We start from the raw sequence: 46,132 nt of genomic DNA, 5'->3' as shown, positions 1-46,132 counted from the left end.
GGAGCCGGCGGCCCAGCCGGGCCAGCACCCGCGCGATCCGGCGCACCGCCGCCCAGGCGAGCCGGTCGAGCACCTCGCGCAGACGCGCCAGCGGGCCGCGCAGCGGCCGGAACAGCCAGCGCAGCGCGCCGCCCAGCCCGGTCAGCGCCCGGTCCCAGGCCCGGGCCACCAGGTCGAACGACGCCCGGATCGCCTCGTAGACCACCACGAACGGCAGCAGCACCGCGACGAGCACCGGTCGGGCCGGTTCGGTCCGTGGCGGCTGGAGGCCGTCCTGCGGGTCGGTCACGAGGTCAGGGTAGGGCCGGCGACCGGTGGCCGCAGTAGGGTTCCGAGCATGACCAAGTGGGAGTACCAGGTGGCCCCGATCCTCAACCACGTCGCGGGCCAGATCCTCAACAACTTCGGCCAGGACGGCTGGGAGCTCGTCACGATCACCGACAACGGCTCCGGCAACCTGGTCGGCTACTTCAAGCGTCCCGTCGAGGGCTGAGGGGTGACCCCCGCGAAGAGCCCGGAGGAGCGCCTGGCGGAGCTCGGTCTCACGGTGCCCGACGTGGTGCCGCCGGTCGCGGCGTACGTCCCGGCCGTGCGGTCCGGACGCCACGTGTTCACGGCCGGTCAGCTGCCGATGCGCGACGGCGCGCTGATGGCGACGGGCAAGGTGGGTGCCGAAGTCACCGCCGAGCAGGCGGCCGGGTGCGCGCGCCAGTGCGCGCTCAACGCGCTCGCCGCGGTCAAGGCCGAGATCGGGGACCTCGCGCTGATCAAGCGCGTGGTCAAGGTGGTCGTGTTCGTCGCCTCGACGCCCGACTTCACCGGCCAGCCCGGTGTCGCCAACGGTGCCTCGGAGCTGCTCGGGGACGTCTTCGGGGACGCCGGCCGCCACGCGCGGTCGGCCGTCGGGGTGCCGGTACTGCCGCTGGACGCCCCCGTCGAGGTCGAGATCGTCGTCGAGGTCTGAGCCCGTGAGGATGTCGCTGCCGCCCGGACTCCTCGAGACGGCCCGGGCGTACGCCGCCGGCGAGCTGCGTCCGGTCGTGCCGCGCGACGCCGCCACGGTGCTGCTGCTGCGCGAGGGCGCGGACGGACCCGAGGTCTACGTGATGGTGCGCCGCACGTCCATGGCCTTCGCCGGCGGCATGGTGGCCTTCCCCGGCGGTCGGGTCGAGCCGGAGGACGCCGCCGAGCTCCCCGACGACTGGCCGGGCCGGATGAGCTGTGAGGCGTCGGTCGCCGCCGCCGTGGTCGGCGCGGCGATCCGGGAGTTCCGGGAGGAGACCGGTGTCGAGCTCACGGTCGACCAGCTCGGCCTGTGGGACGCCTGGACCACGCCCGAGTTCGAGCCGCGCCGCTACCGCACCTGGTTCTTCACCGCCGAGCTCCCCGCCGGCCAGGAGCCGCGCGAGCTGTCGACCGAGTCCGCGTCGGTCACCTGGGTGTCGGCCGCCCAGGCGGTCGCGAAGGTCGACTCCGGGGAGTGGGCGATGCTGCCGCCGACGTACCTCTCCTGCCTGCGGCTGGCCACCTTCGGCTCGGTCGCCGACGTGATGGCGGCGACGCGCGAGGCGGCCGTCGAGATGTTCCTGCCGGTGCTGGACGGGGACACGCTGACCTCCCCTGCCTGGGTCACCGGGCTGCTCGAAGGCCGCGGGTGAGCTGGCAGGGCGGTGCCGTCGCGCCCGGCGTCGACTGCGTCCTGGCCGGCAACTCCGGCATCATGACGCTGGACGGCACCAACACCTGGGTGCTGCGCGACCCGGGCTCGGGTCGCTCGGTCGTGATCGACCCCGGTCCCCTCGACGAGGCGCACCTGAGCGCCGTCACGGAGGCCGCCGGCGACGTCGCGGCGGTGCTGCTGACGCACGGCCACCTGGACCACTCCGAGGGCGCCCGGGCGTTCGGGGAGCGGGTCGGGGCCGGCGTACGCGCTCTCGACCCGGCACACCGGCTCGGCTCCGAGGGCCTCGCCGACGGCGACGTCGTCGCGGTGGGTGACCTGGAAGTGCGTGTTGTCGGCACGCCGGGCCACACCAGCGACTCGCTGTCGTTCTGGGTGCCGTCCCACGCGGCGATGCTGACCGGCGACACCGTGCTGGGGCGCGGCACGACCGTGGTCGCGCACCCCGACGGCTCACTGGGCGCCTACCTCGACTCCCTCGACCGGCTCCACGCGCTCGCCGAGGCGCGCGAGGTCACCGCCATCTGGCCGGGCCACGGCCCGGTCATCGGTGACGCGCTGTCGGTGCTGGACTTCTACCTCGCGCATCGACGGGAACGGCTCGAGCAGGTGGCCGCCGCCCTCGAGCAGCTACGACGTGACTCACCCCCCGAGGGTTTGTCCTCCGAGGACCTGCCCCGCCGCGTGGTCGAGCTCGTCTACGCCGACGTCGACCCGGTGCTGTGGGGCGCCGCCGAGCTGTCCGTCCGCGCGCAGTTGGCGTACCTCGCGCAGGCCTGACTGTTCAGCAAGGTATGCAGCCGAATGCGCACTCCCCGGGCGGAGTTCCACCTGGGGAGTGCGCATTCGGCGACATACCTTGACGAACATGCAGAGCGCCGGCCACCACGAGGGTGACCGGCGCTCGGCGTACGGCGAGCCTCAGCGCGCCCGGCGGGCCATCCGCTCGACGTCCATGATCACGACGGAGCGGGGCTCGAGGCGGAGCCAGCCGCGGGAGGCGAAGTCGGCGAGCGCCTTGTTGACGGTCTCGCGGGAGGCGCCGACCAGCTGGGCGAGCTCCTCCTGGGTGAGGTCGTGGTGCACGTGTACGCCGTCGTCGGCGGTGCGGCCGAACCGGTCGGCGAGGTCGAGCAGCGCCTTGGCGACCCGGCCCGGCACGTCGGAGAAGACCAGGTCGGCCACGACATCGTTGGCCTTCCGGAGTCGGCCGGCCAGCTGGGCGAGCAGGCCGCGGGCGACGGCCGGACGGCCCTCGAGCCAACGCAGCAGGTCCTCGTGCGACAGCGACGCGAACGTGGTGTCGGTGACGGCCGTGACGGTCGCCGACCGCGGACCCGGGTCGAAGAGCGAGAGCTCGCCGAACATCTGGCCGGGTCCCATGATCGCGAGCAGGTTCTCGCGGCCGTCGGAGGAGGTGCGGCCGAGCTTCACCTTGCCCTCGAGCACGACGTACAGCTTGTCGCCGGTGTCGCCCTCGTGGAACAGCACCTCACCGCGCCGCAGACGGGTCTCCGCCATCGACGCGTGGAGCGCCGCCATCGCCTCGTCGTCGAGCGCGCTGAAGAGCGGCGCCTGGCGCAGCACGTCGTTGTCCACGGAGTCCTCCTGAAGCCCCTTCGCGCGCCGCTTCGCAGGGCACGTCGGGAGAATCCTAACCAGTGCGATTCCTCACACGCGGTACGAGGGCCCGATCCGAGCGGCGCGGCGCGCCTGACGACGCTGCCGAGGCGGCCGCTGTCGGGACCGAGCCGTACCCTTGGCCCGTGCGCGCAGCGGCTGACGAGACCCCGACGGCCCGGGTCCGCCGCGCCCGCAAGATCGACCGGATCCTCGCCGAGACCTACCCCGACGCCAAGGCCGAGCTGGACTTCGACAACCCCTTCGAGTGCCTGGTCGTCACCGTGCTGAGTGCGCAGACGACCGACAAGCGGGTCAACGCCGTCCGCCCCACGCTGTTCGCGGCCTATCCCGACGCCAAGGCGATGGCAGCGGCCGACCGGGCGACGCTCGAGCAGATCGTCGGGCCGCTGGGTTTCTTCCGCGCCAAGACCGACGCGCTGCTGCGGCTGAGCGCGGCCCTCGTGGAGGAGTACGCCGGCGAGGTGCCCGCCTCCCTGGACGCGCTCGTGAAGCTGCCGGGTGTCGGGCGCAAGACGGCCAACGTCGTGCTCGGCAACGCCTTCGACATCCCGGGCATCACCGTCGACACCCACTTCGGCCGGCTCGCGCGGCGGCTGGGCTTCACCGACGAGACCGACCCGGTCAAGGTCGAGCACGCCGTCGGAGCCCTCTTCCCGAAGCGCGACTGGACGATGCTGTCGCACCACCTGATCTGGCACGGCCGCCGGATCTGCCACGCGAAGAAGCCGGCGTGCGGGGCGTGCCCGGTGGCGCGGCTGTGTCCGTCGTACGGCCTGGGGCCGACCGACCCGGAGGCCGCCGCGAAGCTGGTGCGCACGGAGGGGCCGAACTGATGGCGCGCCGAGTTCGAGCGGTCGCGGCGCCGGCCGTCGCGCTCCTCGTCGCGCTGGCCGTCGCGGGCTGCGACGCGGCCGACCGGATCGCCCCGCCGCCGCCCTCCAACGTCGAGGTCGACACCCCGCAGCTGCGTCAGGTCAAGGCGGAGGCCGGGATCGAGCCGTGCGTGCCGGGGAGCGCGACCGACGGCGGGCTGCCCGACGTCACGCTCGCATGTCTGGGTGGCGGTGAGTCGGTCGACCTCGCCACGTTGCAGGGCCCGCTCGTCCTCAACTTCTGGCAGGCCGGGTGTGAGCCGTGCCGTGCGGAGATGCCGGCGCTGCAGCAGTTCCACGAGCGGTACGGCGACCAGGTGCCGATCATCGGCGTCGACTCCAACGACGTGTTCCCCGGCGCCGCCCTCGAGCTGGCCCGCGACACCGGCGTCACGTATCCGCTGCTCGCGGATCCGGGTGGTGAGCTGCAGGGCACCAAGCTGCGCGTGCCGGGGCTGCCGACGTTCTTCTTCCTCTCCGCCGACGGGGAGCTGACCAGCGCCTCAGGAGGACTGGACTCCGTCGACGAGGTGGTGGCGATGGTCGAGTCGCACCTCGGGATCACCCTGTGAGCGCTGAGAGCCTGCCCGACTGGATGCGGCCGATCGTCGACGGCGCCGCGACCATCACGGGCGCGCAGCTGACCGCCTTCCTGCCGCCCGAGGGCGGCAACCCGACCCGGTCGGCGGTGCTGATGCTGTTCGGCGAGGGCGAGCACGGCCCCGACCTGCTGCTGACCGAGCGATCGCACACCATGCGGTCCCATCCCGGCCAGGTCTCGTTCCCCGGCGGCCGGATCGACGCCGGTGAGACCCCGGAGCAGGCGGCGCTGCGAGAGGCGTTCGAGGAGGCCGGCATCGAGCCCGAGGGCGTCGAGCTGGTCGGCCGGTTGCCGGAGCTGTGGCTCCCGCCGAGCAACCACGCGGTCACGCCGGTGCTGGGCTGGTGGGCCGACCCCTCGGAGGTGACGGCGACCTCGCCCGACGAGGTCCACGCCGTCTACCGCGTCCCGCTCAGCGAGCTGTGCGACCCGACCCACCGGGTCACCGTCCGGTCGCCGTCGCGGGGCTGGCGCTCCCCCGGCTTCCTCATCGGGCCGGACAAGGACGTCATCCTGTGGGGTTTCACCGGGGGTGTCGTCGCGCGTTTCTTCGAGCACTTGGGTTGGATCGAGGACATGCCCGACGCACCGGACGTCGAGCTGCCGGCGTACATGCTCGGAGGAAGAGAGCACGAGTGAACATCCTCGACTGGTTCCTGGTCGCCCTGGTGCTCGCCTACGCCCTCTCCGGCTACTGGCAGGGCTTCATCACCGGGGCGTTCGCGACGACCGGCCTGCTGCTCGGGGGCCTGCTCGGCGTGTGGCTGGCGCCGAAGGCCCTCGGCGACGCGGCGCCGTCGCTGTGGGTCTCCCTCGGGGCGCTGTTCATCGTCATCCTGGCCGCCTCGCTGGGGCAGGGCGTCCTGCAGTACGTCGGAGCCCGCGCGCGCGACCACATCAAGTGGCAGCCGGTCCGGTTCGTCGACGCCGTCGGTGGCGCGGCGTTGAGCGCGGCGGCGGTGCTGCTCGTCGCCTGGGCGCTCGGTGTCGCCATCTCCGGCTCGCGCATCACGGGACTGACCGAGGCCGTCCGCAGCTCGACGGTGCTGGCCCAGGTCAACGGCGTGCTGCCGGCCGACGCGGGCCGGACGCTGGACCGGTTCAACACCGTGGTCGGCACGAGCTTCTTCCCGCGCTACCTCGAGCCGTTCGCGCCCGAGCGGATCGTCAGCGTCGGCAAGGGCCCGGAGCGGCTCCGCACCGACCCCGACGTGGTCCGCGCAGGCCACAGCGTGCTGAAGATCCGCGGCACGAACTCCTGCGGGCGCGGCGTCGAGGGCTCCGGGTTCGTCTTCGCCCCGGGCTACCTGATGACCAACGCCCACGTCGTGGCCGGGGTCGACGAGCCGGAGGTGATCCTCGACGACGACTCCGTGACCGGCAGCGTCGTGCTCTACGACGCCGGCATCGACATCGCGGTGATCGCGTTCTCCGGACCGGCGATCGCGTCGTTGCCGTTCGACACCGGCGCCCAGCCGCGGGACGGCGTCGCGATCCTCGGCTATCCCCAGGACGGCCCGTTCGACGTCGAGGCCGGACGGATCCGGTCCGAGCAGCGCCTGCGCTCGCCGAACATCTACGGCGAGGGCACCGTGATCCGCGATGTCTTCTCGGTGCGCGGCCTGATCCGGCCCGGCAACTCCGGCGGACCCATCGTCGACTCGGAGGGAGAGGTGGTCGGTGTCGTGTTCGCGGCCTCGGTCACCGACCAGGACACCGGCTACGCGCTCACCGCGAACCAGGTCGATGACCTCGCGGCAGTCGCCTCCCGGCGTACCGAACGGGTGGGCACCGGAGACTGCGCCCGCTAGCCCGTCGAAACCCGGGTCCTGGCCCCACCGATCCCGGCTCGTGGCCCTCTCGATCGCGGATCATGGCCCCGGGCGTGGACGCCCACGGGCCACGGGGCGGGACTCACGGGGCCACAAGGCGGGTCTCGCGGGGCCACGGGGCGGGACTCGCCGGGCCATGAGGCGGGACTCGACGTCAGGCGTGGCCCTTGAGCGCCTTGGGGATCTCCTTGCCCTGCGCGATCGCGCGCTCGGGCGCCTTGACGCGCTTGACCTTCTTCACCCCGACGAAGCCCAGCAGGCCGGCGAGGCCGAGGTAGAGCGCGAAGACGATCAGGAACGCCCAGTGCAGGTCCAGGCCGCTGCCGTTCCAGTGGATCAGGAAGGCGAGCGCCACCGAGAGCATGATGATCGCGAGGAGCACGAGGAACGCCGCTGCCGCGAAGAGGGCGAGGCCGGTGCCGCCGGCTCGGACGCTCACCTTCAGCTCCGACTTCGCGAGCTCGATCTCCTTGGAGACGAGCGCGGAGATGTCGCGACTGGCGTCCGCCACAAGGCGGCCGATGGTGGGCTCGTTGACCGGCTGGGGCCTGATCGGCTGCTGTGCCATGGCGCTGACCTTACCGATCCTCTCGTTCGATCCGACGTTGGAAGGCGTCCGGTACCCCATCGGCGTCCGCGTCGACCTGCTCGGCCTCGAAGAGCCGGCGGTAGACGCGGTTGCGCGCCCGCAGTACGACGGCGGCGATGAGCGCCGCGATGAGCGACCCCATCAGCACGCCGACCTTGGCGTGCTCGAGGAGACCGCGGTCGTCGGCGAAGGCCAGCTCGTCGACCAGCAGTGAGACGGTGAACCCGATGCCGCCCAGCAGCGCCATGCCGACCACGTCGACCCAGGCCAGCTCGTCGTCGAGCTCGGCACGCGTGAAGGTGGCCAGCAGCCAGGTGGAGCCGACGATGCCGACGCACTTGCCCACGACCAGACCGCCGATGACGGCGAGGGCGACCGGCTCGCGCAGCGCGGAGGTCAGACCGTCCCAGCCGCCGACGGAGACCCCGGCGGCGAAGAAGGCGAACACCGGCACGGCAAATCCGGCCGAGACGGGCCGGACCAGGTGCTCGAGGTGCTCGGCCAGACCGGGTGCCTCGACGCCGTCGCGACGCAGCACCGGGACGGTGAAGCCGAGCAGCACGCCGGCGACGGTGGCGTGCACGCCCGAGGCGTGCACCAGCGCCCACGCGACCACCGCGAGCGGCACCAGCAGCCACGGGGAGTGGATCCGGCGCTGGACCAGGACCGCGAAGGCGGCGATCGGCAGCAGCGCCAGTAGCAGCCACGGCAGGTCGAGGTGGTCGGTGTAGAAGATCGCGATCACCGTGATCGCGAGCAGGTCGTCGACGACCGCGAGCGTCAGCAGGAACGTGCGGAGCCCGCTCGGCAGATGGGTGCTGATCACCGCCAGCACCGCTACGGCGAACGCGATGTCGGTGGCCGTCGGGATCGCCCACCCCGCGAGGGCGTCGCGCTCGAAGGTCGCCGTGACCGCGACGAACACCAGCGCCGGCACGACCATCCCACCCACGGCGGCCGCCACCGGCAGCGCGGCGCGGCGTACGTCGCGCAGGTCCCCGGCGACGAACTCCCGCTTCAGCTCCAGCCCGGCCACGAAGAAGAAGACCGCCAGCAGCCCGTCGGCGGCCCACTGTCCGAGGGTCAGGTCGAGGTGCAGCGAGTGCGGTCCGACCCGGAGGTCGCGCAGGTCGAAGTACTGCGCCGACCAGGCCGAGTTCGCCCACACCAGGGCGACCAGCGCGCCGGCGATGAGCAGCAGGCCGCCGGTCGTCTCCGCCCGCAGGATCTCGGCGGTGCGGGAGCTCTCGAGCCAGGATCCGCGGGCGAAGAGTCGGCCCCGGCGCTGTGGTGGGACGGGCGGAACGGTCACGGGGCATCCTCCTGGGTCGGTCGACACGTCGCCGACCAGACTTCCCGGCACACCAGTGAACCAGGCTACCCGGGAGCCACTAGAGCGGCGGCGTGCGCGGAGGTGCGGTACGGCGGTCGCGGGTCGCCTCGACGGCGGTACCGAGACGCAGCAGCGCCGTGTCGTCGTACGCCCGGCCGGCGAGGGTGAGCCCGACCGGCATCCCGGTGTCGGCCATCGTGCCCATCGGGACGGTGACGGTCGGGATGCCGAGGTGGCGGATCACGAGGTTGCCGTTGGCGACCCACACGCCGTTGCGCCAGCCGAGGTCCGCCGAGTCGGGGTTGACGTCCATGTCGGCGGGGCCGACGTCGGCGACGGCGGGGAACACCACGGCGTCGAGGCCGAGGCCGTCCATCCAGTCCTCGAGGTCCAGCTGCCGGGTCCGCTCGAGCCCGACCAGCCCCTCGGCCAGGTGCGGGATGTCGGTGAGGTGATCGACCGGGTGCTGCCGGACGTGGTCGGGGTAGAGCGCGATGTCGTCGTCGAACCCGTGGTAGCGGTCGGGCAGCGCGCCCTCGGGGTGGGGGAAGATCGTCGCGCCGTCCACGCTGGCGAGGGAGTCGAGCGCCGGGTCGCCGTTGGCGCGCAGGAAGTCGTCCCACGCCCACGCGGAGAGGTCGACGATCTCGTGGCGCAGGAACTCCTCGGTGACGATGCCGCGGGTGCGGATCGTCGGCGCGCCCGGCCGGTCGCCCTCGTAGTTGCTGACGACCGGGAAGTCGACCTCCACCACCTCGGCCCCGGCGGCCTCGAGGTCGGCGCGGAGCGCCTCCCACAGCGCGATGACCGACGGCCGCGTTTCGATGCGCTGCCCGGTGGGGCCGCCGATGCCGCCCTCGGGGGCCGTGCCGGCGTCGGGGTCGGCGTTGACGTACATCCGCGGCACACCCAGCCGGACGCCCGTCAGGGTCGCGGCGGCGGCCAGGCCGACGTACGACGGCGGGCGCACCTGGCTCGCCCGCGGGATCTCGACCCACGGCTGGACCCGCCAGAAGTCACCCCGGGTGTCGTGGTCGTCGGCAACGATCACGTCGAGGACCTCGAGCAGGTCGGCCATCGTGCGGGTGTGGGGGACGACGACGTCCATGGTCGGCACGAGGGGCCAGTTGCCGCGCACGGAGATGACGCCGCGCGACGGCGTGTAGGCGCACAGCGCGTTGTTGGACGCCGGGCCGCGGCCGCTGGACCAGGTCTCCTCGCCCAGCCCGAACGCCGCGAAGCTCGCGGCGGTCGCGGTCCCGGAGCCGTTGGAGGAGCCCGAGCCGAACGGAGCGGTGAGGTAGTCGGCGTTGTAGGGGCTCTCGGCGCGCCCGTACACACCGCGCTGCATGCCGCCGTTGGCCATCGGCGGCATGTTGGTCAGGCCCAGGCAGATCGCGCCCGCGGCGCGCAGCCGCTCGATCGTGAACGCGTCGCGCTGGGCCACGAGGTCACGGAAGGCGGGGCTGCCCGCCGCCGCGGTGAGGCCGCGGACGAGGTAGGAGTCCTTGGCGGTGTAGGGGATGCCGTCGAGCGGACCGAGCGTCGCGCCACGCCGTCGCCGCTCGTCGGAGGCGCGGGCCTCGTCGAGCGCGCCGGGATTGTCGACCACCACGGCGTTGAGGAGCGGGCCGCTCCGGTCGTATTCCTCGATGCGGGCGAGGTAGGCCTCCACGAGGCCGACGCTCGTCGTCTCGCCGGTCTCGAGGGCACGACGCAGCGCGGACAGGGTGGCTTCGACAACATTGAACACGGTTCAATGTTGTCATGACAGTGATGCCGCCCGAGTGGGCACCGCAAGATCGGGTCTGGATGGCGTACCCCGCCCCGGGCTACTCGCTGGGCGACACCGCCGAGGAACAGCACGAAGCGCGGACGACGTGGGCGGCCGTCGCGAACGCCATCACGGCCTTCGAGCCGGTGACCGTCGTGGTCGACCCCGCCGAGGTCATGGCGGCGCGCCGCTACCTCTCCGAGGCGGTCGAGATCGTCGAGGCCCCGCTCGACGACGCCTGGATGCGCGACATCGGGCCGACCTTCGTGCACGCCGCCGACGGCTCGGTGGCGGGCGTCGACTGGGTCTTCAACGGCTGGGGCCAGTGCGACTGGGCGAGCTGGGGCAACGACGAGCTCATCGGTGCGTTCGTCTGCGGTCGCGCCGGCGTACCGCGGATCGCGTCGCCGATGGTCAACGAGGGCGGCGGCATCCACGTCGACGGCGCCGGCACGGTGCTGGTCACCGAGACGGTCCAGCTCGGACAGGGACGCAACGAGGACTGGACCCGCGAGCAGGTGGAGGCGGAGCTGGCCCGCACCATCGGTGCCACCGACGTCGTGTGGCTGCCCCGCGGGCTGGCGCGCGACTACGAGCGCTACGGCACCCGCGGGCACGTCGACATCGTCGCCACCTTCACCGCTCCGGGCCGGGCCCTGCTGCACTCCCAGCGCGACGACGCCCATCCCGACGCCGCCGTCACGCGGGAGCTGCGGTCCCTGCTCGCCGAGCGGTTCGAGGTCGTCGAGCTGCCGGCGCCGGCCACGCTGCGCGACGCCGAGGGCTTCGTCGACTGGTCCTACGTCAACCACCTCGTCGTCAACGACGGTGTGATCGCGTGCTCCTTCGACGACCCGCACGACGCCGACGCGCTCGCGATCCTGCGTGAGGCCTACCCCGGCCGCGAGGTGGTCGCGATCGACGCCCGGCCGCTGTTCGACCGCGGTGGCGGCGTCCACTGCATCACCCAGCAGCAGCCGTCCGCCCGCACCTGACCTCACTCACCGCGACACGCCGGTGAGTGGTGGGTGCGGTCAGGTGCCCGCCGCAGGCGACCAGTAGACGGTGGCGTACCGCCCAGCTCTCCAGCCGCGGGCACCTGACATTCCCCACGACGACACGCCGGTGAGTGGTTGGTGAGGTCAGGTGCCTGCCGCATCCGATGGCGGGACAAGCACCACGAGCCGGTCAGTCGTCGCTCGTCTTCGCTTGACCGGCGGCGATGAGCTCCATGATCGAAGAGTCGGCCAGCGTCGTGACGTCGCCGATCTCGCGGTTCTCGGCGACGTCGCGCAGCAGCCGGCGCATGATCTTGCCCGAGCGGGTCTTGGGCAGCTCGGGGACGACCATGATCTGCCGGGGTGTGGCGATCGGCCCGATCTCCTTGCGGACGTGCTGGCGCAGCTCGGCCACGATGTCTGCGTCGTCACCACCCCCGTCACCCACAGCGTTCTCCCGCAGGATGACGAAGGCGCACACGGCCTGGCCGGTGTCGGGGTCGGTGGCGCCCACGACCGCGGCCTCGGCCACCTTGGCGTGCGACACCAGCGCCGACTCGATCTCGGTGGTCGACAGGCGGTGGCCGGAGACGTTCATGACGTCGTCGACGCGGCCGAGCACCCACAGGTCGCCGTCCTCGTCCTTCTTGGCCCCGTCGCCGGCGAAGTAGTAGCCCTGGTCCTTGAACCGAGACCAGTAGGTGTCCTTGAACCGCTGGTCGTCGCCCCAGATCGTCCGCAGCATCGACGGCCACGGCTGGGTGACGACGAGGTAGCCGCCCGAGCCGTTCGGCACCGGCGTGCCCGCCTCGTCGACCACGTCGGCGGAGATGCCGGGGATCGGCGTCATCGCGGAGCCCGGCTTGCCCGCCGTCACGCCGGGCAGCGGGCTGATCATGATCGCGCCGGTCTCGGTCTGCCACCAGGTGTCGACCACCGGCGTGCGGGAGCCGCCGATCACCTCGCGGTACCAGACGTACGCCTCGGGGTTGATCGGCTCGCCGACCGACCCGAGGATTCGCAGCGACGACATGTCGTGCCGGTCCGGCACCTCGCGGCCCTGCTTCATGAACGACCGGATCGCCGTGGGAGCGGTGTAGAAGATCGAGACGCCGTACTGCTCGATGATCTGCCACCAGCGCCCGCGCTCGGGGTGGTCGGGCGTCCCCTCGTAGAGCACCTGCGTCGCGCCGTTGGCCAGCGGGCCGTAGACGACGTAGCTGTGCCCGGTCACCCAGCCGATGTCGGCGGTGCACCAGTAGACGTCGGTGTCGGGCTTGAGGTCGAAGACCGCCCAGTGGGTGTACGCCGAGCCGACGAGGTAGCCGCCCGTCGTGTGCAGGATGCCCTTCGGCTTGCCGGTGGTGCCGGAGGTGTACATGACGTAGAGCGGGTGCTCGGCGTCGAACGCCTCGGGCGTGTGCTCGGCCGAGGCGGTGTCGACGACGTCGTGCCACCACACGTCGGGCCCCCCGGTCTCGGGGCCGTCCCACGCCACCTCCTGCCCGGTCCGCCGTACGACGAGCACCTTCTCGACCACGTGGCCGTTCTGGGCGGTCTTCGTGCGGGCCTCGTCGACGGCCGGCTTGAGCGCCGACGCCGCGCCGCGGCGGTAGCCGCCGTCGGCGGTGATGACGACCTTCGCCTGGCAGTCCTCGATGCGTGAGGCGAGCGCCTCGGCGGAGAAGCCACCGAAGACGACGGTGTGAGGCGCCCCGATCCGGGCGCAGGCGAGCATCGCGACGATCGCCTCGGGGATCATCGGCAGGTAGATCGCCACCCGGTCCCCGGACGCCACCCCGAGCGAGGTGAGCGCGTTCGCTGCCCGGCACACCTCGTCCTTCAGGTCGGCGTAGGTGAGGTCGCGGCTGTCGCCCACAGGCTCGCCGACCCAGTGGATCGCGACCTTGTCGCCGTGGCCCGCCTCCACGTGCCGGTCGACGCAGTTGTACGCCGCGTTGAGCCGGCCGCCGGTGAACCACTGCGCGAACGGCGGGTTGTCCCAGTCCAGCACCCGGTCCCACTTCTGGGCCCAAGTCAGCCGCTCGGCCTGCCGCGACCAGAACGCCAGCACGTCCTCGGCGGCCTCGTCGTACGCGGCGGCGGTGAGGTTGGCGTGCGCTGCCAGCTCGGCCGGCGGCTCGAACCGACGGTTCTCGTGCAGCAGGTTCGACAGCGTCTCGTCGCTCACGATCGCTCCTTCGCTCAGGGGTCCGGTTGTGGCCCGGACCACAGTAGTCAGGAGGGGCGTCATACGGAGTGGCTGCCCCAGCGACCACCCCGTATGACGCCCCCAGGGTGGACCTAGTGGATGACGGCCTGCTCGGCGCCCGCGCCGGTCAGGGCGCGCACCTCGAGCTCGGTGAACCTCTCCTCGGCCGCCGGCTCCCGCGAGGTGACGGTCCCGAGCCAGCCCAGCAGGAAGCCGAGCGGGATCGAGACGATGCCCGGGTTGCTCAGCGGGAACCACGACCAGTCGGCCCCGGTCACCAGCGACGTCGGGGTGCCGGACACGGTCGGCGAGAAGAAGACCAGTCCGACGCAGGAGATCAGCCCGCCGTAGATGCTCCAGACGGCGCCGCGGGTGTTGAAGCGCCGCCAGAACATGTTGTAGACGATCGCCGGCAGGTTCGCCGAGGCCGCGACGGCGAACGCCAACGCCACCAGGAAGGCGATGTTGAGCTGCTGCGCCGGGATGGCGAGCCCGATCGCGATGGCGCCGATGACCACGGCCGCCAGCCGGGTCATGCGGATCTCCTGCGACTCGCTGGCGGTGCCGTGCTTGACGACGCTGTTGTAGATGTCGTGCGCCACCGACGTCGACGACGCCAGGGTCAGCCCGGCCACCACCGCGAGGATGGTCGCGAAGGCCACCGCCGCGATGAAGGCCAGCAGGATCGCGCCACCGGCCGACCCCTCACCGCCACCGACCGCCTCCGCGAGCAGCGGGGAGGCCAGGTTGCCGCCGGACTCGGTGACCTCGCCGAACTTGTCGCCGGTCAGCAGCGCCGCGGCGCCGAAGCCGAGCACCAGGGTGAACAGGTAGAAGATGCCGATCAGCACGATCGCCCACAGCACCGACTTCCGGGCGTCACGCGAGGTCGGCACCGTGTAGAAGCGGATCAGGATGTGCGGCAAACCCGCGGTGCCGAGCACGAGCGCGAGGCCGAGGGAGAGGAAGTTGATCTTCGAGGTCAGGTCGGCGCCGTACTGCAGGCCGGGCTCGAGGAACGCCGCGGCGGCGTTGCCCTCGGCGCGGTTGCCGTAGTTGTCGGCCGCCGTGCCGAGCAGGTCGGAGAGGTTGAACCCGAACTCCGCCAGCACGAGCACGACGATGATCGCCGAGCCCGCCATCAGCAGGACGGCCTTGACGATCTGCACCCAGGTGGTGCCCTTCATGCCCCCGAAGGTGACGTAGATGATCATCAGCGCGCCGACGCCGAGGATCGTGAGGTTCTTCAGCCACTGGTTGTCGACGCCGAGCAGCAGTGCCACCAGAGCGCCCGCGCCGACCATCTGGGCCAGCAGGTAGAAGATCGAGACCACGACCGTCGAGGTCGCCGCGGCCATGCGGACCGGCCGCTGCTTCATCCGGTAGGCGAGCTGGTCGGCCATCGTGTAGCGGCCGGAGTTGCGCAGCATCTCGGCCACGAGCAGCAGCGCGACCAGCCAGGCGACCAGGAAGCCGATCGAGTAGAGGAAGCCGTCGTACCCCGAGAGCGCGATGGCGCCCGAGATGCCGAGGAAGGACGCGGCGGACATGTAGTCGCCGCCGATGGCGAGCCCGTTCTGGATCCCGGAGAACGACCGGCCACCGGCGTAGAAGTCGGTGGTGCCCTGGTTCTGTCGGCTCGCCCAGACGGTGATGACGAGCGTGACGGCGACGACGGCGAGGAAGAGGACGGCGGTGATCACCTGGTGGTCCATCAGTGCTCACCTCCGGTCCGGCGGGCGAGCGTGGCCCGGTAGTGCTCGTCGAGGTCGCGGGCCAGCGGGTCGAGCCGGCTGGTGGAGTAGCGGCTGTAGAGGTAGGCGATGAGGAAGGTCGTCACGAACTGCAGCAGCCCGAAGACCAGCGCGACGTTGATGTTGCCGACGATCTTGGTCGCCATGAAGTCGCCGGCCCAGTTCGACATGACGACGTACAGCAGGTACCAGGCCAAGAACGCCACCGTCGCCGGGAAGACGAACCGCCGGTAGGTCGCCCGGAGCTCGGAGAACTCCGGGGTCGCTGCCAGCTCGTCGTAGACCGGGTCGTGTCGGTGGGCCTGCGCGTGAGCATCGGTAGCCACGAGGTGAACCCCCTTCTCAGTCGTTCCGTCCGGCGGGGCAGGACGGCGCGTCACGGGTGTGATGACGGTCACGGTAGGGCGGTCCGTCGGCCGCGGTCAGCGCTGTCGACGGCGCTCCGCGCCGAGCGGAGCCGGTACGTCGCCGGACGGTCGTTTCCGTGCGCCGAACGGTCGACCGGCCGGCCGGCATGGTCCCGGCTCCGGGCGGATACCGCATCGACGTGGCATCCGACGACGACGACCGACGACCCACCACCGACCACCCGCTGGGCGGGGAGCGGCGACCCCAGGTGTTCCCGCTGCTGATGGTGCTCCTGCTCGTCGTCGTTGTCGTCGGGATCGTCGCCCTCATCACGCTGCTGCGCTACAACACCTAGCCGGCACCTAGCGGCACCCAGCCGGCACCCAGCCAGTCCAACGGTCAGCCCCGGTCGAGCTCGACCGTCTCGGGGGTGTGCAGCCGGACGAGCAGCCGGTTGGTGTGCGGCGGAACATGCTCGGCGGTGAGCAGGCTGGCCCCGACCATCGTGGCGAAGGCGGCCGGCACCGACCACGCGGCCGGCTGGGCGAGCAGCGTGTCCCACCACCCGCCGGCCGACCAGCCGCCGAGGGTCCACACGACTGCGGTGCCCGATCCGGCGAAGCCGACGAGCAGGCCGAGCGCGGCACCGACCGCCGTCAGCCGCCGCCACCAGATGCCCAGCAACAGCAGCGGGCAGAACGTCGAGGCCGCCACTGCGAAGGCGAGCCCGACCGCCCGCGCCACGCCCACGTTCGGCATCGCCAGCGCGGCCAGGCACGGCACCGCCACCGCGACGACGCCGGCGAGGCGGAACGCGGTCACGCCGCTCACGCGGCGCGCGGCCAACGTCGGGGCGATCACGTCCTGGCTCAGCACGCCCGCGATCGCGATCGCCAGGCCCGAGGAGGTCGAGAGGAACGCCGCGAAGGCACCGGCGGCGACCAGCCCGGTGAGCACCTCCCCGAGCGCACCGTCGACCATCAGCCGGGGCAGCTCCAGCACCACCGTGTCGGCCGCGAGCGGGCCGGCGCCGTACACCCGGCCCAGCGCCCCGAAGAGCGGCGGGAAGAGGTAGAACGCGCCCAGCAGTCCGAGCACCACGACCGTGGTCCGGCGGGCGGCCGCGCCGTCGGGGTTGGTGTAGAACCGCACGCTGACGTGCGGCAGGCCCATCGTGCCGAGGAACGTCGCGAGGATCAGTGAGTACGTCGTGTAGAGGCCGCTCGCCCCGCCGTCCGCGATCGGCAGTGACCACTCGCCGCCGCCCATGGCGCGGGGTGCGCCGTCGCCGAGCCAGACCGCGAGCAGGACCATGCCGGGCACCAGCAGGGCGGTCAGCTTCAGCCAGTACTGGAAGGCCTGCACCAGCGTCACCGACCGCATGCCCCCGGAGCCGACGTTGGCCGCGACGACCGCCGCGACCAGCACGGGTCCCAGCCAGGTGGGGGCCTCGGCGATGGTGTGCAGCGTGATGCCGGCGCCCTGCAGCTGCGGCATCAGGTAGAGCCACCCGATCGCCACGACGAGCATCGAGCACAGTGCGCGCACGCCGCGCGAGGCGAGCCGCGCCTCGGCGAAGTCGGGGAGCGTGTAGGCCCCCGAGCGGCGCAGTGGTGCCGCGACCAGCACCAGCAGCACGAGGTAGCCGGCGGTCCAGCCGATCGGGTACCAGAGCATCTCGGCGCCGAGCGTCAGCACGAGTCCGGCGATGCCGAGGAACGACGCCGCCGAGAGGTACTCGCCACCGATGGCGCTGGCGTTGAGCCGCGGGTTGACGGCGCGCGAGGCGACGAAGAAGTCGCTGGTCGTGCGGCTCAGCCGCAGTCCGAAGGACCCGATCGTCAGCGTGGCGAGGGTGACCAGCGTGACCGCGACGATCGCGGGGGCCGCGTCGAGGGTCACCTGCGGTCCTCCGGGTCGCGGTGGCTGAGCAGCTCGGCGAAGGACGCCTCGTTGTGCTCGGCGCGGCGGACGTAGTGCAGGCCGAGCATCAACAGGTAGGGGTAGACGGCCACGCCGAGCAGCAGCCACGACAGCGGCAGCCCGGCGACGTCGACCCTCGCCAGACTAGGGAAGAGGTGGAAGACGAGCGGAAGGCTGCCCACCCCGACGACGAGGAGCAGCAGCACCCGGGCGGCCAGCCCCAGCTGGGCGCGCAGCAAGGAGCCCAGGTAGACATCGCCCAGCGCCGTGTCGGCGTCGATGTCGGCACCGCGCGGCAGCGGACTGCGGTGGCGTCGCGGCGGGCCGGTGACGCGCACCCGGGGAGCAGGACCCGACGGTCCCGAGGGCCGGGTCGGCTCGGTCCGCTCCGTCCGGTCGGTCATGGCGCGCCCCGGGCCAGCAGGTCCTTGAGCTGGCGGGTGTGGCGCCGGCTGACGCCGAGCTCGGTGCCGCCCTCGACGACCACCGAGCAGCGGCCGGCGTCGGAGCGTAGCTCGGTGACGTGGCCGAGGCTGACCAGCAGCGAGCGGTGGATCCGCACGAACCGCGCCGCCGCCCACTCCTCCTCCAGCTGGGTGAGCGCGATGCGCACCAGGTGGGACCCACTGCTGGTATGCAGCCGGGCGTAGTCGCCCTGTGCCTCCACGTGCGTGATCTCGCTGCGCCGCACGAAGCGGGTCACGCCCCCGAGCTCCACGGCCACCTGAAGATCCTCCGGCGGGGCCGGCGCCGTCCCGGTGCCGTCGCCCGCGATCCGCGTGACGGTCTCGGTGATCCGCTCCGCGCGCACCGGCTTGAGGACGTAGTCGACCGCGCGCAGGTCGAAGGCGGCGACGGCGTGCTCGTCGTGCGCGGTGACGAAGACGACGGCCGGAGGCTGTCGGAAGCGGTTGAGCACGCCGGCGAGCTCCAGGCCGTTGAGCGCAGGCATCTGGATGTCGAGGAAGACCGCGTCCAGGTCGCCCTCCTGCAGCCGCTGCAGCGCCTCGGCGGCCGAGGTGCAGGTCCGGATCGCGCCGATCCGGGGGTCCTGCGCGAGCAGGTAGACCAGCTCGTCGACGGCGGGCTGCTCGTCGTCGACGACCAGCACGTCCAGGGGCCGCCCGGTCACGGGTGCACCCCCGCCGCGAACTTGGGCACCCGCACGGTCACCTTCGTCCCGGCGCCGGGCGCGGTCTCGACCACGAGGCCGTACTCGTCGCCGTACGCGTTGCGCAGCCGGCTGTCCACGTTGCCCAGCCCGACCGAGTCGCCGCTGGTGTCACCGGCGAGGGCGCGCCGCACCTTCTCCGGATCCTCGCCGATGCCGTCGTCCTCCACCTCGATGAGGCACTCCTGGCCGAGGTCGGCGGCCCGGATCCGGATGTGACCGCCGTGCTCGCTCTGGGCCAGCCCGTGGCGCACGGCGTTCTCGACCAGCGGCTGCAGGCACAGGAACGGCACCGCGATGGGCAGCACCTCCGGGGCGACGCTGAGCCGGACGGCGAGCCGGTCGCCGAAGCGGGCCTGCTCGAGCAGCAGGTAGCGCTCGACCGAGCGCAGCTCCTCGGCCAGCGTGGTGTACTCCCCGTGCTTGCGGAAGGAGTAGCGGGTGAAGTCGGCGAACTCCAGCAGCAGGTCTCGGGCCCGTTCGGGGTCGGTGCGCACGAAGCTCGCGATCGCGCCGAGCGAGTTGTAGATGAAGTGCGGGCTGATCTGGGCCCGCAGCGCGCGCACCTCGGCCTCCATCAGCCGGCGCCGGGAGGCGTCCAGCTCGGCGAGCTCGAGCTGCCCCGACACCCAGTTGGCGACCTCGTCCGCCGCTCGCGCCAGGCCCGCGGTCGGGTGGGTGACGATGACCTGGAGCGTCCCGACCAGGCGCTCCTCGACGACGAGCGGGCTGACGATGGCGCTGCGCACCGGGCACCCCGGCAACCCGCAGTCCAGGTCGGCGCGGTCGTAGACCCGGGTCGTGCCCTTCTCCACCGTGGCGACCGCGAGCTTCGGGGCGTCACCCGCGTGGTGGCTGCCGAGGCCCTCCCAGGCGAGCAGCTGGTGGGTGTCGGTCAGCGCCAGCGCCGGGGACCCGAGCAGCGTCCGGAGGTGCCGGATGGAGCGCTCGGCGCTGTCGGCGGTCAGGCCCTCCCGCAGCGCCGGGCCGGCCAGCGAGGCGGTGTGCAGCGTCCGGAAGGTGGCGCGGTCCGCCTCGGTGCCGAGGTGGCGACGCCAGGGTCGCAGCAGCGACATCGCTCCCTCCCGGACGGACGGTGTGGTGCAGCACACAGTAGCCCGCGCCGGCGGCCGCGCTGGGGAACGGTCGGCCGGCCGGAGGACCCCTTGTGCGTCGGTGAGGACAAGTTGACCGGGCGGAGACCTCGCCACGGCGCCGCCGTTACGCGGACTTCCCAGCATGGGGACACCGACCGCCGACCAGGAGCCGCCATGACGCCCATGCCCACGCCGAACACGACCGACACGACCGACACGACCGGCACGACCACGCCGGTCGGCCGGGCCGGTCGGGGAGTCGCTCCACGTCGTACCCAGCGCTGGATCCACCACTGGCGGCCCGAGGACCCGGAGTTCTGGGAGTCCGAGGGCCGCCGGATCGCCCGCCGCAACCTGGTCTGGTCGGTCTTCGCGGAGCACCTCGGCTTCTCCGTGTGGCTGATCTGGAGCGTGTCCTCGGCGTTCCTGCTGGCGCAGGGCGTCGACTTCAGCGCGCAGCAGCTGTTCGTCCTGGTCGCGATCCCCAACCTGGTCGGGTCGCTGCTGCGGATCCCCTACACCTTCGCCGTGCCGCGCTTCGGCGGCCGCAACTGGACGATGGCATCGGCCGCGCTCCTCCTCGTCCCCACGCTCGGCTTCGCGTACGCCGTCACGCAGCCCGGGACGCCGTACTGGGCGTTCTGCCTGATCGCCGCGACGGCCGGACTGGGCGGCGGCAACTTCGCGTCGTCGATGGCGAACATCAACTTCTTCTTCCCGACGAGGGAGAAGGGGAAGGCGCTCGGCCTCAACGCCGCCGGCGGCAACCTGGGCGTGGCGCTGATCCAGCTCCTGCTGCCGGTCCTCGTCGGCGGGGCGGGGCTGTTCGGTCTGGTCACGGCGAGCGACGGCGGCATCCACCTGGAGCGGGCGGCCTGGCTCTACGCCGGCCTGGCGGTGGTCGCGGCGGTGGCGGCGTACCTCTTCATGGACAACCTCGACGGCATCGAGTCGCGACCCCGGGCCCAGCTCGCCGTCCTCCGGCACCGGCAGGTGCGAGTGATGTCGGTCCTCTACATCGGCACCTTCGGCTCGTTCATCGGGTTCTCCGCCGCGATGCCGCTGCTCATCAAGCTCAACTTCTGGTGGCAGCCCGGGCCGGCGGCGCCCGGGACGGGCATCAACTTCGCCTACTACGCCTTCATCGGGGCGCTGGTCGGCTCGCTCTCCCGACCGCTGGGCGGGCAGTTGGCCGACCGGCTGGGCGGCGCCCGGGTCACGATCGCCGCCTTCGGTGGTCTCGTGGCGGGCACCCTCGGCATCGTCGCCATCCTGGCGCGGTTGGAGCCCGCCCGTTCGGCGTCGGCCGTGGACGCCAACGCCGAGCTCTTCCCCGCGTTCCTGGGCCTCTTCGTCGTGATCTTCTGCTGCGCCGGCATCGGCAACGGCTCGACCTACAAGATGATCCCGGCCATCCACCGCGTCGACGCCGAGCGGGCGACCGAGCCGGGCACGCCGGAGCGGGAGCTCGCCCTGCTCGAGGGCACCAAGCAGGCCTCCGCGGCCGTTGGCATCATCGGGGCCGTGGGAGCCCTCGGCGGCTTCGCGATCCCGATGGCCTTCAACACGCCATGGGTCGACGAGCCGCTCGACGCCACGCGAGCGGCGTTCTGGGCGTTCGGGGCCTTCTACCTGCTGTGCGGCGCGCTGGCCTGGCGCAGCTACCTGCGCCCGGGAAGCACGTACGCCGACGCGCGGGTCTGACGGCCCGCGCGCCGGCGTACGAAGGCGCTTGTCGCGAGTGAGCTCAGATGACGCCGAGCGCGAGCATCGCGTCGGCGACCTGGATGAAGCCGGAGATGTTGGCGCCGGCCACGTAGTTGCCGGGGGCGCCGTACTCCTCGGCGGTCTCCAGGCAGCGCTGGTGGATGCCGATCATGATGTCCTGCAGCCGCTCCTCGGTGTGGGCGAAGGACCACGAGTCCCGCGAGGCGTTCTGCTGCATCTCCAGGGCGCTGGTCGCCACGCCGCCCGCGTTGGCGGCCTTGCCCGGCGCGAAGGCGACACCCGCCTCCGAGAAGACCCGGACCGCCTCGGGGGTGCAGGGCATGTTGGCGCCCTCGGCCACGACCGTGCAGCCGTTGCCGACCAGGGTCGCGGCGGCCGCGCCGTCGAGCTCGTTCTGCGTCGCGCACGGCAGGGCAATGTCGCACGGGACGTCCCACAGCGAGCCGCCGCTGACGAAGCGGGCCGGCGCGCCGCGCTCCTCGGCGTACGTCGCGATCCGGTCGCGCCGCACCTCCTTGATCTCCTTGAGCAGCTCGAGGTCGAGACCCTTCTCGTCGACGACGTAGCCGCTGGAGTCCGAGCAGGCGACCACGGTCGCGCCGAGCGCCGCGGCCTTCTCGGCGGCGTAGATCGCGACGTTGCCCGAGCCGGAGATCACGACCGTCTTGCCCTCGAAGGAGGTGCCGCGCGCCTTGAGGATCTCCTCGGCGAAGAAGACGGTGCCGTAGCCGGTCGCCTCGGTGCGGACGAGCGAGCCGCCCCAGCCGATGCCCTTGCCGGTCAGCACGCCGGACTCGTAGCGGTTGGTGATCCGCTTGTACTGGCCGAACAGGTAGCCGATCTCGCGGCCGCCGACGCCGATGTCACCGGCCGGGACGTCGGTGTACTCGCCGATGTGGCGGTAGAGCTCGGTCATGAACGACTGGCAGAACCGCATGATCTCGGCGTCGCTGCGGCCCTTCGGGTCGAAGTCCGCGCCGCCCTTGCCGCCGCCGATCGGCATGCCGGTGAGGGCGTTCTTGAAGATCTGCTCGAAGCCGAGGAACTTCACGATGCCCAGGTAGACCGAGGGGTGGAACCGCAGTCCGCCCTTGTAGGGACCCAGAGCCGAGTTGAACTCGACCCGGAAGCCGCGGTTGAGCTGGACCCGGCCGGCGTCGTCGACCCACGGGACCCGGAAGATGATCTGCCGCTCGGGCTCGCAGATGCGCCGGATGATCTCGGCGTCGGTGTACTCCGGGTGACGCTGGACGACCGGGTCGAGGCTGTCGAGCAGCTCCTTGGTGGCCTGGTGGAACTCCGTCTCACCGGGGTTGCGGGTGAGGATCTCGTCGAAGATCGGCTGGAGGGCGGGGTTGAGCGCGGTCACGCTGTTCTCCTCAGGGCATGGCCGGGTGCGGACTGGCCGACCAGGGCGCCGTTGCCCCGCGGCGGCGTCGCAGTGGTGTGAGGCTGTGAGGAGCCGTTCACGTCGCGGTGCGCCGCGACGGTGCCACTGGAAATGTCGACGCTGCCCAATGGTCCCATGACTCGGCGTGTCAAGCCCAACCAGGGGACCTTCACCCACTGTCCGTACTGCAGTCTGCAGTGTGGGATGGCCGTCCGTCCCTCGGGACGCGGAGCGCTGCAGATCGCCCCGTGGGAGGACTTTCCGGTCAACGCGGGCGCGCTGTGTCGCAAGGGCTGGGCGGCCGGGGGCCTGCGCGGCAGCCGCGAGCGGATCACGACCCCGCTGGTCCGCTCACGGGAGGACGGGGAGTGGTCGGCGGTGTCGTGGGACGCCGCGCTCGACCTCGTCGCGGCCCGGCTCGCCGCGCTCCGCGCGACGGCGGGCCCCGACGCCAACGCGGTCTTCGGCGGTGGCGGCCTGACCAACGAGAAGGCCTACCAGCTCGGCAAGTTCGCTCGAGTCGCGCTCGGGACGAGCCGGATCGACTACAACGGCCGGTGGTGCATGAGCTCGGCCGCCAGCGCCGCCAACCAGGCCTTCGGCATCGACCGCGGACTGCCGTTCCCGCTCGCCGACATCGAGCACGCGGACGTCGTGGTCCTCGTCGGATCCAACCTCGCGGAGACGATGCCGCCGGCCGCGCGACACCTCGACGCGCTCCGGGCGAACGGCGGCCGGGTCGTGGTCATCGACCCCCGCCGTACCCCCACCGCGGAGCGGGCCGACGTCTTCCTCCAGCCGGTGCCCGGCACCGACCTCGCGCTCGCGCTCGGGACGCTGCACCTGCTCGACGCGGCGGGCGCCGTCGACGAGGCGTACGTCGCCGCGCGCACCACCGGCTGGGAGGACGTCCGCAGCAGCGTGGCCGCCTGGTGGCCGGAGCGGGTCGAGCGCGTCACGGGCGTCGCGGCCGGGGAGCTGCGCGCGCTCGCCGGGTTGCTGGCCTCCTCGGAGCGCGTGATGGTGCTGACCGCCCGGGGCGCGGAGCAGCACAGCCAGGGCACCGCCACGGTGCTCGCCTGGATCGACGTCGCGCTCGCCCTCGGCATGCCCGGCCGGCCGTACGCCGGCTACGGCTGTCTCACCGGACAGGGCAACGGCCAGGGCGGCCGCGAGCACGGCCAGAAGGCGGACCAGCTGCCGGGCTACCGGATGATCGACGACCCGGCGGCCCGCGACCACGTCGCCCGGGTCTGGGGCGTCGACCCGTCCTCGCTTCCCGGCAGGGGCCCCTCCGCCTACGAGCTGCTGTCCTCGCTCGCCACGCCCGGCGGGCCCCGGTCGCTGCTGGTCTTCGGCTCCAACGTCGTCGTGTCGGCGCCCAACGCGCTGGCCGTCCGCGAGCGACTCGCCGCGCTGGACCTCCTGGTCGTCTGCGACCTGGTGATGAGCGAGACCGCCGCGATGGCCGACGTCGTGCTGCCGGTGACGCAGTGGGCCGAGGAGAGCGGCACCATGACCAACCTCGAAGGCCGGGTGATCCTGCGGGAGCGGGCGGTCGCGCCGCCCGCGGGGGTGCGGTCCGATCTCGAGGTGATCGCCGGGCTGGCGGACCGGCTCGGCGCGCCGTCGACGTGGTCGACCGACCCGGAGGAGGTCTTCACCGAGCTGCGCGCTGCGTCTGCCGGCGGCAGGGCCGACTACGGCGGCATCAGCTACGAGCGGATCCGGGCCGAGAACGGCGTCTTCTGGCCGTGTCCCGCCCTCCCGGACGGATCCAGCCACCCCGGGACACCGCGGCTGTTCGCCGAGCGGTTCGCCACATCCGACGGCCGGGCCAGGTTCCACGCCGTCGACCACGCCGGCGCCGCGGAGCAGCCGTCGCCGAGCCATCCGCTGCACCTGACGACCGGCCGCGTGCTGGCGCAGTACCAGTCCGGCGCGCAGACCCGCCGGATCGCCGAACTGCCCGACGACGGGCCGTTCGCTGAGATCCATCCGACGCTGGCTGACCGGATCGGGGTGAGCGACGGCGACCCGGTGGTCGTGACCACGCCCCGCGGCTCGATGACGGCCCCGGCACGCGTCGTTCCCACGATCCGGCCCGACACCGTCTTCGTGCCGTTCCACTGGGTCGGTGCCAACCGGCTCACCAACGACGCGCTCGACCCCACCAGCCGGATGCCGGAGTTCAAGGTGTGCGCCTGCTCGGTCGTGCCCGCGGGGCCGACGTCATGACCCAGCGGCCCCAGCGGCCCCGGCGGCCCCGGCGGATCGTCGTCGTCGGCAACGGCATGGCGGCGGTGCGGCTGGTGGAGGCACTCCTCGCCCGCGGCGTCACCGACTCGATCACCGTGCTCGGCGCCGAGCGGCACGCCCCCTACAACCGCATCCTGCTCTCCGCGGTGTTGGAGGGCACGCACCGGCCCGAGGCGATCACGCTCCGCTCGAGGGAGTGGTACGCCGGCAACGGGGTCGAGCTGCGCCTCGGCTGCCGGGTCGCGGCCGTCCACCGCGACAGCCAGGAGGTCGAGCTCGCTGACGGGAGCCGCGTCCCGTACGACCGGTTGGTGCTGGCGACCGGCAGCATCCCGACGCTGCCGCCGATCCGCGGCGTCGTGCGGCCCGACGGCCGCCTGCACGACGCGGTGCACGCGTTCCGCAGCCTCGACGACTGCCGACGGCTGCTGGCCGCCGTCCCGGCCGCGCGCCGGGCGGTGGTCGTCGGTGGCGGCCTGCTGGGCCTCCAGGTCGCCCGCGCGCTGAGCGTCCGCGGGGTCGACACCGAGATCGTCGAGGGCGGCGGCCATCTGCTGCGCGGACACGTCGACGAGGCCGCGGGCGCGGTGCTGCAGCGGTCGCTGGAGCGGCTCGGGACGCGGGTCTACACCGGCGCCCGGGCCGTCCGGCTGACCGACGCCGGGAGCCGCGTCGGACTCCGGCTCGACAACGGCTTCACCCTCGACACCGACCTCGTCGTCCTCACCGCCGGCGGCCGGCCGAGCGTCGACCTGGCGCGTCGGGCCGGGCTCGCCACCCGCCGCGGGATCGTGGTCGACGACACGCTCGCGACCGCGGATCCGGCGATCTTCGCCATCGGTGACTGCGCGGAGCACGGCGGCACGACGACCGGGTTCGTCCCTCCCGCGTGGGAGCAGGCCGGCGTCCTCGCCGCCCGGCTGGGCGGGGGAACGGAGAGCTACGGCGGTCACCGCACCGTCGCCCGGCTCCGTGCCACCGACCTGGAGGTCGCCGTCCTGGGCGACCGGCAGCAGCCGGCGCCTGAGGAGGACGAGGTGGTGCAGGTCTCCAATCCGATCGCCGGCGTCCACAAGCGGCTGGTCGTGCGGGGCGGGGTCATCGTGGCCGCGACCCTGGTCGGCGACCTGACGCAGATCGGCGTGATCACCCAGTTCTTCGACCGTGGCACCGTGCTGGGCCGCCGCGAGCCCGGAGCCCTCGTCACACCACCGCGCAGCACGCCCGCCGCGGAGACGGTCGCGGCGGCGCTTCCCGACGACGCCGAGGTGTGTGCGTGCGCCGGTGTCTCCGCCGGCCGGATCCGTGCCTGTGGCTCGGTCGCCGAGGCCGCGGAGACCACGCGGGCCACCACGGGGTGCGGGGGCTGCACGACGACGGTGGCCGCGCTGGTGGCCGGGCCGGTGGACGGGCTGGTGGGCGGGACCCGTGAGGCCGTGAGCAAGCCGTGACCGGATCCGACACACGAGGTAACCGACCCCTCACATCGCCTTCCTAGCGTCGGTCCCGACGCGAGGAGGTCACGATGAGCGAGCAGAGCAAGCGCCGGCGTCAACAACTGGTGGTCGTCGGCCACGGCATGGTCGGGCACCGGTTCGTCGAGGCGGCCATCGAGCGCGGCCTGACCGAGACGCACGACATCACGGTGCTCGGCGCGGAAACCCGGCCGGCGTACGACCGGGTCGCGCTGACCAGCTTCTTCGAGGTCGGCGCCGCGGCGCTGAGCCTCCTCCCCGACGGCAGGTACGGCGACTCCCGCGTCACCCTGCGCACCGGGGTCGAGGTCGTCGCGGTGAGCCCCCGGCAGCGGATCATCACGCTGCGTGACACCCGGGGCAACGGCGAGGACCTCCCCTACGACGAGCTGGTGCTCGCGACGGGCGCCTATCCGTTCGTGCCACCGGTGCCAGGCAAGGACCTCGACGGGGTCTTCGTCTACCGCACCATCGAGGACCTCGAGGCGATCCGCAAGGCCGCCAAGCGGGCCAAGAGCGGCGCCGTCGTCGGCGGCGGCCTGCTCGGCCTGGAGGCGGCCAACGCGCTGCGCCAGCTCGGTCTGGAGACCCACGTCGTCGAGCTCGCCCCGCGGCTGATGGCCGTCCAGGTCGACGCCGCCGGTGGCCGGACGCTCTCGCGTCACGTCGAGCAGCTGGGGCTCACCGTGCACACCGGTGCCATGACCGAGGCGATCCTCGGAGCCGGCAAGGTGACGGGGATGGTGCTCAAGGACCGCAAGCCGCTCGACGTCGACCTGGTCGTCTTCTCCGCCGGCATCCGGCCACGGGACGCGCTCGGACGGGCCGCGGGCCTCACCGTCGCCGAGCGCGGCGGCATCCTGGTCGACCAGCACTGCCGCACCAGCGACCAGCACATCTACGCGATCGGGGAGTGCGCCGCACCCGGCGGCACCATGTACGGCCTGGTCGCCCCCGGCTACGCGATGGCCGAGGTCGTGGTGGACACCCTGCTGGGCGGCGCGGCCACCTTCGAGGGGGCCGACATGTCGACCAAGCTCAAGCTGCTCGGCGTCGACGTCGCCTCCTTCGGTGACGCCCACGGCCGGACCGAGGGTGCGCTGGAGCTGACGTACGCCGACGACGTGGCCGGCGTCTACAAGAAGCTCGTCATCTCCGAGGACCCGGGGGACGGCACCATGAGGCTCCTGGGTGGCGTCCTGGTCGGTGACGCCTCCGCCTACGGCGTACTCCGCCCGATGGCGGCCAGCGGACTGCCGCTCCCCGACAACCCGGAGGAGCTCATCCTCCCTGCCGCGACGGGCGCGTCCGGTGCGGCGGCCGGCCTGGCGCTGCCGGCCGAGGCGCAGGTCTGCTCGTGCAACAACGTCACCAGGGTCGACATCGAGGCGGCCGTCGACGCCGGCTCCGAGACGGCCGCCGAGGTCACCCGGCAGACCAAGGCGGGTGCCACCTGCGGGTCCTGCAAGGCCACGGTCAAGAGGATCGTCGAGGACTACTTCGCCGCCCAGGGCAGGGTCGTCGACACGAGCCTGTGCGAGCACTTCGCGATGACGCGGGCCGAGCTGTTCGACGTCGTGCTGATCCACGGCTACACCCGCTTCGACCAGATCGTCGAGGCGCACGGCACCGGCCGCGGCTGTGACATCTGCAAGCCTGCCGTCGCCTCGATCCTGGCCTCCCAGCTGGGTGGGCACGTGCTGGCCGCGGAGCACCGCACCCTGCAGGACACCAACGACGCCTTCCTCGCCAACATCCAGCGCAACGGCACCTACTCCGTCGTCCCGCGCATCCCGGGCGGCGAGATCACTCCCGAGCGGCTCATCGTGATCGGCGAGGTCGCCCGCGACTTCGGCCTCTACACGAAGATCACCGGCGGTCAGCGCATCGACCTCCTCGGCGCTCGCGTGGAGCAGCTGCCCGCCATCTGGGCGCGCCTGGTCGACGCCGGCTTCGAGTCCGGCCACGCCTACGGCAAGGCGCTGCGCACGGTGAAGTCGTGCGTCGGGTCGACCTGGTGCCGCTACGGCGTGCAGGACTCGGTCGGCCTCGCCATCGAGCTCGAGCTGCGCTATCGCGGCCTGCGCTCGCCCCACAAGCTCAAGGGCGGGGTCTCCGGATGCGCCCGCGAGTGCGCCGAGGCGCGGGGCAAGGACTTCGGGGTCATCGCCACCGAGAAGGGCTGGAACCTGTACGTCGGCGGCAACGGCGGCGCGATCCCGGCCCATGCCCGCCTGCTGGCCGGCGACCTCTCGACCGAGGAGCTGGTCCGCTACCTCGACCGTTTCCTCATGTACTACATCCGCACCGCCGACCGGCTGCAGCGGACCTCGACCTGGATCGACAGTCTCGAGGGCGGCCTGGACCGGGTGCGCTCGGTCGTGGTCGACGACGTGCTCGGCCTCGGCAGCGAGCTGGAGGCGGCGATGGCCCGGCACGTCGACTCCTATGTCGACGAGTGGCGGGCGACACTGGCCGATCCCGAGAAGCTGCGCCGGTTCGTCTCCTTCGTCAACGCGCCCGAGACGCCCGACCCCACGATCAGCTTCGGCGTGACCCGCGACCAGATCGTCCCGGTCGCGGCGCAGGGCGCAGTCGCGCTCGGCTCGACCATCGCGGTCGGTGCGCCGTGAGCTGGACCCCGGTCTGCCGTCTGGACGAGATCGACGTCGAAGGCGGGGTCGCGGCCCTGGTCGACGGCGCGGCGATCGCAATCTTCCGGACACACGACGGCAACCTGTTCGCGATCTCCAACGACGACCCTTGGTCGCAGGCATCGGTGCTGGCTCGTGGCATCGTCGGAACTCGTGGTGACGTTCCGTTCGTCGCCTCGCCGATGCACAAGCAGGCCTTCGACCTGCGCACCGGGCAGTGCCTCGATGACGCGGCAGTGCGGGTGCCGTCGTACGACGTCCGGGTCGAGGACGGCATGGTCCACGTGGGTCCACGCAGGGAGAGCAGATGAGTGACACCCTTCCGCTGAGCGGCTTCCGCATCGGGGTGACGGCGGCCCGGAAGGTCGAGGAGCAGATCGCTCTGCTCCAGCGCCGCGGCGCCGAGGTCGAGTGGGCCCCGGCGCTCTCGGTCGCTCCCAACCACGTCGACGAGGCATCGCTGCGCGCCGCGACCGAGCAGGTGCTCGCCCAGCCGGTCGACATGCTCCTGGCCACCACCGGGATCGGGATGCGGACCTGGTTCGACCGGGCCGAGCAGTGGGGACTCCTGCCGGACCTGCTCGACCGCCTCCGCTCCGCGGAGATCCTCGCCCGGGGCCCCAAGAGCGTCGGCGCGCTGCGACGGCGGGGACTCCGGGAGCTGTGGGCGCCGGCGTCGGAGTCCTTCGACGACGTCCTGCAGCACCTGCGGGGACGCGACCTCGGCGGGCTGCGCATCGTCGTGCAGGAGCACGGCCAGTCGCTCTCGATGGCCGCGCACGCCCTGCGCCGGCAGGGCGCGGAGGTGCTGACGGTCACCGTCTACCGGGTGGAGGCGGCGGAGGACCCCCAGCCGATGTTCAAGCTCGTCGATCTCATCGCCGACCGCGCGCTCGACGCGGTCACCTTCACCGCCGCCCCGGCCGTGGCGGCGGTGATGCAGGCCGCCACGTCGACCGGCCGCCGCGACGAGGTGGTCGCGGCCTTCCAGGCCGACGTCGTCGCTTCCTGCGTCGGCCCGGTGACCGCCGCCGCGTTCGAGGGGTGGGGCGTCCCGACGATCTACCCCGACCGCTCCCGGCTCGCCGCGATGGTCAAGCAGCTCGAGCACGAGCTGCCCGCGCGCCGTGCCGGGCTGACCATCGAGCTGGCCGGCGGTCACCAGCTGCTGCTGCGGGGCGACGGCTCGCTCGACACGGTGCTGCTCGACGGCGTCGAGGTCCGGCTCTCCCCGACCCCGGGCGCCGTGCTGCAGGCGCTGGTCGCCAACCCGGGCGTCGTCGTCTCCCGTCAGGCGATGCTGCCGATGCTCCCATCCGGCACTGCGGGCTCCGAGCACGCCGTGGAGATGGCCGTGGCCCGGCTGCGCAGTGCACTCGGCACCGCGACCGTGCAGACCGTCGTCAAGCGCGGCTACCGGCTGGCGGTGGCCGGCTCGTGACGCCGCCGCGGCTGGTGACCGTCGCCCACGGCACCCGTACGCCGGCCGGCAACCGCGTCGCCGCCGAGCTCACCCGTGCCGCCGGGGCGATGCTGAGCCTCGACGCGCAGGTGTCCTACGTCGAGCTGTGCGAGCCGCTCCTGGCAGACGTGCTCGCGGCGTCACCGGGCCCGACGGTCGTGGTGCCCCTGTTGCTCTCGACCGGCTACCACGTCCGGCAGGACCTGCCCCGGTCCGTCGCCGCGGCACGCAGTCGGGTGGTGCTGGGTCCGGTAGTGCTGGGCGGTCCGCTCGGGCCGGACCCGCTGCTCGCGGCCGCCCAGGTCGAGCGGCTCCGGGAGGCCGGGGCCCGGGCCGGGCAACCGGTCACGATGGTGGCGGCCGGCTCCGAGGACGCCACCACGAGCGCCGATCTGACGGTGGCGGCCGACCTGCTCGGCGCCGCGTGGGGCGCACCCGTGCGGCTGGCGACGCTGGCCGGCCGCGGCAGCCGGATGCTCGACGTGGTCCGGCCCGGCGACGCGGTGTCGCCGTACCTGCTGGCTCCCGGCTTCTTCGCCGACCGGGCCCACAGCCTCGCGCTCCACGCCGGCGCGGGCGTCGTCGCCGAGCCGATCGGACCCCACCCGCTCGTGATCGAGCTGGTGGCCCGGCGCGCCGAGTCGCTCCTCCCGCTGCCGCAGGCCCACTGACGCCACATCGCAGGTGGGTCCCGCGGGTACCCCACCGGCATGAGCCATCCACGCCTTGCGATCGTCACTGGTTCCGACTCCGGCATCGGCGCGGCCACGGCCGAGCTGCTCGCCTCGGAGGGGTACGACGTCGGCCTGACCTGTCACCTGGACGTGGCCTCCCTGGAGGAGACCGTCGAGGCGGTCAGCCGCCGCGGCCAGCGCGCCGTCGTCGCCCAGTTCGACGCTGCCTCGCCGACCGCCGGCGACGTCGTCGACCGGCTGGTGACCGAGCTGGGCGGTGTCGGCGTGGTCGTCAACGTCGCGGGGACGGGCCACTCCGACCCGGTCCTGGACCTCTCCTTCGACCGATGGCGGCAGGTGCTCGCCACCGACCTCGACGGGCCGTTCCTCGTCGCCCAGCGCGCGGCCCAGCACATGGTGGACGCCGGTGTCGGGGGCCGGATCATCAACGTCACCAGCGTGCACGAGCACGTGCCGCGGGTCGGGTCGGCGGCGTACTGCTCCGCCAAGGCCGGCCTCGGCATGCTGACCAAGGTGATGGCCCTCGAGCTGGCGCCGTACGGCATCACGGTCAACGCGGTCGCACCGGGCGAGATCGCCACCGAGATGACCGGCGAGGAGGAGAAGGACGCCTACCGCATCGAACGGCCCGGCAATCCCGTCGGACGCCCCGGGCATGTCAACGAGGTGGCGTCGGTGATCGGGTTCCTCGCCTCGCCGCGGGCGTCGTACGTCACCGGTGCGTCCTACACCGTCGACGGCGGCCTGATGCTGATGGCCGCCCACGGGCACGACCAGGACAGCGGCGACTGGCGCTCCCTCTGACGCGCCGGAGTCAGCGGAAGTTGATCAGCAGCATGCCGGTGTCGTCGCTCGAACCGTCGCGAACACCCTCGAGGATCGCGGGCAGCCGCTCGGCGGTGTCGGTCAGGCCGGCGGCGACGGAGGCGGAGATGACGGTCGTGCCGACCGGCTGAGCCGGCACGGGTGGACGGACCGGCAGCTGGTTGGTGACCGTCGCGCGGAAGCAGTGGCAGCGGTAGGGCAGCTGCATCCCGTCCATGCCGCGGCCGTAGTCGTCGTAGAACGCCAGCACCTCGGTCCGCTTCGCCTCCCGCTCCGCGTCCGACAGGCCGGCGAGGTTGGAGCGCGAGAGGACCAGGTCGACGATGCTGTGCTGGTCGATGCGCTGCCAGAACGTGAAGGTCGCGCTCTCGACGGCGACGAAGTTGCCGGACTCCTCGAGCTGCTCGGTGGGGTCGATCGACTCGATCCGCTTGCCGATGAGGCCACCCAGCCGGCGTACCCACGGGATGGACTCGTCGCGCTGGTTCCACGCGAGCGCCACCGTGCCGCCCGGCTTCAGGACACGGGCGATCTCGGGTACGGCGACCGCGGGGTCGAACCAGTGGAACGCCTGCCCGGCGACGACGACGTCGTAGGTCATGTCGGGCGCGGGGATGCGCTCGGCGGTGGCCACGCTGGTGCGAACATCGGGCAGGGTGCCTTGCAGCACCGCCAGCATCGCCTCGTCGGGATCGGTGGCATGCACGTCATGGCCCAGCTCGACCAGCGCGGCCGTGAGCTTCCCGGTCCCGGCGCCCAGCTCGAGCACGCTCACGGGCTCCTCGCCCACCAGCCAGGCCGCCGCCTCCAGGGGGTAGGCGGGGCGGCCGCGGTGGTAGCTGTCGGCGACGGCGCCGAACGACAGACCAGGGGAGGTGACGGGCTCGCTCATGGGCTCCCACGTTAGACCCTCGCAGGGTTGATCTAGCGTTGTCGCCCGTGAGCACGTCTGGTGTCGCCGACCCACTGGCCTGGTTGACGTCCCTGGAGGGCGTCGGCTCGGCGTACGCCGCCACGCGGGACGGCATCGACGTGATGCTGCGCGACCGCGGGCTGCGGCGGACCTCCCCCGAGACGACCGCGGAGTCCCTGCTGCGCGGCGCGCACGCGTCGGCGGTGCTCGAGGGGTCGAGCGCCACGCTGGCCGAGGTCCGTGAGAACGGCGGCGACGCGATCGCCCGGGACGCGGTCCGGCTCTCCACCGAGCTGCTCGCCCTGGTCCCGACGCTGAAGCGCGCGCCCCTGCAGGCGCTGGCCCGGCTCCACGCCGTCGCCGCCACCGGCTCGGTCGCCGCGGACGAGCTGGGCCGGCCGCGCGACGCCGGCTCGGCCCAACGGCTGCGCGCGCTGGCGGACCTGCTCGTGGCGCCGACCCAGGCGCCCGCGCTGGTGGTCGCCGCGCTGGTGCACGCCGACCTGGTCACGGCCGCGCCGTTCGCCTCCCACAACGGGATCGTCGCGCGGGCCGCCGAGCGGCTGGTGCTGGTCGCCCGCGGGGTGGACGAGAAGTCGCTGGTGGTGCCGGAGGCGGGGCACCTGGCGCTGCGGGCGGAGTACGAGTCGAACCTGCGCGGCTATCGCGACGGCGGCCGCGCCGGCGTCCACGCCTGGCTGCTGTACGGCGCCGAGGCGTTCGCGGCGGGTGCCGAGGCGTCACCGCTGAGGCGCGCCGCCGAGTAGGCCAGGTGCCCGGGCTCACTCCAGCCGGCGCCGGATCGTCGCGGCGGTCCGGCGCAGCCCGTCGAGGACCCGCTCGAGCGGTGGCGGGTCGTCGGAGGGCCAGGTGACCGCGAGGCTGGCGACCACGGACGGGGCCGTGATGGGGACGCCCACCGAGGCGAAGCCCTCGGTGACCTCCGAGTCCTCCTCGGCGAAGCCGCGCCGCCGGGTCTCGACCAGCAGCCGGCGCAGCGCGCCGGGTGAGGAGGGGCCGCGGCCGGTGCGGGTCGTGAACGCCGCGGGGCCGGGGTAGAGCGCCCGCACCTGGGCGGCCGGGAGCGAGGCCAGGATCGCCCGGCCGCTCGCGGTCAGGTGCGCCGGCAGCCGGACGCCGACGTCGGTGACCAGCGGCGGCCGGCCGGGCGCGCGCTCCTCGAGCACGTAGAGGACGTCGGATCCGTGCAGCACGGCCAGGTGGGCGACGTGGCCGACGCGGTGCACCAGGTCGGCGAGGGGGCGGCGGGCGAGCCGCGCCAGCGGCTCCTGCCGCGACCAGCCCTGACCCACCTCCCACGCGGCGACGCCCACGCCCCAGGTGCGGTCGGCGTCATAGTGGAGCACGAACGACTCCTCCGCCATCGCGTGGAGCAGGTGGTAGGTCGTCGAGCGGGGCAGCCCGAGTTCGGCGGCGATGCGGCTCGCCGGGATCGGCCGCGGCTGGGTGGAGAGCAGCCGGAGCACGCGCAGGGCGGCGGTCGCGGCGGGCACGGGTCGGCTCACCCCCACAGTGTTCCTCAAGAACGTCTCGCATCCGAGACACATCCCGCGCCGGCGTACTCGTCAAGTGAGCGGCGCCGGAGTGGGATGGGGGGCATGGAGACAGTGGAGCCCGGGCAGCGGGTCGAGATCGGCGTGGGGCCGCTCACGCCGGAGCAGGTCGTGGCCGTCGCCCGCGGCGGCGCGCGCGTGAGCCTCACCGACGACGCACGTGTGGCGATCGCGGAGGGCCGGGCGGTCGTTGACAAGCTGGCGGCGAGCGACGAGCCGGTCTACGGCGTCTCGACCGGCTTCGGGGCGCTGGCCACCCGTCACATCCCGGTCGAGCGCCGTGCGCAGCTGCAGCGCAGCCTGATCCGCTCCCACGCCGCCGGCTCCGGTCCGCGCGTCGAGGACGAGGTCGTCCGGGCCCTGATGCTGCTGCGCGCCTCGACGCTCGCGACCGGCCGCACCGGCGTGCGCCTGGAGACCGCGGAGGCGTACGTCGCGCTGCTGGACTCCGGCCTCGTCCCGGTCGTGCACGAGCACGGCAGCCTGGGCTGCTCCGGGGACCTGGCGCCGCTCTCGCACTGCGCGCTGGCGCTGATGGGCGAGGGCCGGGTGGTCGAGGACGGCACCGAGGTGCCGGCCGCCGAGGCGCTCGCCCGCCACGGCCTGACGCCCGTCGAGCTCGCCGAGAAGGAGGGGCTCGCCCTCATCAACGGCACCGACGGCATGCTCGGCATGCTCGTCCTCGCGCTCCACGACTTGCGCCGGCTCGCCGACACCGCCGACCTGGCCGCCGCGATGAGCGTCGAGGGCCTGCTCGGCACCGACCGCGTCTTCGCGCCCGACCTGATGGCGCTGCGCCCCCAGCCCGGCCAGGCGGTCAGCGCCGCCCGGATGCAGGCCTTCCTTGCCGGCTCGCCGATCGTCGCCAGCCACCGCCACGGCGACGGCGTCGTCCAGGACGCCTACTCGCTGCGGTGCGCGCCGCAGGTCAACGGCGGCCTGCGCGACACCGTCGAGTACGCCGCCGGCGTGGCCGGCCACGAGCTGGCGGCCGCCATCGACAACCCGTCCGTGCTGCCCGACGGCCGGATCGAGTCGCACGGCAACTTCCACGGCGCGCCGTTGGCCTACGTGCTCGACTTCCTCGCGATCCCGCTCGCGGACGTCGCCAGCATGAGCGAGCGGCGCACCGACCGGTTCCTCGACGTGAGCCGCAATCGCGGCCTGCCGGCGTTCCTCGGCGACGACCCGGGCGTCGACTCCGGTCACATGATCGCGCAGTACACCCAGGCCGCGATCGTCGCCGAGCTCAAGCGGCTGGCCGTCCCGGCGAGCGTCGACTCGATCCCGTCGAGCGCGATGCAGGAGGACCACGTCTCGATGGGCTGGTCGGCCGCCCGCAAGCTGCGCCGCGCCGTCGACGGACTCACCCGGGTGCTCGCGATCGAGATCCTGACCGCCGCCCGGGGCATCGACCTCCGGGCCCCGTTGCGACCGGCGGCCGCCACCGGCGCCGCCATCGCGGTGCTGCGCGACCACGTCACCGGCCCCGGACCCGACCGCTTCCTCGCCGAGGAGATCGAGGCCGCCGTACGCCTCGTGCGCAGCGGTGCGCTGCTCGAGGCGGCGGTCTCGACAGGCTCGACCAACGGATCGGAGACCCGATGAACCGCGAGATCCGTGCCCCGCGGGGCACCACGCTGACCGCCCGGTCCTGGCAGACCGAGGCGCCGCTGCGGATGCTGATGAACAACCTCGACCCGGACGTTGCCGAGCGGCCGGACGACCTGGTCGTCTACGGCGGCACCGGCCGCGCCGCGCGCAGCTGGGAGGCCTACGACGCCATCGTGCGCACCCTCACCACGCTGGCCGACGACGAGACCCTGCTGGTGCAGTCGGGCAAGCCGGTCGGCGTCTTCCGCACCCACGAGTGGGCGCCGCGGGTGCTGATCGCCAACTCCAACCTGGTCGGCGACTGGGCGACCTGGCCGGAGTTCCGCCGGCTCGAGGCCGAGGGGCTGACGATGTACGGCCAGATGACGGCCGGCTCGTGGATCTACATCGGCACCCAGGGGATCCTGCAGGGCACCTACGAGACGTTCGGAGCGGTCGCCCGCGCTCTCGCTGGTCGAGTAGCCGGTCGCGAGGGACGAGCGACCGGCGTATCGAGACCCTCGCTGAAGGGCACCCTCACCCTCACCGGCGGCTGCGGCGGCATGGGCGGCGCCCAGCCGCTCGCCGTCACGATGAACGACGGCGCCGTGCTGATCGTCGACGTCGACGAGACGCGTCTGGCGCGGCGGGTCGAGAACGGCTACCTCGACGAGTACACGACGTCCTACGAGGATGCCGTGGCGCGCGCGGTGGCCGCCAAGGAGGCCGGCGAGGCCCGCTCGGTCGGCCTGGTGGGCAACGCCGCCGAGGTCTTCGAGCGGCTGCTCGCCGACGACGTGCCGGTCGACGTCGTGACCGACCAGACCAGCGCCCACGACCCGCTGAGCTACCTGCCAGTCGGGATCGATGTCGCCGACTGGAAGTCGGCGGCGGAGAAGGACCCGGAGGGCTTCACGAAGGCCGCGCGGGAGTCGATGGCCCGCCAGGTCGCCGCGATGGTCGGCTTCCAGGACAAGGGCGCGGAGGTCTTCGACTACGGCAACTCGATCCGGGAGGAGGCGCGGCTGGCCGGGTTCGACCGGGCGTTCGCGTTCCCGGGGTTCGTGCCGGCGTACATCCGCCCGCTCTTCTGCGAGGGCAAGGGCCCGTTCCGATGGGCGGCGCTCTCCGGCGACCCCGCCGACATCGCCGCCACCGACCGGGCGGTGCTCGAGCTCTTCCCCGAGGACGACCACCTGCGCCGATGGATCACCAAAGCGGGTGAGCAGGTGCAGTTCCAGGGGCTGCCGGCCCGGATCTGCTGGCTGGGCTACCAGGAGCGCCACCTGGCCGGGCTGCGCTTCAACGAGATGGTCGCCTCCGGCGAGCTCTCGGCGCCGGTGGTGATCGGCCGTGACCACCTCGACTCCGGCTCGGTCGCCTCCCCCTACCGCGAGACCGAGGCCATGGCCGACGGCTCCGACGCGATCGCCGACTGGCCGCTGCTCAACGCCCTGCTCAACACCGCCTCGGGCGCCACCTGGGTCTCGCTCCACCACGGCGGCGGCGTCGGGATCGGCCGCTCCATCCACGCCGGCCAGGTGATCGTCGCCGACGGCACCGAGCTGGCCGCCGAGAAGATCGCCCGCGTGCTCGTCAACGACCCCGGCACCGGCGTGATGCGGCACGTCGACGCGGGCTACGACCGGGCCCGCGAGGTCGCCCGCGAGCGCGGGCTGCGGGTTCCGATGGACGAGCCCCGGGACCGGTCCTGATGCTGGAGGCCATCGCCGACATCGGTCGCGACCCGCGCGGCGGCTGGTTCCGCGCCCCCTGGACCGACGCCGAGCTCACGCTGCGCGAGTGGTTCACGGCCGAGGCGGAGAAGCGCGGACTGGACCTCGTCGAGGACGGCAACGGCAACCTGCTCGCCTGGTGGGGCTCTCCGTCGGGGACCAGCGCCGACGCGGTGCTGCTCGGCTCGCATCTGGACTCCGTGCGCGGCGGCGGAGAGTACGACGGCCCGCTCGGCGTCGTCTCGTCCTTCGCCGCCCTCGACCGGCTGCGGGCGGCCGGCCATGTGCCGGACCGGCCGGTGGTGGTCGCCTGCTTCGTCGGTGAGGAGGGGTCGCGCTTCGGCGTCGCCTGTCTCGGCTCCCGGCTGGCCGTCGACGGCGACACCCGGCTCCTGGACCTGCGCGACGACGCCGGCGTCAGCCTCGCCGAGGCGATGCGGGCCTGTGGCCGCGACCCGGAGCGCGCCGGCCGGGCCGCGTGGCTCGACGACATCGGCACCTTCGTGGAGCTCCACGTCGAGCAGGGCCGGGGCCTGGCCGACCTCGACGCGCCGGTCGGGGTCGCGACGGGCATCTGGCCGCACGGACGCTGGCGGTTCGACCTCACCGGGAAGGCCGACCATGCCGGCAGCACCCGGATGGAGGACCGGCACGACCCGATGCTGACCTACGCGACGACCGTGCTGGCCGCCAACAAGCAGGCCCGGGTCGCGGGACAGCGCGCGACGTTCGGCCGGCTCGAGGTGAGTCCCGGAAGCACCAACGCCATCGCCTCGCGGGTCACCGCCTGGCTCGACGCCCGAGCGTCCTCGCCGGAGGCGCTCGACGACCTGCTGCGGGACGTCGAGCGGCAGGCCGCCGACCGGGCCGAGCGCGACGGCACCCGACTGCGGGTCACCGCTGAGTCGGTCTCACCCGCCGTCTGGTTCGACGAGGCGCTGCGCGAGCAGCTCGCGGGTCTGCTCGGCGCGCCCACACTGCCGACCGCGGCCGGCCACGACGCCGGCGTACTGGCCGCTGTGGTGCCCACTGCCATGCTCTTCGTGCGCAACCCGACCGGGGTGTCCCACTCGCCGGAGGAGTACGCCGAGGACGCGGACTGCGCCGCCGGGGTCGAGGCCCTGGCGCGGGTCGTGGAGGAGCTGACGTGATCGAGATCCCCGCCTTCGCCAACTGCCACAGCCATGCGTTCCACCGGGCGCTGCGCGGCCGCGAGGCGGGCGGCGACACGTTCTGGGGCTGGCGGGAGCGGATGTACGCCGTGGCAGCGGCGCTCGACCCGGACCTGCTGCGCGAGCTCGCCACGGCGACCTACCTGGAGATGCGGCTCGCCGGCATCGACGCCGTGGGGGAGTTCCACTACCTACACCATGGGCCGGACGGCGTGCCGTACGCCGACCCCAACGAGACCGGTGAGGCGCTCATCGCCGCCGCCCGGGAGGCGGGCCTGCGGATCTGCCTGCTCGACGCCTGCTACCTCCGCTCGGGCTTCGAGGAGCCGGTGGCCGGGGTGCAGCGGCGGTTCGCCGACGCCTCCGCGGAGGCCTGGGCCACCCGGGTCGGCGCGCTCGCCGCCCGCCATGCCGGTGAGGATGACGTCGTCGTCGGCGCCGCGATCCACTCGGTGCGAGCCGTGCCCGTCAGCGACCTCGCCACCATCGCCACGGCACTGCCCGACGCGCCGCTGCACGTGCACGTGAGCGAGCAGCCCGCCGAGAACGCCGCCTGCCTGGCCGCCACCGGGCGCACCCCCGTGCAGCTGCTCGCCGAGGCCGGCGTCTGGTCCCCGCGCGCCACGGCCGTCCACGCCACCCACCTGACCGACGCCGACGTCGCGACGCTCGGCGGCGCCGGCGTGAGCGTCTGCTTCTGCCCGACCACCGAGGCGGAGCTGGCCGACGGCATCGGCCCGAGCGTCGCGCTCCGCGACGCGGGTGCGCGACTGACGCTCGGCTCCGACAGCAACACCGTGATCGACCTGTTCGCCGAGGCCCGCCTGGTCGAGATGCACGAGCGGCTCCGCTCGGGACGTCGCGGCGCCTGGCGCGCCGAGCAGCTGTGGCGGGCCGCCACGACGGACGGTCTCGCGTCGCTGGGGTTCGAGCCCGCGCAGACGATCGGGCTCGCCGAGTCCGTCCGCACGGCCGGCGCCACCGAGCCGCTGTGGGCGGCGTCCGCAGCCGACGTACGGGTCCCGGAGGTCGACCCCGCCGACGTCGCCGCGCGCCTCGACAAGGTCGTCCGCGCGGTGTGGGAGGCGGTGGCATGAGCCTGCTGATCACCGGCATCGGCGAACTGGTCACCTGGGAGGAGGACCAGCCGGTCCGCCGCGTCGCCGCCCTGGTCGCCGAGGACGGGATGGTCGCCTGGGTCGGTCCGGCCTCCGCCGCGCCCCCGGCCGACGAGGCGCTCGACGTCGCGGGGGCGGCGGTGATCCCCGGCTTCGTGGACGCCCACACCCACCTGGTCTTCGCGGGCGACCGCGTGGAGGAGTTCAGCGCGCGGATGGCGGGCACGCCGTACGCCGCCGGCGGGATCCGCACCACCGTCGCGGCCACCCGTGCGGCGAGCGACGCCGAGCTCGACGCGAACGTGCGGCGGCTCCTGGCCGAGCTGCGCCGCTCCGGGACGACCACCGTGGAGATCAAGAGCGGCTACGGCCTCAGCGTGGCCGACGAGGAGCGCAGCCTGCGCATCGCGCGGGCGCACACCTCCGAGACGACGTTCCTCGGCGCCCACGTCGTCCCGCCGGGCACCACGGTGGACGAGTACGTCGCGCTGGTGACCGGTCCGATGCTCGACGCCTGCGCTCCGCATGCCCGCTGGGTCGACGTGTTCTGCGAGGACGGCGCGTTCGGTGCGGACGCGGCCCGCACGGTGCTGGCCGCCGGGGCCGCCCGCGGCCTGCTGCCGCGCATCCACGCCAACCAGCTCGGCCCGGGGCCCGGCGTGCAGCTGGCGGCAGAGCTCGGCGCGGCCGCCGCCGACCACTGCAGCCATCTCACCGACGCGGACATCGACGCGCTGGCCTCCTCCGGTGTGGTGGCGGGGCTGCTGCCGGGTGCGGAGTTCTCGACCCGCCAGCCCTACCCCGACGCGCGGCGGCTGCTCGACGCCGGCGTGACGGTGGCGCTGGCGACCGACTGCAACCCCGGCTCGAGCTACACCACCTCGATGCCGTTCTGCCTCGCCCTCGCGGTGCGGGAGATGGGGATGACACCGCTCGAGGCGCTGCGGGCCGCGACGCTCGGTGGGGCGGCCTCGCTGCGGCGCTCGGACGTCGGCCATCTGGCCGTCGGGGCACGAGCCGACCTGGTGGTGCTGGCCGCGCCGACGGCGGCGCACCTGGCCTACCGTCCGGGTGTCGACCTGGTCGCCCGCGTCGTCGGCGGGTGAGGGGAGCAGGGGCCGGACATGCTGGTGGCATCCGGTCCACCCTGGTGCCAGGGCGATCCGGATGCCACCGCCGACACGCAACCTGTGGGCTACCAAGCGTGCATCATCAACTGCTGCCGCGGGGCTGATCCCCGCCCGGCATGCGCCCTGTCAGAAGGGTGGATCGCCGCGTGGGTACCCCGATCACGTGTGCGCCTGTTGAGTTCTCCCACTGACATTCCTACGCCTGTCGGACAGCCTCTTCAAGGGTTGACTTCTGGCCGATCAGGTGGATGATTCGGCGCCCGCCCGGAGGCTTCGGGAGGCTCTTCGGGCGTGCTTCCGGGCGATTCTGCGGGGCGCTGTTCGGGGCGTCTCAGGCGCCGATCCGGCGCCGGCGCGCGTTGGCCCACAGCACGCCGCCGGCGACGACCACGCCGCCCACGGCCAGCGTGGCCAGCGTGGCGCGCGCCGGCGGCAGCGGCAGCCGGCTGCGCAGCGCGACCGGCTTGGTGAAGACCAGGATGGGCCAGCCGTTCGCGGCGGCAGTGCGGCGCAGCTCCTTGTCGGGGTTGACGGCGAACGCGTGCCCCACGGCCTCCAGCATCGGTACGTCGGTGGCCGAGTCGCTGTAGGCGTAGCACTCCGACAGGTCGTAGCCGCGCGCCTCGGCGAGCGCCAGGACCGCCTTCGCCTTCTCCTCGGCGTAGGCGTAGTAGGCGATCTCGCCGGTGTAGCGACCGTCGGCGACGTTCATCCGGGTGGCGACGACGTGGTCGGCACCCAGCATCTCGCCGATGGGCTCGACCACCTCCGAGCCGCTGGTCGAGACGATGACGACGTCACGGCCGGCGGCCTTGTGCTCCTCGATCAGCTGCACGGCCTCGTCGTAGACCAGCGGGTCGACGATGTTGTGCAGCGTGTCGGCGACGATCTCGCGGACCACGTCGACGTCCCAGCCGGTGACCAGCTCGGACATGAACCGGCGCATCTTCTCCATCTGGTCGTGGTCGGCGCCGCCGACGACGTAGACGAACTGGGAGTAGACGCTGCGCAGCAGCGCCTTGCGCGAGATCAGGCCACCGGCTTGGAACGGCTTGCTGAACGCCAGGGTGCTCGACTTGGCGATGATCGTCTTGTCGAGGTCGAAGAAGGCCGCTTGCCGGCTGCTTGCCATGGCTCTCATCGTAGGCGGGCCGGTGGGCGTCCACAGGGGGATTGCGGTGAACCCCCGTCCACAGGATCGGGTGGTGCTCGCTGCCGCGGTCGGTCGGGACCGCGAAGGTCGGGGGCATGACCCGTGTCCTGCTCATCACCGCCGACGACCTGCTGCTCGACGAGCTTGTCCGGCTGGCTGCTGCCGCCGGCGCGGTCCCGGACGTCGCGCGCGACGTGACAGCGGCGCTGCGCGGCTGGCCGGGCGCGCCGCTCGTCCTGCTCGGCGCCGACCTCGCCGCCGAGGTGGCCCGCGCCTCGCCTGCCCGTCGCGATGGGGTGTACGTCGTCAGCTGGGGCGATCCGCCGGAGACGTTGTTCCGCGCGGCCCTTGCGGCCGGTGCGGAGGCCGTGGCGGAGCTACCCTCGGCGACCACCTGGTTGGCCGGACGGCTGACCGACGCCGGTGACGACCGACCGGCCCGGGGGCTGACGGTCGGGGTGCTGGCCGGTTCGGGTGGAGCGGGCGCGACGACGTTCGCCTGCGCCCTCGCCCAGGTCGCGGCCCGTCGGGGGCCGACCGTGGTCGTCGACGCCGACCCGCTCGGTGCGGGGATCGAGCGGGTGCTGGGCCTGGAATGGTGTGAGGGGGTGCGGTGGGGCGAGCTGGGCCGGACGGCGGGTCGGCTCAGCGCCCGCTCCTTGAAGGAGGCGCTGCCTCGAGCCGGTGAGCTGGCCGTGGTGGCCTGGGCTCCGGGCGAGCAGCGGTTGCTGGAGGTCGGCACGGCTCGCGAGGTGCTCTCCGCGGCGCGCCGCGGCCACGACACCGTGGTCCTCGACCTGCCGCGTGCGGCCGACCCGGTCACCGACGACCTGGTCAACAGGTGCGACCGGGTGCTCGTGCTCGTCTCCGGCTCGGTGACGGGAGTCGCCGCCGCGGCTCGGCTCGTGGGGCGGTTGCCCGACCCCGCCCGGCTCCGGCTGGTGGTGCGCGGTGCTGGGCCGTCCTCAGAGGCGGTGGCCCGGGCGATCGGGGTGCCCGTGCTGGCGGTGATGGCCGACCAGCGGGGGCTGGCCGAGGCGATCGACCTCGGCCTCGGCCCGGTGCGCTCCGGACGCGGGCCGCTGGGTCGCGCCGCGGCCGACGTCCTGGCGCGGCTCCAGGTCGCCGCATGAGCCCCGAGGTCGCGCCCGAGGTCGTCGACGGCGTCCGGGAGTGGCTCGCGCGCTCGCCCGGCGACCTCACCCCGCACCGGGTGGCCCAGGCGCTGCGGGCCGCCGGCCGCCCGGTCGGTGACGCGACGGTGCTGGCGGTCTACGAGGCGCTGCGCCGCGACGTGGTCGGCGCGGGTCCGCTGGAGCCGTTGCTGCGCACCCCCGGCGTCACCGATGTGCTGGTCAACGGCCCCGACCAGGTGTTCCTGGACCGCGGCCGCGGACTGGAGCCCGCGGCGGTGCGGTTTCCCGACGACGCGGCGGTCCGGCGCCTGGCGCAGCGGCTCGCGGCCGCAGGTGGACGGCGCCTCGACGACGCCGCGCCGTACGTCGACCTGCGGCTCCGCGACGGCACCCGGCTGCACGCCGTGCTCTCCCCGCTGGCGCGGCCCGGCACGGTGATCTCGCTGCGGGTGCCGGCACGCCGCGCCTTCTCGCTCGACGACCTCGTGGCGGCCGGCTCGCTGTCGTCGTCGGCGGCCGCGCTGCTGCGGGCGGTCGTGGCCGCCCGGGTCGCCTTCCTTGTCTCCGGCGGGACCGGAACCGGCAAGACCACGCTGCTCGCGGCCCTGCTGGCGCTGGTCGATCCCGAGGAGCGGATCGTGCTCGTGGAGGACTCCTCGGAGCTGCGACCGGTGCATCCCCACGTCGTCGGCCTGGAGGCACGGCCCGCCAACATCGAAGGCGCTGGCGCCGTGGAGGTCCGCACGCTCGTCCGGCAGGCGCTCCGGATGCGGCCGGACCGACTGGTGGTCGGAGAGGTGCGCGGCGCGGAGGTCGTCGACCTGCTCGCCGCCCTCAACACCGGCCACGAGGGCGGCTGCGGGACCCTCCACGCCAACTCCGCGCTCGACGTCCCCGCCCGGGTCGAGGCGCTGGCCCTGGCCGCCGGCCTCGGCCGGGAGGCGGCCCACAGCCAGCTCGCCTCGGGGGTCGACCTCGTCGTGCACCTGCAACGGGACCGCAGCGGTGTGCGCAGGTTGGCGCAGGTCGCCGTTCCGGTTCGGGCCGCCGACGGGCTGGTCCGCATGGAGCTCGCGGTCGGCGTCACCGGTGGCGGTCAGCTCGTCGAGGGCCCGGGCGCGGGCCGGTTGGCCGGACTCCTCGAGGAGGCCGCGTGCTGACGACCTCGGTCGCCCCCGTGTGCGCTGCGGTGTGCGCCGGCGCCGCGGTGGCGCTGCTGCTTACGACGCGGCCGACGCCGGACCGGCCTGCTCGGGTGCCGCGCCCCGCCGCTCGCTTCGGCTTCCTGACGGTCGCGGCGACCGCGCTGGGGCTTGCCGCGGGACCGCAGGTCGCCGTGGTCGCGGGGTTCGCGGGCGGTCTGCTGGCCGGGGCAGGGCTGCTGTGGCGCCGTCGCGCCGAGCGAGTGGCCGCCGTCCGCACCGCGAGCACCGTCGTTGAGGTCTGCGAGCAGCTGTCCGCCGAGCTCGCCTCGGGACAGCCACCCGGGCCGGCCCTGGACCGGGCCGCCGAGGACTGGCCCGCCCTGGCCCCCGTCGCGAAGGCGTTCCGGATCGGCTCGGACGTGCCTGCCGCGCTGCGTCGGGCGGCGACCACGCCGGGTGCCGGCGACCTGCGCTGGGTGGCGGCCGCCTGGCAGGTCGCGCAACGCACCGGGCAGGGGCTGGCCGACGCCGTCGACCGGGTCGCGATGGAGCTTCGCGCCGCCCAGGCGACCCGGCGGGTCGTCGACGGTGAGCTGGCATCGGCCCGGGCGACCGCCAAGCTGGTCGCCGCCCTGCCGGTCGCGGCGCTCGCGATGGGCTCCGGAGTCGGCGGCGATCCCTGGGCGTTCCTCTTCGGAACGCCGGTCGGAACCGCATGCCTGGCCGTCGGTGCCCTGCTGGGGTGGGTGGGGCTGTGGTGGATCGAGGGCATCGCCCGCAGCGTCGACAGGTCGCCATGAGCTCCATGGTGACCGCGGCGCTGCTCCTCGGCGCCGCCGCGGGCCTGGCGGTCCCGGCGCGGCCCTCGCTGTCGGGGTCGACGGTGGGTCTCGTCGAGCCGGCCGGTCCCCGCGAGGGTGACTGGATGCGCCGCCACCGGCCAGTGCTCAGTCTGCTGGCCGGGACCGGGGCCGCCACGCTGGTCGGCGGTCCGTTGGCCTGGCCGGCAGCGCTCGCCGCCGCGGTCGGGTGCTGGGTGGCGATCAGCCGCTCGGAGCCGGCGTCGGCACGCCGCGAGCGGGAGGCGCTGAGGCGCGACCTGCCGCACGCCGTACGGCTGCTGGCCGGCGCGCTGGGGGCCGGTG

The 46,132-nt window shown here is 73.3% G+C and carries 43 protein-coding genes and 1 pseudogene; 28 read left to right on the top strand and 16 right to left on the bottom strand.

Going from position 1 to position 46,132, the window contains the following annotated elements; translation table 11 throughout:
- Positions 1–289 (bottom strand): hypothetical protein (locus tag VGE38_RS04415; RefSeq protein ID WP_331141320.1); only part of this gene is annotated, 289 nt, incomplete at its 3' end.
- Positions 290–337: 48 nt separating this feature from the next.
- Between VGE38_RS04415 and sp36 the strand changes: the two genes are divergently transcribed.
- From sp36 to VGE38_RS04395, 4 genes are read left to right on the top strand one after another with little or no spacing between them, the layout of a single operon-like run.
- Positions 338–493: a Sp36 family protein gene (gene sp36, locus VGE38_RS04410; RefSeq protein ID WP_331141319.1), complete on the top strand. Its 156-nt coding sequence runs from the start codon at positions 338–340 to the stop codon at positions 491–493.
- A 3-nt stretch (positions 494–496) separates the two neighbouring features.
- Complete coding sequence (locus tag VGE38_RS04405) at positions 497–964, top strand: RidA family protein (RefSeq protein WP_331141318.1); 468 nt, start codon at positions 497–499, stop codon at positions 962–964.
- 10 nt (positions 965–974) lie between these two features.
- Positions 975–1,658, top strand: coding sequence for an NUDIX hydrolase (locus VGE38_RS04400; protein WP_331141322.1), 684 nt, complete (start codon positions 975–977; stop codon positions 1,656–1,658).
- Complete coding sequence (locus tag VGE38_RS04395) at positions 1,655–2,461, top strand: MBL fold metallo-hydrolase (protein ID WP_331141317.1); 807 nt, start codon at positions 1,655–1,657, stop codon at positions 2,459–2,461. The genes VGE38_RS04400 and VGE38_RS04395 overlap by 4 nt, the downstream gene beginning before the upstream one ends.
- A 141-nt stretch (positions 2,462–2,602) precedes the next feature.
- Here the strand turns inward: VGE38_RS04395 and VGE38_RS04390 are convergent, their stop codons facing one another.
- Positions 2,603–3,280 (bottom strand): Crp/Fnr family transcriptional regulator, encoded by a 678-nt coding sequence (locus VGE38_RS04390; protein WP_524538540.1) that lies wholly within the window; start codon positions 3,278–3,280, stop codon positions 2,603–2,605.
- Positions 3,281–3,447: 167 nt separating this feature from the next.
- Between VGE38_RS04390 and nth the strand changes: the two genes are divergently transcribed.
- From nth to VGE38_RS04370, 4 genes are read left to right on the top strand one after another with little or no spacing between them, the layout of a single operon-like run.
- Positions 3,448–4,158: an endonuclease III gene (nth, locus tag VGE38_RS04385; RefSeq protein WP_331141316.1), complete on the top strand. Its 711-nt coding sequence runs from the start codon at positions 3,448–3,450 to the stop codon at positions 4,156–4,158.
- Positions 4,158–4,769 carry a TlpA family protein disulfide reductase gene (locus tag VGE38_RS04380; RefSeq protein WP_331141315.1) on the top strand — a complete coding sequence of 204 codons (612 nt, stop codon included), beginning with the start codon at positions 4,158–4,160 and terminating at the stop codon, positions 4,767–4,769. Before nth ends, VGE38_RS04380 begins: the two co-directional genes overlap by 1 nt.
- Positions 4,766–5,437 (top strand): NUDIX hydrolase, encoded by a 672-nt coding sequence (locus VGE38_RS04375; RefSeq protein WP_331141314.1) that lies wholly within the window; start codon positions 4,766–4,768, stop codon positions 5,435–5,437. The genes VGE38_RS04380 and VGE38_RS04375 overlap by 4 nt, the downstream gene beginning before the upstream one ends.
- Entirely contained in the window at positions 5,434–6,609 is a 1,176-nt protein-coding gene (locus VGE38_RS04370; protein WP_331141313.1) for a MarP family serine protease, read from the top strand. Before VGE38_RS04375 ends, VGE38_RS04370 begins: the two co-directional genes overlap by 4 nt.
- A gap of 175 nt (positions 6,610–6,784) precedes the next feature.
- Here VGE38_RS04370 and VGE38_RS04365 read toward each other — a convergent pair whose 3' ends face one another.
- From VGE38_RS04365 to VGE38_RS04355, 3 genes are all read right to left on the bottom strand, one after another.
- A complete protein-coding gene (locus VGE38_RS04365; RefSeq protein ID WP_331141312.1) occupies positions 6,785–7,198 on the bottom strand; it encodes a phage holin family protein in 414 nt (137 codons plus the stop codon).
- A 10-nt stretch (positions 7,199–7,208) separates the two neighbouring features.
- Positions 7,209–8,531 carry a Na+/H+ antiporter NhaA gene (nhaA, locus tag VGE38_RS04360; protein WP_331141311.1) on the bottom strand — a complete coding sequence of 441 codons (1,323 nt, stop codon included), beginning with the start codon at positions 8,529–8,531 and terminating at the stop codon, positions 7,209–7,211.
- Positions 8,532–8,610: 79 nt separating this feature from the next.
- A complete protein-coding gene (locus VGE38_RS04355; RefSeq protein WP_331141310.1) occupies positions 8,611–10,305 on the bottom strand; it encodes an amidase in 1,695 nt (564 codons plus the stop codon).
- A gap of 14 nt (positions 10,306–10,319) precedes the next feature.
- Here VGE38_RS04355 and VGE38_RS04350 point away from each other — a divergent pair, with 14 nt between their 5' ends.
- Entirely contained in the window at positions 10,320–11,321 is a 1,002-nt protein-coding gene (locus tag VGE38_RS04350; RefSeq protein WP_331141309.1) for an agmatine deiminase family protein, read from the top strand.
- 193 nt (positions 11,322–11,514) lie between these two features.
- Here the strand turns inward: VGE38_RS04350 and acs are convergent, their stop codons facing one another.
- From acs to VGE38_RS04335, 3 genes are all read right to left on the bottom strand, one after another.
- On the bottom strand, positions 11,515–13,515 hold the full coding sequence (gene acs / locus VGE38_RS04345; RefSeq protein ID WP_331141308.1) for an acetate--CoA ligase: 2,001 nt from the start codon (positions 13,513–13,515) through the stop codon (positions 11,515–11,517).
- A 113-nt stretch (positions 13,516–13,628) separates the two neighbouring features.
- Positions 13,629–15,251 carry a monocarboxylic acid transporter gene (locus VGE38_RS04340; protein ID WP_331141307.1) on the bottom strand — a complete coding sequence of 541 codons (1,623 nt, stop codon included), beginning with the start codon at positions 15,249–15,251 and terminating at the stop codon, positions 13,629–13,631.
- Positions 15,251–15,616 carry a DUF485 domain-containing protein gene (locus VGE38_RS04335; protein ID WP_331141306.1) on the bottom strand — a complete coding sequence of 122 codons (366 nt, stop codon included), beginning with the start codon at positions 15,614–15,616 and terminating at the stop codon, positions 15,251–15,253. Before VGE38_RS04335 ends, VGE38_RS04340 begins: the two co-directional genes overlap by 1 nt.
- 158 nt (positions 15,617–15,774) lie before the next feature.
- Here VGE38_RS04335 and VGE38_RS04330 point away from each other — a divergent pair, with 158 nt between their 5' ends.
- Positions 15,775–15,993: a hypothetical protein gene (locus VGE38_RS04330; RefSeq protein WP_331141305.1), complete on the top strand. Its 219-nt coding sequence runs from the start codon at positions 15,775–15,777 to the stop codon at positions 15,991–15,993.
- A gap of 44 nt (positions 15,994–16,037) precedes the next feature.
- On the opposite strand, the gene VGE38_RS04325 is transcribed toward VGE38_RS04330, so the two are convergent.
- From VGE38_RS04325 to VGE38_RS04310, 4 genes are read right to left on the bottom strand one after another with little or no spacing between them, the layout of a single operon-like run.
- A complete protein-coding gene (locus VGE38_RS04325) occupies positions 16,038–17,540 on the bottom strand; it encodes a sodium/solute symporter (RefSeq protein WP_331141304.1) in 1,503 nt (500 codons plus the stop codon).
- Positions 17,537–17,965: a hypothetical protein gene (locus VGE38_RS04320; RefSeq protein ID WP_331141303.1), complete on the bottom strand. Its 429-nt coding sequence runs from the start codon at positions 17,963–17,965 to the stop codon at positions 17,537–17,539. The genes VGE38_RS04325 and VGE38_RS04320 overlap by 4 nt, the downstream gene beginning before the upstream one ends.
- Positions 17,962–18,693, bottom strand: coding sequence for a LytR/AlgR family response regulator transcription factor (locus VGE38_RS04315; RefSeq protein WP_331141302.1), 732 nt, complete (start codon positions 18,691–18,693; stop codon positions 17,962–17,964). Before VGE38_RS04315 ends, VGE38_RS04320 begins: the two co-directional genes overlap by 4 nt.
- Positions 18,690–19,808 (bottom strand): sensor histidine kinase, encoded by a 1,119-nt coding sequence (locus VGE38_RS04310; RefSeq protein WP_331141301.1) that lies wholly within the window; start codon positions 19,806–19,808, stop codon positions 18,690–18,692. Before VGE38_RS04310 ends, VGE38_RS04315 begins: the two co-directional genes overlap by 4 nt.
- Positions 19,809–20,003: 195 nt before the next feature.
- Here VGE38_RS04310 and VGE38_RS04305 point away from each other — a divergent pair, with 195 nt between their 5' ends.
- Positions 20,004–21,533 carry an MFS transporter gene (locus tag VGE38_RS04305; protein WP_331141300.1) on the top strand — a complete coding sequence of 510 codons (1,530 nt, stop codon included), beginning with the start codon at positions 20,004–20,006 and terminating at the stop codon, positions 21,531–21,533.
- Positions 21,534–21,576: 43 nt separating this feature from the next.
- Here VGE38_RS04305 and gdhA read toward each other — a convergent pair whose 3' ends face one another.
- Positions 21,577–22,926 carry an NADP-specific glutamate dehydrogenase gene (gene gdhA, locus VGE38_RS04300; protein ID WP_331141299.1) on the bottom strand — a complete coding sequence of 450 codons (1,350 nt, stop codon included), beginning with the start codon at positions 22,924–22,926 and terminating at the stop codon, positions 21,577–21,579.
- A 132-nt stretch (positions 22,927–23,058) separates the two neighbouring features.
- Here gdhA and VGE38_RS04295 point away from each other — a divergent pair, with 132 nt between their 5' ends.
- The 7 genes from VGE38_RS04295 to VGE38_RS04265 all read left to right on the top strand — a co-directional run bounded on the left by VGE38_RS04295 (position 23,059) and on the right by VGE38_RS04265 (position 32,296).
- The gene (locus VGE38_RS04295) at positions 23,059–25,185 is read left to right on the top strand and encodes a molybdopterin oxidoreductase family protein (protein ID WP_524538539.1); all 2,127 of its coding nucleotides are present in this window, start codon (positions 23,059–23,061) and stop codon (positions 25,183–25,185) included.
- Positions 25,182–26,657, top strand: coding sequence for an NAD(P)/FAD-dependent oxidoreductase (locus tag VGE38_RS04290; RefSeq protein WP_331141297.1), 1,476 nt, complete (start codon positions 25,182–25,184; stop codon positions 26,655–26,657). Before VGE38_RS04295 ends, VGE38_RS04290 begins: the two co-directional genes overlap by 4 nt.
- 74 nt (positions 26,658–26,731) lie before the next feature.
- The gene (gene nirB / locus VGE38_RS04285; protein WP_331141296.1) at positions 26,732–29,314 is read left to right on the top strand and encodes a nitrite reductase large subunit NirB; all 2,583 of its coding nucleotides are present in this window, start codon (positions 26,732–26,734) and stop codon (positions 29,312–29,314) included.
- Positions 29,311–29,646 (top strand): nitrite reductase small subunit NirD, encoded by a 336-nt coding sequence (gene nirD, locus VGE38_RS04280; RefSeq protein WP_331141295.1) that lies wholly within the window; start codon positions 29,311–29,313, stop codon positions 29,644–29,646. Before nirB ends, nirD begins: the two co-directional genes overlap by 4 nt.
- Positions 29,643–30,776, top strand: a complete 1,134-nt coding sequence (locus tag VGE38_RS04275; RefSeq protein WP_331141294.1) for a uroporphyrinogen-III synthase — start codon at positions 29,643–29,645, stop codon at positions 30,774–30,776. Before nirD ends, VGE38_RS04275 begins: the two co-directional genes overlap by 4 nt.
- Complete coding sequence (locus VGE38_RS04270) at positions 30,773–31,468, top strand: sirohydrochlorin chelatase (protein WP_331141293.1); 696 nt, start codon at positions 30,773–30,775, stop codon at positions 31,466–31,468. Before VGE38_RS04275 ends, VGE38_RS04270 begins: the two co-directional genes overlap by 4 nt.
- Positions 31,469–31,507: 39 nt before the next feature.
- Positions 31,508–32,296 carry an SDR family oxidoreductase gene (locus VGE38_RS04265; RefSeq protein WP_331141292.1) on the top strand — a complete coding sequence of 263 codons (789 nt, stop codon included), beginning with the start codon at positions 31,508–31,510 and terminating at the stop codon, positions 32,294–32,296.
- A 10-nt stretch (positions 32,297–32,306) separates the two neighbouring features.
- Here VGE38_RS04265 and VGE38_RS04260 read toward each other — a convergent pair whose 3' ends face one another.
- Positions 32,307–33,209, bottom strand: a complete 903-nt coding sequence (locus VGE38_RS04260; RefSeq protein WP_331141291.1) for a class I SAM-dependent methyltransferase — start codon at positions 33,207–33,209, stop codon at positions 32,307–32,309.
- Between the two features lie 47 nt (positions 33,210–33,256).
- On the opposite strand from VGE38_RS04260, the gene VGE38_RS04255 reads away from it, so the two are divergent.
- The gene (locus tag VGE38_RS04255) at positions 33,257–33,997 is read left to right on the top strand and encodes a Fic family protein (protein WP_331141290.1); all 741 of its coding nucleotides are present in this window, start codon (positions 33,257–33,259) and stop codon (positions 33,995–33,997) included.
- Positions 33,998–34,012: 15 nt separating this feature from the next.
- Here the strand turns inward: VGE38_RS04255 and VGE38_RS04250 are convergent, their stop codons facing one another.
- Complete coding sequence (locus VGE38_RS04250; RefSeq protein ID WP_331141289.1) at positions 34,013–34,756, bottom strand: IclR family transcriptional regulator; 744 nt, start codon at positions 34,754–34,756, stop codon at positions 34,013–34,015.
- A gap of 93 nt (positions 34,757–34,849) precedes the next feature.
- Between VGE38_RS04250 and hutH the strand changes: the two genes are divergently transcribed.
- Genes hutH through hutI form a run of 5 tightly spaced genes read left to right on the top strand, consistent with a single transcriptional unit; the run spans position 34,850 to position 41,529 of the window.
- Positions 34,850–36,412, top strand: coding sequence for a histidine ammonia-lyase (gene hutH, locus VGE38_RS04245; RefSeq protein ID WP_331141288.1), 1,563 nt, complete (start codon positions 34,850–34,852; stop codon positions 36,410–36,412).
- A complete protein-coding gene (gene hutU / locus VGE38_RS04240) occupies positions 36,409–38,112 on the top strand; it encodes a urocanate hydratase (protein ID WP_331141287.1) in 1,704 nt (567 codons plus the stop codon). The genes hutH and hutU overlap by 4 nt, the downstream gene beginning before the upstream one ends.
- Positions 38,112–39,284, top strand: a complete 1,173-nt coding sequence (locus VGE38_RS04235; protein ID WP_331141286.1) for an allantoate amidohydrolase — start codon at positions 38,112–38,114, stop codon at positions 39,282–39,284. Before hutU ends, VGE38_RS04235 begins: the two co-directional genes overlap by 1 nt.
- The gene (locus tag VGE38_RS04230) at positions 39,281–40,402 is read left to right on the top strand and encodes a formimidoylglutamate deiminase (RefSeq protein WP_331141285.1); all 1,122 of its coding nucleotides are present in this window, start codon (positions 39,281–39,283) and stop codon (positions 40,400–40,402) included. Before VGE38_RS04235 ends, VGE38_RS04230 begins: the two co-directional genes overlap by 4 nt.
- Positions 40,399–41,529 carry an imidazolonepropionase gene (hutI, locus tag VGE38_RS04225; protein ID WP_331141284.1) on the top strand — a complete coding sequence of 377 codons (1,131 nt, stop codon included), beginning with the start codon at positions 40,399–40,401 and terminating at the stop codon, positions 41,527–41,529. The genes VGE38_RS04230 and hutI overlap by 4 nt, the downstream gene beginning before the upstream one ends.
- A 355-nt stretch (positions 41,530–41,884) precedes the next feature.
- On the opposite strand, the gene VGE38_RS04220 is transcribed toward hutI, so the two are convergent.
- Complete coding sequence (locus VGE38_RS04220; RefSeq protein ID WP_331141283.1) at positions 41,885–42,685, bottom strand: HAD family hydrolase; 801 nt, start codon at positions 42,683–42,685, stop codon at positions 41,885–41,887.
- Between the two features lie 116 nt (positions 42,686–42,801).
- Here VGE38_RS04220 and ssd point away from each other — a divergent pair, with 116 nt between their 5' ends.
- From ssd to VGE38_RS04200, 4 genes and pseudogenes are all read left to right on the top strand, one after another.
- Positions 42,802–43,839: a septum site-determining protein Ssd gene (ssd, locus tag VGE38_RS04215; RefSeq protein WP_331141282.1), complete on the top strand. Its 1,038-nt coding sequence runs from the start codon at positions 42,802–42,804 to the stop codon at positions 43,837–43,839.
- Positions 43,836–45,002 (top strand): TadA family conjugal transfer-associated ATPase, encoded by a 1,167-nt coding sequence (locus VGE38_RS04210; protein WP_331141281.1) that lies wholly within the window; start codon positions 43,836–43,838, stop codon positions 45,000–45,002. Before ssd ends, VGE38_RS04210 begins: the two co-directional genes overlap by 4 nt.
- Positions 44,996–45,787, top strand: coding sequence for a type II secretion system F family protein (locus VGE38_RS04205; protein WP_331141280.1), 792 nt, complete (start codon positions 44,996–44,998; stop codon positions 45,785–45,787). Before VGE38_RS04210 ends, VGE38_RS04205 begins: the two co-directional genes overlap by 7 nt.
- A pseudogene (locus tag VGE38_RS04200) lies at positions 45,784–46,132 on the top strand (type II secretion system F family protein); the annotation flags it as partial. The gene VGE38_RS04205 and the pseudogene VGE38_RS04200, both read left to right, overlap by 4 nt.

It is taken from the genome of Nocardioides sp., assembly GCF_036405735.1.
Lineage (GTDB): Bacteria > Actinomycetota > Actinomycetes > Propionibacteriales > Nocardioidaceae > Nocardioides.
The sequence above is the reverse complement of the archived record's forward strand: the minus strand, read 5'-3'. Positions and strand labels throughout refer to the sequence as shown.

What these genes read in the sequence shown, in the direction of transcription:
- VGE38_RS04380 (WP_331141315.1), top strand. Translation starts at nt 4,158, where the DNA reads ATGGCGCGCCGAGTTCGAGCGGTCGCGGCGCCGGCCGTCGCGCTCCTC.
- hutH (WP_331141288.1), top strand. Translation starts at nt 34,850, where the DNA reads ATGGAGACAGTGGAGCCCGGGCAGCGGGTCGAGATCGGCGTGGGGCCG.
- hutU (WP_331141287.1), top strand. Translation starts at nt 36,409, where the DNA reads ATGAACCGCGAGATCCGTGCCCCGCGGGGCACCACGCTGACCGCCCGG.
- VGE38_RS04290 (WP_331141297.1), top strand. Translation starts at nt 25,182, where the DNA reads ATGACCCAGCGGCCCCAGCGGCCCCGGCGGCCCCGGCGGATCGTCGTC.
- VGE38_RS04305 (WP_331141300.1), top strand. Translation starts at nt 20,004, where the DNA reads ATGACGCCCATGCCCACGCCGAACACGACCGACACGACCGACACGACC.
- VGE38_RS04210 (WP_331141281.1), top strand. Translation starts at nt 43,836, where the DNA reads ATGAGCCCCGAGGTCGCGCCCGAGGTCGTCGACGGCGTCCGGGAGTGG.
- VGE38_RS04400 (WP_331141322.1), top strand. Translation starts at nt 975, where the DNA reads ATGTCGCTGCCGCCCGGACTCCTCGAGACGGCCCGGGCGTACGCCGCC.
- sp36 (WP_331141319.1), top strand. Translation starts at nt 338, where the DNA reads ATGACCAAGTGGGAGTACCAGGTGGCCCCGATCCTCAACCACGTCGCG.
- VGE38_RS04295 (WP_524538539.1), top strand. Translation starts at nt 23,059, where the DNA reads ATGTCGACGCTGCCCAATGGTCCCATGACTCGGCGTGTCAAGCCCAAC.
- nirB (WP_331141296.1), top strand. Translation starts at nt 26,732, where the DNA reads ATGAGCGAGCAGAGCAAGCGCCGGCGTCAACAACTGGTGGTCGTCGGC.
- ssd (WP_331141282.1), top strand. Translation starts at nt 42,802, where the DNA reads ATGACCCGTGTCCTGCTCATCACCGCCGACGACCTGCTGCTCGACGAG.
- VGE38_RS04340 (WP_331141307.1), bottom strand. Translation starts at nt 15,251, where the DNA reads ATGGACCACCAGGTGATCACCGCCGTCCTCTTCCTCGCCGTCGTCGCC.
- VGE38_RS04275 (WP_331141294.1), top strand. Translation starts at nt 29,643, where the DNA reads ATGAGTGACACCCTTCCGCTGAGCGGCTTCCGCATCGGGGTGACGGCG.
- VGE38_RS04365 (WP_331141312.1), bottom strand. Translation starts at nt 7,198, where the DNA reads ATGGCACAGCAGCCGATCAGGCCCCAGCCGGTCAACGAGCCCACCATC.
- hutI (WP_331141284.1), top strand. Translation starts at nt 40,399, where the DNA reads ATGAGCCTGCTGATCACCGGCATCGGCGAACTGGTCACCTGGGAGGAG.
- VGE38_RS04265 (WP_331141292.1), top strand. Translation starts at nt 31,508, where the DNA reads ATGAGCCATCCACGCCTTGCGATCGTCACTGGTTCCGACTCCGGCATC.
- VGE38_RS04320 (WP_331141303.1), bottom strand. Translation starts at nt 17,965, where the DNA reads ATGACCGACCGGACGGAGCGGACCGAGCCGACCCGGCCCTCGGGACCG.
- VGE38_RS04220 (WP_331141283.1), bottom strand. Translation starts at nt 42,685, where the DNA reads ATGGCAAGCAGCCGGCAAGCGGCCTTCTTCGACCTCGACAAGACGATC.
- VGE38_RS04310 (WP_331141301.1), bottom strand. Translation starts at nt 19,808, where the DNA reads ATGTCGCTGCTGCGACCCTGGCGTCGCCACCTCGGCACCGAGGCGGAC.
- VGE38_RS04235 (WP_331141286.1), top strand. Translation starts at nt 38,112, where the DNA reads ATGCTGGAGGCCATCGCCGACATCGGTCGCGACCCGCGCGGCGGCTGG.
- VGE38_RS04260 (WP_331141291.1), bottom strand. Translation starts at nt 33,209, where the DNA reads ATGAGCGAGCCCGTCACCTCCCCTGGTCTGTCGTTCGGCGCCGTCGCC.
- VGE38_RS04350 (WP_331141309.1), top strand. Translation starts at nt 10,320, where the DNA reads ATGACAGTGATGCCGCCCGAGTGGGCACCGCAAGATCGGGTCTGGATG.